Annotated in this window: 52 protein-coding genes (2 of these 52 only partly in view); 28 read left to right on the top strand and 24 right to left on the bottom strand. The window is 63.5% G+C overall.

The features are described from left to right. The 7 genes from ACGYLQ_RS09485 to ACGYLQ_RS09455 form a co-directional block, all read left to right on the top strand. On the top strand, positions 1-1,191 hold the 3' portion of the coding sequence (locus tag ACGYLQ_RS09485; protein WP_394442461.1) for an ABC transporter substrate-binding protein. The gene continues 327 nt to the left of window position 1, outside the view; only the last 1,191 of its 1,518 coding nucleotides appear in the window; the start codon falls outside the window, past its left edge; the stop codon is at positions 1,189-1,191. A 114-nt stretch (positions 1,192-1,305) separates the two neighbouring features. Then, complete coding sequence (locus tag ACGYLQ_RS09480) at positions 1,306-2,223, top strand: ABC transporter permease (protein ID WP_136720362.1); 918 nt, start codon at positions 1,306-1,308, stop codon at positions 2,221-2,223. A gap of 1 nt (position 2,224) precedes the next feature. Beyond that, positions 2,225-3,127: an ABC transporter permease gene (locus tag ACGYLQ_RS09475; protein WP_271690227.1), complete on the top strand. Its 903-nt coding sequence runs from the start codon at positions 2,225-2,227 to the stop codon at positions 3,125-3,127. Positions 3,128-3,130: 3 nt separating this feature from the next. Beyond that, positions 3,131-4,129: an ABC transporter ATP-binding protein gene (locus ACGYLQ_RS09470; RefSeq protein ID WP_067268446.1), complete on the top strand. Its 999-nt coding sequence runs from the start codon at positions 3,131-3,133 to the stop codon at positions 4,127-4,129. Beyond that, positions 4,126-5,121 (top strand): ABC transporter ATP-binding protein, encoded by a 996-nt coding sequence (locus tag ACGYLQ_RS09465; protein ID WP_394442458.1) that lies wholly within the window; start codon positions 4,126-4,128, stop codon positions 5,119-5,121. Before ACGYLQ_RS09470 ends, ACGYLQ_RS09465 begins: the two co-directional genes overlap by 4 nt. Before the next feature lie 4 nt (positions 5,122-5,125). Further along, positions 5,126-6,715, top strand: coding sequence for a gamma-glutamyltransferase (locus ACGYLQ_RS09460; protein ID WP_394442455.1), 1,590 nt, complete (start codon positions 5,126-5,128; stop codon positions 6,713-6,715). After that, entirely contained in the window at positions 6,712-8,106 is a 1,395-nt protein-coding gene (locus ACGYLQ_RS09455; protein ID WP_394442453.1) for a M20 family metallopeptidase, read from the top strand. The genes ACGYLQ_RS09460 and ACGYLQ_RS09455 overlap by 4 nt, the downstream gene beginning before the upstream one ends. Before the next feature lie 32 nt (positions 8,107-8,138). Here ACGYLQ_RS09455 and ACGYLQ_RS09450 read toward each other — a convergent pair whose 3' ends face one another. The 9 genes from ACGYLQ_RS09450 to glpD form a co-directional block, all read right to left on the bottom strand. Further along, a complete protein-coding gene (locus ACGYLQ_RS09450) occupies positions 8,139-9,266 on the bottom strand; it encodes an iron-containing alcohol dehydrogenase (protein WP_394442572.1) in 1,128 nt (375 codons plus the stop codon). 8 nt (positions 9,267-9,274) lie between these two features. Then, the gene (gene glpK / locus ACGYLQ_RS09445) at positions 9,275-10,771 is read right to left on the bottom strand and encodes a glycerol kinase GlpK (protein ID WP_394442450.1); all 1,497 of its coding nucleotides are present in this window, start codon (positions 10,769-10,771) and stop codon (positions 9,275-9,277) included. Positions 10,772-10,848: 77 nt separating this feature from the next. Next, the gene (locus ACGYLQ_RS09440) at positions 10,849-12,546 is read right to left on the bottom strand and encodes an extracellular solute-binding protein (protein ID WP_394442569.1); all 1,698 of its coding nucleotides are present in this window, start codon (positions 12,544-12,546) and stop codon (positions 10,849-10,851) included. Between the two features lie 85 nt (positions 12,547-12,631). Continuing rightward, positions 12,632-12,904: a DUF2160 domain-containing protein gene (locus ACGYLQ_RS09435; RefSeq protein WP_394442447.1), complete on the bottom strand. Its 273-nt coding sequence runs from the start codon at positions 12,902-12,904 to the stop codon at positions 12,632-12,634. Between the two features lie 15 nt (positions 12,905-12,919). Further along, positions 12,920-13,807: a carbohydrate ABC transporter permease gene (locus tag ACGYLQ_RS09430; protein ID WP_067268458.1), complete on the bottom strand. Its 888-nt coding sequence runs from the start codon at positions 13,805-13,807 to the stop codon at positions 12,920-12,922. Next, positions 13,807-14,679 carry a carbohydrate ABC transporter permease gene (locus tag ACGYLQ_RS09425; protein ID WP_067268460.1) on the bottom strand — a complete coding sequence of 291 codons (873 nt, stop codon included), beginning with the start codon at positions 14,677-14,679 and terminating at the stop codon, positions 13,807-13,809. Before ACGYLQ_RS09425 ends, ACGYLQ_RS09430 begins: the two co-directional genes overlap by 1 nt. Next, positions 14,676-15,761: an ABC transporter ATP-binding protein gene (locus ACGYLQ_RS09420; RefSeq protein WP_394442444.1), complete on the bottom strand. Its 1,086-nt coding sequence runs from the start codon at positions 15,759-15,761 to the stop codon at positions 14,676-14,678. Before ACGYLQ_RS09420 ends, ACGYLQ_RS09425 begins: the two co-directional genes overlap by 4 nt. Beyond that, the gene (locus tag ACGYLQ_RS09415; RefSeq protein WP_394442441.1) at positions 15,761-16,846 is read right to left on the bottom strand and encodes an ABC transporter ATP-binding protein; all 1,086 of its coding nucleotides are present in this window, start codon (positions 16,844-16,846) and stop codon (positions 15,761-15,763) included. Before ACGYLQ_RS09415 ends, ACGYLQ_RS09420 begins: the two co-directional genes overlap by 1 nt. Before the next feature lie 13 nt (positions 16,847-16,859). Next, complete coding sequence (gene glpD / locus ACGYLQ_RS09410) at positions 16,860-18,449, bottom strand: glycerol-3-phosphate dehydrogenase (protein ID WP_394442566.1); 1,590 nt, start codon at positions 18,447-18,449, stop codon at positions 16,860-16,862. A gap of 220 nt (positions 18,450-18,669) precedes the next feature. Between glpD and ACGYLQ_RS09405 the strand changes: the two genes are divergently transcribed. Continuing rightward, on the top strand, positions 18,670-19,437 hold the full coding sequence (locus ACGYLQ_RS09405) for a DeoR/GlpR family DNA-binding transcription regulator (protein ID WP_067268490.1): 768 nt from the start codon (positions 18,670-18,672) through the stop codon (positions 19,435-19,437). 9 nt (positions 19,438-19,446) lie between these two features. Here ACGYLQ_RS09405 and ACGYLQ_RS09400 read toward each other — a convergent pair whose 3' ends face one another. The 3 genes from ACGYLQ_RS09400 to ACGYLQ_RS09390 form a co-directional block, all read right to left on the bottom strand. Further along, a complete protein-coding gene (locus ACGYLQ_RS09400; RefSeq protein WP_394442439.1) occupies positions 19,447-20,850 on the bottom strand; it encodes a trehalose-6-phosphate synthase in 1,404 nt (467 codons plus the stop codon). A 163-nt stretch (positions 20,851-21,013) separates the two neighbouring features. Continuing rightward, positions 21,014-21,610, bottom strand: coding sequence for an exopolysaccharide biosynthesis protein (locus ACGYLQ_RS09395; protein WP_067268470.1), 597 nt, complete (start codon positions 21,608-21,610; stop codon positions 21,014-21,016). Positions 21,611-21,703: 93 nt separating this feature from the next. Further along, entirely contained in the window at positions 21,704-22,678 is a 975-nt protein-coding gene (locus tag ACGYLQ_RS09390) for a DNA topoisomerase IB (RefSeq protein WP_394442436.1), read from the bottom strand. A gap of 198 nt (positions 22,679-22,876) precedes the next feature. On the opposite strand from ACGYLQ_RS09390, the gene otsB reads away from it, so the two are divergent. Then, entirely contained in the window at positions 22,877-23,626 is a 750-nt protein-coding gene (otsB, locus tag ACGYLQ_RS09385) for a trehalose-phosphatase (RefSeq protein WP_394442433.1), read from the top strand. Positions 23,627-23,671: 45 nt separating this feature from the next. Then, positions 23,672-25,447: a glycoside hydrolase family 15 protein gene (locus tag ACGYLQ_RS09380; protein WP_394442430.1), complete on the top strand. Its 1,776-nt coding sequence runs from the start codon at positions 23,672-23,674 to the stop codon at positions 25,445-25,447. On the opposite strand, the gene ACGYLQ_RS09375 is transcribed toward ACGYLQ_RS09380, so the two are convergent. The 7 genes from ACGYLQ_RS09375 to ACGYLQ_RS09345 all read right to left on the bottom strand — a co-directional run bounded on the left by ACGYLQ_RS09375 (position 25,444) and on the right by ACGYLQ_RS09345 (position 33,109). Then, a complete protein-coding gene (locus ACGYLQ_RS09375; RefSeq protein ID WP_394442427.1) occupies positions 25,444-26,046 on the bottom strand; it encodes a LysE family translocator in 603 nt (200 codons plus the stop codon). The two genes, ACGYLQ_RS09380 and ACGYLQ_RS09375, sit on opposite strands and share 4 nt — an antisense overlap. Positions 26,047-26,169: 123 nt before the next feature. Beyond that, a complete protein-coding gene (locus tag ACGYLQ_RS09370) occupies positions 26,170-27,711 on the bottom strand; it encodes an indolepyruvate oxidoreductase subunit beta family protein (RefSeq protein WP_394442424.1) in 1,542 nt (513 codons plus the stop codon). Beyond that, positions 27,708-29,858, bottom strand: a complete 2,151-nt coding sequence (locus tag ACGYLQ_RS09365; protein WP_394442421.1) for a thiamine pyrophosphate-dependent enzyme — start codon at positions 29,856-29,858, stop codon at positions 27,708-27,710. Before ACGYLQ_RS09365 ends, ACGYLQ_RS09370 begins: the two co-directional genes overlap by 4 nt. Positions 29,859-29,867: 9 nt before the next feature. Next, positions 29,868-30,347: a MarR family winged helix-turn-helix transcriptional regulator gene (locus ACGYLQ_RS09360; RefSeq protein ID WP_394442418.1), complete on the bottom strand. Its 480-nt coding sequence runs from the start codon at positions 30,345-30,347 to the stop codon at positions 29,868-29,870. A gap of 3 nt (positions 30,348-30,350) precedes the next feature. Then, positions 30,351-31,142 (bottom strand): cyclase family protein, encoded by a 792-nt coding sequence (locus ACGYLQ_RS09355; RefSeq protein ID WP_394442415.1) that lies wholly within the window; start codon positions 31,140-31,142, stop codon positions 30,351-30,353. Between the two features lie 174 nt (positions 31,143-31,316). After that, positions 31,317-32,279, bottom strand: coding sequence for a dihydrodipicolinate synthase family protein (locus ACGYLQ_RS09350; RefSeq protein WP_394442412.1), 963 nt, complete (start codon positions 32,277-32,279; stop codon positions 31,317-31,319). A gap of 131 nt (positions 32,280-32,410) precedes the next feature. Beyond that, positions 32,411-33,109 (bottom strand): GntR family transcriptional regulator, encoded by a 699-nt coding sequence (locus tag ACGYLQ_RS09345; RefSeq protein WP_271690248.1) that lies wholly within the window; start codon positions 33,107-33,109, stop codon positions 32,411-32,413. Positions 33,110-33,454: 345 nt separating this feature from the next. Here ACGYLQ_RS09345 and ACGYLQ_RS09340 point away from each other — a divergent pair, with 345 nt between their 5' ends. The 17 genes from ACGYLQ_RS09340 (at position 33,455) to ACGYLQ_RS09260 (ending at position 50,618) form a co-directional block, all read left to right on the top strand. After that, entirely contained in the window at positions 33,455-34,462 is a 1,008-nt protein-coding gene (locus tag ACGYLQ_RS09340; RefSeq protein WP_394442409.1) for an ABC transporter ATP-binding protein, read from the top strand. Then, positions 34,459-35,568 (top strand): ABC transporter ATP-binding protein, encoded by a 1,110-nt coding sequence (locus ACGYLQ_RS09335; protein WP_394442406.1) that lies wholly within the window; start codon positions 34,459-34,461, stop codon positions 35,566-35,568. The genes ACGYLQ_RS09340 and ACGYLQ_RS09335 overlap by 4 nt, the downstream gene beginning before the upstream one ends. A 41-nt stretch (positions 35,569-35,609) precedes the next feature. Next, complete coding sequence (locus tag ACGYLQ_RS09330; RefSeq protein WP_394442403.1) at positions 35,610-37,124, top strand: ABC transporter substrate-binding protein; 1,515 nt, start codon at positions 35,610-35,612, stop codon at positions 37,122-37,124. A gap of 66 nt (positions 37,125-37,190) precedes the next feature. After that, on the top strand, positions 37,191-38,135 hold the full coding sequence (locus ACGYLQ_RS09325; protein WP_067264018.1) for an ABC transporter permease: 945 nt from the start codon (positions 37,191-37,193) through the stop codon (positions 38,133-38,135). Further along, a complete protein-coding gene (locus tag ACGYLQ_RS09320) occupies positions 38,135-39,034 on the top strand; it encodes an ABC transporter permease (RefSeq protein ID WP_209219184.1) in 900 nt (299 codons plus the stop codon). The genes ACGYLQ_RS09325 and ACGYLQ_RS09320 overlap by 1 nt, the downstream gene beginning before the upstream one ends. Before the next feature lie 11 nt (positions 39,035-39,045). Further along, positions 39,046-40,839 carry a gamma-glutamyltransferase family protein gene (locus ACGYLQ_RS09315; protein ID WP_394442400.1) on the top strand — a complete coding sequence of 598 codons (1,794 nt, stop codon included), beginning with the start codon at positions 39,046-39,048 and terminating at the stop codon, positions 40,837-40,839. Between the two features lie 3 nt (positions 40,840-40,842). Then, complete coding sequence (locus ACGYLQ_RS09310; protein WP_394442397.1) at positions 40,843-41,604, top strand: DUF1028 domain-containing protein; 762 nt, start codon at positions 40,843-40,845, stop codon at positions 41,602-41,604. Between the two features lie 4 nt (positions 41,605-41,608). Continuing rightward, positions 41,609-42,451, top strand: a complete 843-nt coding sequence (locus ACGYLQ_RS09305; protein WP_394411668.1) for a sulfite exporter TauE/SafE family protein — start codon at positions 41,609-41,611, stop codon at positions 42,449-42,451. After that, positions 42,448-43,161, top strand: coding sequence for a FadR/GntR family transcriptional regulator (locus ACGYLQ_RS09300; protein WP_394442394.1), 714 nt, complete (start codon positions 42,448-42,450; stop codon positions 43,159-43,161). Before ACGYLQ_RS09305 ends, ACGYLQ_RS09300 begins: the two co-directional genes overlap by 4 nt. Positions 43,162-43,349: 188 nt before the next feature. After that, positions 43,350-44,330, top strand: coding sequence for a phosphate/phosphite/phosphonate ABC transporter substrate-binding protein (phnD, locus tag ACGYLQ_RS09295; RefSeq protein ID WP_394442391.1), 981 nt, complete (start codon positions 43,350-43,352; stop codon positions 44,328-44,330). A gap of 55 nt (positions 44,331-44,385) precedes the next feature. Beyond that, entirely contained in the window at positions 44,386-45,159 is a 774-nt protein-coding gene (phnC, locus tag ACGYLQ_RS09290; protein WP_394442389.1) for a phosphonate ABC transporter ATP-binding protein, read from the top strand. Next, positions 45,156-45,950, top strand: coding sequence for a phosphonate ABC transporter, permease protein PhnE (gene phnE / locus ACGYLQ_RS09285; protein WP_322329752.1), 795 nt, complete (start codon positions 45,156-45,158; stop codon positions 45,948-45,950). Before phnC ends, phnE (ACGYLQ_RS09285) begins: the two co-directional genes overlap by 4 nt. After that, the gene (phnE, locus tag ACGYLQ_RS09280; RefSeq protein WP_394442386.1) at positions 45,947-46,756 is read left to right on the top strand and encodes a phosphonate ABC transporter, permease protein PhnE; all 810 of its coding nucleotides are present in this window, start codon (positions 45,947-45,949) and stop codon (positions 46,754-46,756) included. Before phnE (ACGYLQ_RS09285) ends, phnE (ACGYLQ_RS09280) begins: the two co-directional genes overlap by 4 nt. Further along, the gene (locus tag ACGYLQ_RS09275) at positions 46,753-47,658 is read left to right on the top strand and encodes an HAD-IIA family hydrolase (protein ID WP_394442383.1); all 906 of its coding nucleotides are present in this window, start codon (positions 46,753-46,755) and stop codon (positions 47,656-47,658) included. Before phnE (ACGYLQ_RS09280) ends, ACGYLQ_RS09275 begins: the two co-directional genes overlap by 4 nt. 115 nt (positions 47,659-47,773) lie before the next feature. Then, positions 47,774-48,757, top strand: coding sequence for a TRAP transporter substrate-binding protein (locus ACGYLQ_RS09270; protein ID WP_394442380.1), 984 nt, complete (start codon positions 47,774-47,776; stop codon positions 48,755-48,757). Positions 48,758-48,823: 66 nt separating this feature from the next. After that, the gene (locus tag ACGYLQ_RS09265) at positions 48,824-49,342 is read left to right on the top strand and encodes a TRAP transporter small permease (protein ID WP_394442377.1); all 519 of its coding nucleotides are present in this window, start codon (positions 48,824-48,826) and stop codon (positions 49,340-49,342) included. Continuing rightward, positions 49,335-50,618 (top strand): TRAP transporter large permease, encoded by a 1,284-nt coding sequence (locus ACGYLQ_RS09260; protein WP_394442374.1) that lies wholly within the window; start codon positions 49,335-49,337, stop codon positions 50,616-50,618. The genes ACGYLQ_RS09265 and ACGYLQ_RS09260 overlap by 8 nt, the downstream gene beginning before the upstream one ends. 49 nt (positions 50,619-50,667) lie before the next feature. Here ACGYLQ_RS09260 and ACGYLQ_RS09255 read toward each other — a convergent pair whose 3' ends face one another. Continuing rightward, complete coding sequence (locus ACGYLQ_RS09255) at positions 50,668-52,164, bottom strand: aldehyde dehydrogenase family protein (protein ID WP_394442372.1); 1,497 nt, start codon at positions 52,162-52,164, stop codon at positions 50,668-50,670. 18 nt (positions 52,165-52,182) lie between these two features. On the opposite strand from ACGYLQ_RS09255, the gene ACGYLQ_RS09250 reads away from it, so the two are divergent. Next, positions 52,183-53,217 carry an NAD(P)-dependent oxidoreductase gene (locus ACGYLQ_RS09250; RefSeq protein ID WP_394442369.1) on the top strand — a complete coding sequence of 345 codons (1,035 nt, stop codon included), beginning with the start codon at positions 52,183-52,185 and terminating at the stop codon, positions 53,215-53,217. A gap of 10 nt (positions 53,218-53,227) precedes the next feature. Here ACGYLQ_RS09250 and ACGYLQ_RS09245 read toward each other — a convergent pair whose 3' ends face one another. The 4 genes in view from ACGYLQ_RS09245 to ACGYLQ_RS09230 are tightly spaced (each overlapping or abutting the next) and all read right to left on the bottom strand, a layout consistent with a single transcriptional unit that may run on beyond the window. Next, positions 53,228-53,953, bottom strand: a complete 726-nt coding sequence (locus tag ACGYLQ_RS09245; protein WP_394442366.1) for an SDR family NAD(P)-dependent oxidoreductase — start codon at positions 53,951-53,953, stop codon at positions 53,228-53,230. Continuing rightward, entirely contained in the window at positions 53,950-54,732 is a 783-nt protein-coding gene (locus ACGYLQ_RS09240) for a cyclase family protein (RefSeq protein WP_394442363.1), read from the bottom strand. The genes ACGYLQ_RS09245 and ACGYLQ_RS09240 overlap by 4 nt, the downstream gene beginning before the upstream one ends. Continuing rightward, a complete protein-coding gene (locus ACGYLQ_RS09235) occupies positions 54,729-55,976 on the bottom strand; it encodes an SDR family NAD(P)-dependent oxidoreductase (protein WP_394442360.1) in 1,248 nt (415 codons plus the stop codon). The genes ACGYLQ_RS09240 and ACGYLQ_RS09235 overlap by 4 nt, the downstream gene beginning before the upstream one ends. Next, positions 55,973-56,492 carry the 3' end of a thiolase family protein gene (locus ACGYLQ_RS09230; RefSeq protein ID WP_394442357.1) on the bottom strand. The gene runs 650 nt beyond the window's last position, so 520 of the gene's 1,170 nt are visible here — the last part of the coding sequence; its start codon lies off the right edge, out of view — the gene reads right to left on this strand; the stop codon is at positions 55,973-55,975. Before ACGYLQ_RS09230 ends, ACGYLQ_RS09235 begins: the two co-directional genes overlap by 4 nt.

Here is a 56,492-nt window from a genome sequence, read left to right as displayed (position 1 = left end):
GTGGTCTTTACCGTGAACTACGTCGCCGATGAGGCCAATGGCGTGAAAACGCAGCGCAACGTGAACTGGATGAAATCGGCTGAGAAGGTCGACGATTACACCGTGCGCATCATGTTGAAAGAGAAGTTCCCGGCGGCGATTGAATTCCTCTCTGGCCCCGTTTCGATGTATCCCAGCGACTACTACGAAGAAGCCGGCCCCGAAGGCATGGGCCTGAAACCCGTCGGCACCGGCCCTTACAAGGTGACCGAAGTCGTCCCCGGCCAGCACTTCAAACTGGAAGCCTATGAGGGCTACCACGACAGCCCCAAGGGCACGCCCAGCATCAAGAACATCGACATCCGCACCATCCCCGATGTGAACACGCAGATGGCCGAATTGTTCAGCGGCTCGCTTGATCTGATCTGGCAGGTGCCGTCGGACCAAGCCGAGAAACTGGCCGAGCGGGATGAGTTCCAAGTCTCCAACGAATCCACCATGCGTGTGGGCTATCTGACGCTCGATGCGGCAGGCCGCTCCGAGGACAGCCCCTTCACCGACGTGCGCGTGCGCAAGGCCGTGAACTATGCGATCAACCGTCAGGAACTGGTCGACGCGCTGCTTAAAGGCAAATCCAAAGTCGTCTACACCCCTTGCTTCCCCAGCCAGTTCGGCTGCGACGAAGACGCGGCGGTGAAGTATGAATACAACCCCGAGAAGGCCAAGGAATTGCTGGCCGAAGCTGGCTACGAAGACGGTCTGACCATCGACTTCTACGCCTACCGCGACCGTGAATATGCCGAGGCGATCACGAGCTATCTGAACGCTGTGGGAATCGATACCAACTTCAAGATGTTGCAGTATTCCGCCCTGCGCGAGCAGAACATGAAGGGCGAAACCGCCGTGTCGTTCCAGACATGGGGCAGCTATTCGATCAACGACGCCTCCGCCATGGTCAGCCAGTTCTTCAAACATGGCTCGCTCGACTACGCGATGGACGACGAGACGCTGGAATACCTCAACATCGCCGACAGCTCGACCGACCCCGAGGTCCGCAAAGAGAACTACTCCAAGGCGATCGAACGCATCACCGAGGAAGCCTATTGGGCGCCGATGTTCTCCTACAACACCAACTACGTGACCACCAATGAGGTGGAATACACACCCACAGCCGACGAAGTCCTGCGCTTCACCACGGCCAGCTGGAAGTAAACCAATCGGCGGGGGCGCCGTGACCGTTGCCCCTGCCCTTCTCCCCTTCCGCACCCAACCCAGACCCACGCGGCAGGCCCTCGCCTGCGGCGCAGCCTCAAGGTAGTTGCACCCGTGCTTCAATTCATTCTCAAACGATTGGGACTGGCCCTTCTCGTGGCCTTCACCGTGTCGTTTATCAGCTTTAGCCTGCTGTTCCTGTCGGGCGACCCCGCCGCCGCGCTGGCCGGTGAAACCGCCAGTGGCGAAGATATCGAGGCCCTGCGCCGTCTCTATGGTTTTGACCGGCCCATGCTGGTGCAATATGGCGAATGGTTGTTCTCGGCCCTTCAGGGCGATTTCGGCGAGAGCTACTATTTCCGCCTGCCCGTCGCCTCGCTCATCGCCGACCGGTTGAGCGTGACCATGACGCTCGGCGTCTGCGGGATCACCTTCGCGTTGCTGACCGCGGTGCCCTTGGGCGTGGTCGCCGCGATCCGCCCCAATTCGATCATCGATCGTGTGGCGCTTTTCATCTCCGTTGCCGGTCAGGCGATGCCGAGCTTCTGGTTCGGCCTCATCCTGATCGTGGTCTTTGCCATCCAACTGGGCTGGCTGCCACCTTCGGGCACCGACACATGGCGGCATTTCATCTTGCCGACCGTGGTGCTGGGCTATTATGCCATGCCCGCGATCATGCGCCTGACGCGCGCGGGCATGCTGGACGTGCTGAACTCCGACTACATCCGCACCGCGCGGGCCAAGGGCGCGAACGAGCGCCGGGTGCTGTTCCGCCATGCGCTGCGCAACGCGATCATCCCGGTGGTCAGCCTCGCCGCCGTGCAGATGGGCTTCATGCTGGGCGGCTCCATCGTGGTCGAGTCGATCTTCGCGCTACATGGCGCGGGCTATCTGGCCTGGGAGAGCATCGCGCGCAACGACCTGCCCACCGTGCAGGCGCTGATCCTGATCTTCTCGATGTTCTACATTGTTTTCACCTTCCTCGCAGACGTGCTGAACGCATGGCTCGACCCCCGCATGAGGAGCAGCTGACATGGCCACGGCAAGCACACATGACAGCCTTTTGGACGAAATCACCGGCCCGACCCCCGGCCAGATGCTGCGCAAGCGCATCTTCGGGCACCAAGGTCTGCTGATCGGGGCGGTCGTTCTGATCATCCTCACGATTATCGCGATCCTCGCGCCCTGGATCGCCCCGCATGATCCCTATGCCCAAAGTCTGATGACCCGGATGGAGCCCCCCGTGTTCATGGGCGGCACATGGGAGCATCCCTTGGGCACCGACCATCTGGGCCGCGATTACCTGTCGCGCCTCATCTATGGTGCGCGGATCTCGCTGCTGATCGGGGCCGTGGCGGCACTGATCTCGGGCCTGATCGGCACCGCCATGGGCGTGGCTGCGGGCTATTTCGGCGGCAAGGTCGATGCGGTCGTCACCTTCCTCATCAACGTGCGTCTCGCGATGCCGGTGGTTCTGGTGGCGCTCGCTGTGGTGGCGATCCTTGGCGGATCGCTGCAAGTGGTGATCATGGTGCTGGGCCTGCTCTTGTGGGACCGCTTCGCCGTGGTCATGCGCGCCTCCACGATGCAGGTGCGGCGGCGCGAATACGTGGCCGCGGCACAGGTCATCGGCGCCTCCACCCCGCGCATCCTCTTGTCCGAGATCATGCCCAACATCGCCAACAACCTGATCGTCGTCGTCACGCTGGAGATGGCCCATGCGATCCTTCTGGAAGCCGCACTCTCGTTCCTCGGCCTTGGGGTGCAACCGCCGACGCCGAGCTGGGGGCTGATGGTCTCCGAAGGTAAGAACATGATGCTGTTCGAGCCGTGGCTCGTGCTGATCCCGGGCGCCGTGCTTTTCGTGCTGGTGCTGGCGATCAACCTGATGGGTGACGGTCTACGCGACGTCACCGCCCCCGAAAACCGGAGCTGACCCATGACAGAACCACTTCTGAGCGTCCGCAACCTGCGGCTCGATATTCCCACGGGCGGCGGCACCCTGCATGCGGTGCGCGGGATCGACTTCGACCTCAACCGTGGCGAGACCCTGTGCATCGTCGGCGAAAGCGGCTCGGGCAAATCGCTCACCTCGCTGGCGCTGATGGGGCTCTTGGGCAAATCCATCAAACGCCGCGCGGATCGGATGACCTTTGACGGGACCGAGTTGACCACCGCGAGCCAAGGCCAGATGCGCAAGCTGCGCGGGGCGCGGATGTCGATGATCTTCCAAGAGCCGATGACCTCGCTCAACCCGGCCTATACCATTGGAGACCAATTGGCCGAGGCGCTGCTCTTGCACCGCAAGGTCAGCCGCCAGCAGGCGCGGGACCGGGCGATTGAACTCTTGGAAAAAGTCGGCATCACCGCCGCCGAGAGCCGTTTGTCGCAGTATCCGCACCAGCTCTCGGGCGGGTTGCGCCAGCGCGTGATGATCGCCATGGCGCTGATGTGCGAGCCGGAACTGATCATCGCGGATGAGCCGACGACCGCGCTCGACGTGACCATTCAGGCGCAGATCCTGCGGCTGCTCCACGATCTGGGGCGCGAGATGAACATGGCCGTGATCCTGATCACCCATGACCTCGGCGTTGTGGCGCGGGTGGCCGACAAGGTCGCGGTGATGTATGCGGGCGAATTGGTCGAGACCGGCCCGGTCGGAGACATCTTTAACGCGCCCTCGCATCCCTACACCCGTGGGCTTCTGCGCTGCATCCCGCTCCCGGGCAAGACCGACCGCGGCGCGAAACTGGGCACGATCCCGGGCATCGTGCCTTCGCTCGTGGGCGAGGTTGAGGGCTGCGTCTTCCGTACCCGCTGCCCGCATGCCGTCGCCGAATGCCGTGGCGACATCCCCAAGCGCGAGGACGGCAACCACGCCTTCCGCTGCATTTTCCCCGATGGCAAACGCCAGTCCGAGAAGGAGCTGACCGTATGAAGGACAGCGTGAACACACCCCCGGTGCTGGAGCTTTCCGGCGTCAGCAAGACCTACCGGGTGAAACAGGGCATGTTCGGCAAGGTCAAACCGCTCACGGCGGTGAATGACGTGTCGCTGCAATTGGGCAAGGGCGAGGTGCTGGGCCTCGTCGGTGAATCCGGTTGCGGCAAATCCACCCTTGCCAAGATCCTCTTGGGGCTTGAGCAGCCGACCGCCGGTCACGTCAAGATCGACGGCGAAGAGATCACCGAACAGGGCCGTCTGGCGCTGGCACGGCGGATCCAGCCGATCTTTCAAGACCCCTATTCCTCGCTCAACCCCCGCAAGAGCATCTATGACGTGATCTCTCTGCCGCTGCGGGTGCACAACATCGGTGACGAGGAGAGCCGCAAGAAAAAGGTCAAAGAGATCCTCGACGTTGTCGGCCTGCCGCAGCGGGTGATCAACACCTACCCCAGCCAGATGTCGGGCGGCCAGCGCCAGCGTGTGGCCATCGCCCGTGCACTCATCATGAAGCCCGAGGTGGTGATCTGCGACGAGCCGACCTCGGCGCTGGATGTGTCGGTGCAGAGCCAGATCCTCAACCTGCTGGGCGAGCTGCGCGAAGAGTTCGGCCTTACCTATCTCTTCATCAGCCATGATTTGGCGGTGGTCGAACACCTCGCCACCCGCGTGGCGGTGATGTATCTGGGCGAGATCGTCGAGCAGAACTCGGTCGCCGGGCTCTTTGACGCGCCGCGTCACCCTTACACCAAGGCGCTGTTGAAATCCGTGTTGACGCCCGAGCCCGGTTTGGGTGTGCCCGACACGCAGCTTGGCATGGCCTACCCGAACCCGATCGCGCCGCCGCCCGGTTGCCATTTTCACCCGCGCTGCCCGCGCGCCACGGATCTGTGCAAGCAAAAGGCACCGCGTCACACCCCGATCCCGCAGGGGCATGCCGCCTGCCATCTGCACGATCCGGAAACCCCCATGTACGAACAAGAGTAATCCCATGTCATCGAACCTGTCGCACAGCAGTCAAACCCGCAAAACCGTCATCGAAACCGAACATGGCGTCGTCGCCGCCCAGCATCGGTTGGCAGCAATCGCGGGGGCCGAGGTGCTTGCGGCAGGGGGCGATGCGGTGGATGCGGCTGTGGCCACCTCCTTCGTCATCGGCGTGTTGGAACCTTGGATGAGCGGCCCTGCGGGCGGCGGGGCGATGATGCTCTGGCGCGCCGAAGAAGGCCAAGCCCATGCGCTCAACCACGGCATGCGCAGCCCCGGCGCGCTCGACCCGGCGAATTATCCGCTTAGCGGGCGGGGCAAGGCGGGTGATCTCTTCCCCTGGGAGCATGTGGAGGGGGACCGCAACGTTCAAGGTGCCACTGCCATCGCCGTGCCCGGCGTGGTCGACGGGCTGGGCCAAGCCCATGAACGGTTCGGCAAGATGCCTTGGGCCGAGCTGCTTGCCCCGGCGGTTGAACATGCCCGCAAGGGTTTGTTGGTGGATTGGTATGCCGCGCTGGTCATCGCCTCTTGCACACGCGCCCTCGCGCAGGATGTGGATGCGGCGGACCTCTTTCTCGAAGACGGGCAGTGGCCGACGATCAGCGGCTGGACCGCGCTGGCCGAGAAACGGCTGGACCAGTCGCGCATGGCCGACAGCCTTGACCAGATCGCGCGGCACGGGGCGCGCGCGCTCTATGATGGAGACCTTGGGGCCGCGATGGCGCGGGATGTGCAGGACAAGGGCGGCAGCCTCAGCCATGACGACCTGCAAGCCTACCGCGCCGAGTTCAGCGCGCCGCTAGACTTTGCCTACCGCGATGCGCGCTTCCACGTGGTGCCGGGGCTGACCGCCGGGCCGACCTTCCGCGATACTTTTGCCTCTCTCGCGACCGAAGACCTCGGGAACGCCCCCGGCCCCGACAGCTATGCCGCCATGGCCGAGGCACTCAAAGGCGCCTATGCCCGCCGTCTGGGCTCCATGGGCGATACCGGCGAAAGCCCCGAAGCCCCGGGCTGCACCACGCATTTCTCGGTCGTCGACCGTCACGGGAATATGGTGGCGCAGACGCAGACGCTCTTGTCGATCTTCGGCTCGCGCGTCGTCTCGCCCTCCACCGGCTTTTTGATGAACAACGGCATCATGTGGTTCGACCCGGTTCAGGGCCGCCCGAACTCGCTCGGCCCGAACAAGCGCTGCCTGATGAACGTCTGCCCGGTGATCGGCGAACAGGGCGACAAACGCTTCGCCTTCGGCGCCTCCGGCGGGCGCAAGATTTTGGGCGCGGTGGCGCAACTGTCCTCTTTCGTCACCGATTTCGACATGTCGCTCGAAGACAGTTTCCACGCGCCGCGCATTGACGCCTCGGACGCCAACCAGCTCATCGCCGATGAAAGCCTGCCGCGCGATGTGCTCGACCGTCTGCGCGAGAACAATGAGGTCGCCGAGACCAAACGCACGATCTTTCCCTACGCTTTCGCCTGTCCCGCAGGCGTGATGCGCGCGGGCGGGCAGAATTCCGGCTGCACCGAGATCATGTCGCCTTGGGGCGACGCCATTTCCGAAGATATGACAAAGGACATTGAAGCATGACCCGCGATCAAGCGATCGAAGCGATCTCGACCTATTTCGATGAGGGGACGTTCCAAGCCGAACTGGCCAACCTCGTCTCGTACGAGACCGAGAGCCAGAACCCTGACCAAGCCCCCGAACTCAAACGCTATCTAGTCGAGACGATGGAGCCGCGGCTGACGGCGATGGGCTTTGCCTGCAGCTTTCACGACAATCCCGACCCGCGCGGCGGCCCCTTTCTAGTGGGCGAGCGCCGTGAGGGGGACGACCTGCCGACCGTGCTGACCTATGGCCACGGCGACGTGATCCGCGCCCAGACCGACCAGTGGCGGGAGGGGCTGCATCCTTTCAAACTGGTCGAAGAGGGCGATAAGCTTTATGGCCGCGGCACTGCCGACAACAAGGGCCAGCACCTGATCAACATCGCCGCCATCGAAGCGGTGCTGAAAACCCGCGGCAAGCTGGGTTTCAACTGCCGCATCGTGATCGAGATGAGCGAAGAGACCGGCAGCGCGGGTCTGCCCGAGTTCTTTGCCGAACACCGCGAGGAACTGACCGCCGACGTGCTCATCGCCTCGGACGGGCCGCGGCTGCAACCCGAAGTGCCGACCATGTTCATGGGCTCGCGCGGGGGCGTGTCGTTTGATCTGATCGTCGACAAACGCGAAGGCGCGCATCACTCGGGCAACTGGGGCGGCTTGCTGGCCGATCCTGCGATGATCTTGGCGCAGGCCCTGTCGACCGTCACCGACAAGCGCGGGCAAATCCAGATCCCCGAGTGGCGGCCCGACAGCCTGACCCCCTCGGTCCGCGCCGCGTTGAAAGATCTGCCGATCGAAAGCGATGATGGCCCCGCCATCGACAGCGATTGGGGCGAAGAAGACCTGACCCCGGTCGAGCGCGCCTACGGCTGGAACAGCTTTGCCATCCTCGCGATGAAAAGCGGCGTGCCAGAAGCGCCGGTCAACGCGATCTCGGCCCATGCGACGGCCACCTGCCAATTGCGCTATGTCGTCGGCACCGATCCCGAAGACATCCTGCCCGCCCTGCGCCGGCACCTTGATAAACAGGGGTTCGAGGATGTCCGGATCGAACCGCATGACCGCGGCTTCTTCCGCCCGACGCGGCTGGATGCGGATCACCCTTGGGTCAAATTCGTAGCCGACTCTCTGACGAAAAGCGCCGGGAAAGCGCCGCATATCCTACCCAACCTCGCAGGCTCGCTGCCCAATGACAGTTTCAGCGATATCTTGGGTCTGCCCACCGTCTGGGTGCCGCATTCCTACCGCAGCTGTTCGCAGCACGCGCCGGACGAACATGTGCTGAAACCCGTATGCCGCGATGCGCTGCGGGTGATGGCGGGCGTGTTCTGGGACTTGGGCGAAGGCAATACGCCGCCGCGCGCCGCCTAAAACTGCCGGGCGGGGGCCGTGGCCCCTGCCCGCTACATTGCCGCGCGGATGCAGGCTTCGAGGGTTTCCGCCTCAAGCACGCAAGGGTTGGCGCGCATGGAGGAAGAGGCCGCCGCCTCGCGGGCCGTCTCGCCCAGATCCGCATCTTCGGGGATCCATTGGTTCAACCGCTCCAGCCCCCAATCATCCAGCATGGCGGTCAGCGCGTCGAACGTGCCTTCCTCAGGCAGGTCGAACCCGTCGGAGAGCCACATCTGCACCTCCGTGAAGCGGGCCGAGACCCCGAGCGCATCCGCGTTCGCGGCCAGAACCGGCCCCAACAGCCGCCCGCAGATCAGCCCATGCGGCGCAGCGAAACGCCCGCCGATCACACCCGCTAGCCCATGCACGGCCCCGAGGCCCGCATTGGCCAGTGCCAAACCGCCCGAGAGGCTGACATAGGCCAGCGCATCCCGCGCGTCCTGGTCCTCTCCCGCAGCCAGACGTTTAAGCGCAGCGATGCCCTGTGGGATCGCGGCACGGCATAGCGCATCGGTCAGCGGGTTGGCCTTGCTGGACAGATAGGGCTCGATCACCTGCACCAACGCGTCAAGGCCGGAGCCCAAAGTCACCCCGCGCGGCGCGCCGTCGGTGAGCGCCGGGTCGACCAAGGCCAGACGCGGCAGCATGCGGTCGTCACGCAGGCTGACTTTTCGCGCGGCCTCCGGCACGGCGATGACGGCGTTTTTGGTCACCTCGGCCCCCGTGCCTGCGGTGGTGGGGATCGCAATCATCGGCAGGGGATCAGCCTGCAAGGGCTTGCCTGCGCCCACGACTTCAAGATGCTCCATCACGTCGCATTCCGACGGGATCAGCGCCGCTGCCGCCTTGGCAAGGTCGATCACCGCGCCACCGCCCACGCCCAGCACCACATCCGCGCCGCGTCCCGCCGCCACGGCGGCGCGCACGTCGTCGACCGATGGCTCGCCGCTGCCGTGCAACTGGGTCACCTCGCAGCCCGCCGCCGCCAAATCGCGCGCCAGTTCATCGACCCAAGCGACCGAACCGCCGCGCAGCAAAAGCACCTGCCGCCCATAACCCCGCGCGGCTGAGGCCGCTTCACCCGCCACACCGCGGCCAAAGCGGATGCGTCCGGCGGTGGCGAAACCGAAAGGGGAAATCGTCTGCATCAGAACTGCAACGTCGCCTGAACAGCCCGCTGCCACGCGCCGTATTTTTCTTCGCGCGCGGCCTCGCCCATCTGGGTTTCAAACCGCCGGTCGAGCGCCCATTCTCGCGCGAAACCCTCCATATCGGGGTAGATACCCGCCCGCTGCCCGGCGAGCCACGCAGCGCCAAGTGCTGTGGTTTCCAGCACATCGGGGCGGTCCACCGAGGCGCCGATCACGTCCGAGAGGAACTGCATCGCCCAGTCACTGGCGCTCATCCCGCCGTCGACGCGCAGGGTCGCAATCTCGCCCGGCTGGCCTTGGGCGGCCCAATCGGCCTGCATCGCTTCCAAAAGGTCGCGGGTCTGGTAGCCCACGCTTTCCAGCGCCGCCCGCGCGAGTTCCGCGGGGCCGGAGTTGCGCGTGAGCCCGTAGATCGCGCCGCGGCATTCGGCGTTCCAATAGGGCGCGCCGAGGCCCACGAAAGCAGGCACCAGCACCACGTTCTGATGCGGATCGGCCTGCTCGGCCAGAGCCTGCGTCTCGCCCGCCTCGCGGATCATTTTCAGCCCGTCGCGCAGCCATTGCACCACGGCCCCGGCGACGAAGATCGAGCCTTCGAGCGCATAGGTCGGCTTACCGTCGAGTTGGTAGGCGATGGTGGTGAGCAACCGGTTGGTCGAGGTCACCGCCGTCTCGCCCGTGTTCAGAAGCGCGAAACAGCCGGTGCCATAGGTCGATTTCATCATGCCGGGCTGGAAACAGGCCTGCCCGATGGTCGCCGCCTGCTGGTCGCCCGCGACACCGAGGATCGGGATCTCGCGCCCAAAGAGGTCGGGCCGCGTGGTGCCGAAATCGGCGGCGCAGTCCTGCACCTCGGGCAGCATTTCGAGCGGCACGTCGAACATCTTGCAGATCGTCGTGCTCCAGCGGCCCTTGTGGATGTCATAGAGCATGGTCCGTGCGGCGTTGGTCGCATCGGTCACATGGCGCGCGCCGCCGGTGAGCTTCCAGATCAGATAGCTGTCGACTGTGCCGAAAAGCAGCTCGCCCGCCCGCGCCCGTTCGCGCGCGCCTTCGACATTGTCGAGGATCCATTTCAGCTTGGTGCCCGAGAAATAGGGATCGGCCAACAGGCCGGTGCGTTCGGTGATGATCTTGTCGTCGCCGCTTTCGCGCAGCGCGCGGCAGAAATCAGCGGTGCGGCGGTCTTGCCAGACGATGGCGTTATGGACGGGTTTGCCGGTTTTCGCGTCCCAGACCAGCGTCGTCTCGCGTTGGTTGGTGATGCCGATGGCCGTGATGTCGTCGGGGCGCAGACCGGCCTTTTCGATCACCGCGCGGCAGGTGCCAGCGGTCGTCGACCACAGGTCGCCCGGATCATGTTCGACCCAGCCGGAGCGGGGGAAATGCTGCGGGAATTCTTCTTGGGCCGTGGCCGTCACCGACATGTTGCCGTCAAAGATGATCGCCCGCGAGGAGGTGGTTCCCTGATCAATGGCGAGGATATGGGTCATGGCGCGGCCCCCGGATGTTGGATGAAACAAAAAAAGGGGCCGGAACGCTGCTGCGTCCCGGCCCCCGAAAGTTTGGCTTACTGCCAGGACTTGATCAACTCTTCGTAGCTGATGGTCTCGGGCTCGGGGTCTTCGTTGTCGAGCTTGGCAACGGGCGAACCTTCCTGCTCAAGCCAGTAGGAGGCTTCACGCTCCTCGTTCATTTTCGGACCCAGATCACCTTGGACGCCTGCACGCTCAAGACGTTCCATGACCTTTTCCTGCTCGGCGCAGAGGCTGTCGAGCGCTTCCTGAGGTGTTTTCGCACCGGACATCGCGTCGCCGATGTTCTGCCACCACAGCTGCGCCAGCTTGGGGTAATCCGGCACGTTCGTCCCGGTGGGCGACCATGCGGTGCGCGCGGGCGAACGGTAGAATTCCACCAGACCGCCGAGCTTCGGCGCACGTTCGGTGAAGCTGTCGTGCTGGATGGTCGACTCGCGGATGAAGGTCAGACCGGCATGGGCCTTTTCCACGTCCACGGTCTTCGAGGTCACGAACTGCGCATAGAGCCATGCGGCCTTGGCACGGTCGACGGGCGTGCTTTCCATCAGCGTCCAGCTGCCCACGTCCTGATAGCCAACCTTCTGGCCTTCTTTCCAGTAGGCGCCATGCGGGCTGGGGGCCATGCGCCACTTGGGCGTGCCATCTTCGTTCAGCACGGCCTTGGCGCTGTCGTTCACCATGTCGGCGGTGAAGGCGGTGTACCAGAACATCTGCTGTGCGATGGCACCCTGCGCAGGCACCGGACCGGCTTCGCCGAAGGTCATGCCAGCGGCTGCGGGGGGCGTGTACTTCTCAAGCCATTCGATGGATTTGGAGATCGCATAGACCGCCGCCGCATCGTTGGTGGCACCACCACGGGTCACACAGGAACCGACGGGCTGCGAGTTTTCGTTGACACGAATGCCCCATTCGTCGACCGGCAGGCCGTTGGGCTCACCCACGTCGCCGCCGCCCGCCATGGAGAGCCACGCATCGGTGTAGCGCCAGCCAAGGCTCGGGTCTTTCTTGCCGTAGTCCATGTTGCCATAGACTTCGACGCCGTCGATGGTGCGGCCGGTGAAGAATTCGGCGATGTCTTCGTAAGCGGACCAGTTGACCGGCACGCCCAGTTCATAGCCGTATTTCTCTTTGAACTCGGCCATCAACTCAGGATCGGTGAACCAGTCCTGGCGGAACCAGTAAAGGTTCGCGAACTGCTGGTCGGGCAGCTGATACAGCTCGCCATCGGGCGAGGTGGTGAAGTCGAGGCCGATGTAGTCATCGAGATCGAGACCGGGGTTGGTCACGTCTTTGCCTTCGTTCGCCATCCAGTCGGTCAGGCTGCGCGCCTGCTTGTAGCGCCAGTGGGTGCCGATCAGGTCAGAGTCGTTGATATAGGCGTCGTAGATGTTCTCGCCCGACTGCATCTGGGTTTGCAGCTTTTCAACCACGTCCCCCTCGCCGATCAGGTCGTGGGTGATGTTGATGCCGGTGATCGCGCTGAAGGCCGGGGCCAGCACATTGGCTTCATATTCGTGGGTGGTGATGGTCTCGGACACGACTTTGATGTCCATGCCTTTGAACGGCTCGGCAGCGTCGATGAAGAATTGCATCTCCGCTTCCTGCTCTTCGCGGCTCAGCGCGGAGCGTTCGATTTCCTCGTCGAGGAACTTCTTCGCGGCTTCCATATCCGCGAATGCTGGCCCGGCGAGCAGACCGAGCGTGACCGCCAAAGCGGTACTCGATTTCATGACAGATCGTTTCATTATGTCCTCCCTAGACATTTGGTCGTGTCGTATGGCGGCCCCGGTTGCCCGGGGTCCGCCGTGATAGCGCCTAGACCCAGCGAAATACAGCTGCGGCATAGGCAAGGCAGACCAGCAGCGCATAGGGCTGCGGACCCGCCTCGAAACCCAGCCAGATCAAATTGATAAAGGCCGAGCCGAGAAGCGTGATGAACAGACGGTCACCACGGGTTGTCTCAAGCCTGAGGATGCCCACACGGGGCGTCTCAGGGAATTTGATCGCGAGGATCGTGAAGGTCACGAGTAACAGCGCGATGACACCGAAGAAGATCGCGGTGGGCATGGTCCAAGCCATCCAAGACATGGGCGGTCTCCTCTCTTATACCCGCCCGAGGGCAAAGCCCTTGGCGATGTAGTTGCGGACGAAATAGATCACCAGCGCACCCGGCACGATGGTCAGCACACCCGCCGCGGCCAAGACGCCCCAGTCGAGGCCGGAAGCGGAGACGGTGCGGGTCATGGTAGCGGCGATGGGTTTGGCATCGACCGAGGTCAGCGTGCGCGACAGCAGCAGTTCCACCCATGAGAACATGAAGCAGAAGAAGGCCGCGACCCCGATGCCGCTGGCGATCAGCGGGGTGAAGATGCGGATAAAGAAACGCGGGAAGGAATAGCCGTCGAGGTAGGCCGTCTCGTCGATCTCTTTCGGCACGCCGCGCATGAAACCTTCGAGGATCCAAACCGCGAGCGGCACGTTGAACAGGCAGTGTGCCAGCGCCACGGCGATATGCGTGTCAAAGAGGTTGACCGAAGAATAGAGCTGAAAGAACGGCAGCGCGAAAACGGCGGGCGGCGACATGCGGTTCGTCAGCAGCCAGAAGAACAGGTGTTTGTCGCCCAGAAACGTGTAGCGCGAGAAGGCATAGGCCGCTGGCAGCGCCACGGCGAGCGAGATCACCGTGTTCATCACCACATAGATCAGACTGTTCACATAGCCCATGTACCAGCTCGGATCGGTGAGGATCTTGGCATAGTTCGCCAGCGTCAGGTCCCGCGGATAGAGCGAGAAGGACCCGAGGATTTCGGCGTTGGTCTTGAGGCTCATATTGATGAGCCAATAGATCGGCAGCATCAGGAACAACAGGTAGAGCGTCATCACCACCACCGAGCCTTTAGGCCGGAAGCGGCTGCGCCGGGTGCGTTTGGCAGCGGTCACGTCACCCGGAATGGGCGCGGCGCCGGGGGCTTGCACGGTTGTGTCGGTCATCACACACCATCCCTTTTGTCGAGGTTGACCATCACGGTGTAGAACACCCATGAAATCAACAGGATAACGAGGAAATACATCAGGCTGAACGCCGCTGCAGGGCCAAGGTCAAACTGGCCGATGGCCATTTTCACCAAGTCGATCGACAGGAAGGTCGTGGCATTGCCCGGCCCGCCGCCGGTCACGACGAACGGCTCTGTATAGATCATGAAGCTGTCCATGAAGCGCAGCAGAATGGCGATCATCAGCACGCCCGCCATCTTGGGCAGTTCGATGTAGCGGAACACGGCCCAACGGCTGGCTTGGTCGATCTTGGCCGCCTGATAGTAAGCGTCCGGAATGGATTGCAGACCGGCATAGGCCAAGAGCGCCACCAGAGAGGTCCAGTGCCAGACATCCATCACCACAACCGTGATCCATGCCGAGGTGATGTCTTGGGTGTAGTTATAGGTGATGCCCAGCTTGTCGAGCGTATAGCCCAAAAGACCAATGTCGACCCGACCAAAAATTTGCCAGATGGTGCCGACCACGTTCCACGGGATCAGCAGCGGCAGCGACATGAGCACCAGACAAAAGCTGGCCCAGAACCCGTTTTTCGGCATGTTGAGCGCGACGAAGATGCCGAGCGGGATCTCGATCGCCAGAATGACGCCCGAGAAGATCAACTGACGGCCAAGCGCGTCCCACATCCGGTCGCTGTCGAGCATGTCAGAGAACCACTCGAGCCCGGCCCAGAAGAACTCGTTGCGCCCGAAGGTGTCCTGTACCGAGTAGTTCACCACGGTCATCAGCGGGATCACGGCCGAGAAGGCCACGAGGATCAGCACCGGCAGGACAAGGAACCATGCCTTTTGGTTGACGGTCTTGTTCATGCGGCCTCTCCCTCTGCGCTGATGCGCCAATCGTCGTCATAGACGTTGATGCCCGCCGGATCGAAACTGATCGCGGTGTTTTCGCTCGGCACTGTCGCGCCCTCCTCGGCGATGGCGCTGACCTGCTGGCCTGCCACGTCGAGACGGATGATCTTGTGACGGCCCACATCCTCGACACGGGTCACCTTGGCCGGAAGGCCCAGACCTTCGCCATTGATCCGAACGAATTCGGGCCGGACGCCCAGTTGCGTTTTCTGGCCCTTGGGGGCGTAGGTCTTGTTCAAATTAACACTCGTGCCCGCAACCTGCGCCGCATTTCCCGCGATATGCGCGTCAAAGAGGTTCATCCCCGGCGAGCCAATGAAATAGCCCACGAAAGTATGGGCAGGCCGCTCGAAAAGCTCTTGCGGTGTGCCGATCTGCACCACGCGGCCATCATACATGACCACCACCTTGTCGGCGAAGGTCAGCGCCTCGGTCTGGTCGTGGGTCACGTAAATCATCGTGTGACCGAACTCGTGGTGCAGCGATTTGAGCTGCGTGCGCAGTTCCCACTTCATATGGGGGTCGATCACCGTGAGCGGCTCGTCGAACAAGAGCGCGTTCACGTCCTCGCGCACCATGCCGCGGCCCAGTGAAATCTTCTGTTTGGCATCCGCCGTAAGACCCCGCGCCTTGCGGTTCAGCTCATCCTCCATGCCGATCATCTTGGCGATCTGCTGGACCCGGGACGCGACATAGGAGGCATCCGCCCCGCGGTTGCGCAGCGGGAAGGCCAGATTGTCATGCACAGTCATCGTGTCGTAAACGACCGGGAACTGGAAGACCTGCGCGATGTTGCGCTCGGCTGTCGGCGCATGGGTAACGTCCACATCGTTAAACAGGATGCGCCCCTGCGAAGGCTGCAAAAGCCCCGAAATGATGTTGAGCAGAGTGGATTTGCCACAGCCCGAGGCGCCCAGAAGCGCATAGGCTTCGCCGTCGATCCAGTCGTGGTTCAATTCCTTGAGGGCGAAATCATCCTCACCGCTGGGATTGGGCAGATAGGAATGGGCGAGGTTATCAAGCGTGATCTTGGCCATTATGCCGCCTCCGCATAGGGCGCGGCCGAGACGAGCGCCCCGTTCGCGTCAAACAGGTAGATATGCGCCGGGTCCAGATAGACCGGCAGCGGCTGGCCGGGCTGCAAATGCTGGATGCCATGCACCAGACCGACCCATTTCGCACCGTGGTAATCGAGGTGGATAAAGGTCTCCGACCCCGTGATCTCAGTCACGTTCAGCACGGCGTCAAAGCCGATGGCCTCCGGCGCCTGCGCGCTCAGCGTGAGGTGGTTGGGGCGGAAACCGGCGGTATATTCGCCGTCGCGCAAGCTGGCCATCGTGGCGGGTGCCGCCATCCCACCGCCGTCGAAACGCAGCGTGTCGCCCGATTTGGTCATGCTGAGGAAGTTCATCGGCGGGTCAGAGAACACCCGCGCCGTGGTCGCATTCTCGGGCCGGCGGTAGACGCTCGGCGTCGGGCCGAATTGCGTAACGCGGCCTTCCCAGAGCGTCGCGGTATTGCCACCCAGAAGCAGCGCCTCTTCCGGCTCGGTCGTGGCATAGACAAAGATCGACCCGGCCCGTTCAAAGATACGCGGGATTTCGGCGCGAAGTTCTTCGCGCAGCTTGTAGTCGAGGTTGGCCAGCGGCTCATCCAAGAGCACCAGCCCGGCATTCTTGACCAGCGCCCGCGCCAAGGCGCAACGCTGCTGCTGGCCGCCCGAAAGCTCCAGCGGTTTGCGGTCGAGCATCGGGGTGAGCTGCATCAGCTCGGCGGTTTCGCGCACGGCGCGATCAATCTCATCCTTCGACTTGCCCACCAGCTTCATCGGAGAGGCGATGTTGTCGTAAACCGTCATCGAGGGGTAGTTGATGAACTGCTGATAGACCATTGCGACCTTGCGGTCCTGCACCCGCATGCCGGTCACGTCTTCGCCGTTCCAGATCACCTGCCCCGTGCCCGGCACATCGAGCCCCGCCATCAGCCGCATCAGGGACGTCTTGCCCGAGGATGTAGGCCCCAAAAGCACGTTCATCGTGCCTTTTTCCAAGGTCAGGTCGGTCGGGTAGATATGCGTTTGGCCGCCTACCGTCTTCGACACGTTCTTCAGGATCAAACTCACGTTCGACCTCCCCTCATTCCGCCGCAGAGGCGGCTTGTTTCGCCGCGCGCATCTGCATCCATTCATCAAGACGCGCGATCTGCGCCTCGTCCATTCGCAGGCCCAGCTTGCTGCGGCGCCAGACGACGTCCTCTGCGCTGAGGGCATATTCCTTGTTCATCAGCCAAGCGACCTCGCGCGCGGTGAGGGTGGCCCCGAAATGCTCGCCCATATCCGCCAGCGTCTTGGCCTCGCCCGCCATGGCCCGTGCATCCGTACCATAGGCGCGGATCAGCCGGGCTGCCCAGCTTTCATCCAGAAAGTCATAATCCGCTTTCAGCCGCGCGATCAACTGCGCCACGCCGTCCACCGGGAAATCACCGCCGGGCAGGGCGACGCCTGCGGTCCAATGGCCCGACAGCCCGTCGAAATGCGGCGCGATCAGCTCCAGCGCGTCTTCGGCCAGCTTGCGGTAGGTTGTGATCTTGCCGCCAAAGACATTGAGGATCGGCGCGCCGCCGGTCTTGTCGACCTTGAGCGTATAGTCCCGCGTCGCCGCCGTGGCGCTGCTCGCCCCGTCGTCATAAAGCGGACGCACCCCGGAATAGGTCCAGACGATGTCATTGCGGGTGATGTCCTGCTTGAGATAGCCGTTCACGAAGTCGATCAGGTAGTCCTGCTCTTCGGGCGTGCATTCCGGGGTGACGGATGGATCAGGATGATCGGCGTCGGTGGTGCCGATCAGGGTGAAGTCCTGTTCATAGGGGATCGTGAAGATGATCCGCCCATCGGTGCCTTGGAAGAAATAGCATTTGTCGTGATCGTAGAGCCGCTTGGTCACGATATGGCTGCCGCGCACCAGCCGCACCCCTTCGGAGGAGTTCAGCCGCGCGGTGTTGTGGATGATGTCGCCGACCCACGGACCACCCGCGTTGACCAGCATCTTGGCGTGGATCACCTCGCGCTGGCCATCCGCGCCATGCTCCACGGTGACCGCCCAGCCATCGGCGCTGCGGTCGGCAGAGACGACCTTGGTCCGGGTCATGATACGCGCGCCGCGCAGTTCGGCGTCGCGGGCGTTCAGCACCACAAGGCGGGAGTCTTCGATCCAGCAGTCGGAATACTCGAAAGCCTTCTCGAACCGATCCTCCAGCGGCGCCCCTTCGGGCGTGCCGCGCAAGGAAAGGCTGCGTGTGGCGGGCAGGATTTTACGCCCGCCGAGGTTGTCATAGAGGAACAGGCCCAGACGGATCAGCCATGCCGGGCGGCGGCCCCGCATCCACGGCATGAACAACCGCAGCAGCTTGGAAGTCGGCGTGTCGCCCTCGAACCGCATGTCGCGGTGATAGGGCAGCACGAAACGCATCGGCCAAGAGATATGCGGCATCGCCTTTAGCAGCACCTCGCGCTCGGTCAACGCATGGCGCACGAGGCCGATCTCGAAATACTCAAGGTAACGCAGCCCGCCGTGAAAAAGCTTGGTCGAGGCCGAAGATGTCGCCGAGGCCAGATCGTTCATCTCGGCCAAGGTCACGCTCAGACCCCGGCCTGCCGCGTCGCGCGCGATCCCGGCCCCGTTAATGCCACCACCGATGACGAATAAATCGACCGGGGCAGCGGCCATATGGCTATCGGGCTGTTGGTTCACGATCCGGCCCTCCCCCAGCTCAGACTGTCCAATTTGGGGCAGTGTTACGAAACGACTCTCATCTGCACAAGAATTATTTTCGGTTATGTTCGTTTCGCCAGCATAGCGAACATGTTAAACGTGTCTTGCTGCGCGATTGCTTGCGTTAGCCAAAACACTGGAGATAATGCGCCAACAGCAGGCAGGAGCGACGCCCATTTCACAGACATTCCGCCATCCCGACATCCTTGAAATCGCCCGGCGCGAAGGCAAAGTCACCGTCGATGGGCTGGCCGAACATTTCGGCGTGACCCATCAGACCATCCGCCGTGACCTTACGGAACTGGCCGACAGCGGTAAGCTTGAGCGGGTCCATGGCGGCGCGGTGCTGCCCTCGGGGGCCAGCAACATCGGCTATGCCGAGCGGCGCAATCTGCATGAAGAGGCCAAGAATCGCATCGCCCGCGCCTGCGCCGAACATATCCCCGACGGCTGTTCGGTCTTTCTAAATATCGGTACCAGTACCGAGGCGGTGGCCCGCGCCCTGCTTCACCACCGGGATTTGATGGTGGTAACGAACAACATGAACGTGGCGAATATTCTGGTCGATAACCCCGAATGCCGCATCGTGCTGACCGGCGGCGCACTGCGCCGGATGGACGGCGGTCTGGTCGGCAATCTAACGATCGAGACGATCCGCCAGTTCAAATTCGACATCGCAGTGATCGGCTGTTCGGCCATGGATGCGGATGGTGATCTGCTCGACTTCGACATCGAGGAAGTGGGCGTCAGCCAATGTATCATCGCGCAGTCGCGGAAGACTTTTTTGGTGACCGATCATTCCAAATTCAAACGCTCTGCCCCCGCGCGGATCGCCTCAGCGCGGGAGGTGGATATGTTCTTTACCGATCTGGCGCTGCCTGCGGGCCTTGCCGAAAAATGCAGCGGTTGGGAGACCGCAGTGGTCTATGCGCCGGAAGAGTGACCCCCGCCGCTAGGCGTCTGTCCATTCCCGCGCGCGGGGCTTGACCACGAGCGTCGGCTTGCAGGCTTTCAAAGCGTGGACGAAATGCTGGCTCCAGAGGTTCACGTCCGTGGCCCGCACCTGCGCCATGCAGCTTGCATGGCGGCGCTTGCGCTCTTCCAGCGGCAGGGCGAGCGCGGTCTTGAGCGCTTCGCTCATGTCTTCGATATCATAGGGGTTGACCTGAATCGCATCCGCGAGGTCTTCGGCGGCGCCGGCCATATGCGACAGGATCAGCACGCCGGGGTCTTCGGGGTCTTGCGCGGCGACATATTCTTTGGCCACAAGGTTCATCCCATCGGCGAAGGGCGTCACGATCCCGACCCGCGCCCGGCGATAGAGGCGGGCCAAAAGGTTGCGATCAAGGTTGCGATGAATATAGCGCAGCGGGGTCCAGTCGATCTCTCCATGCTCCCCGTTCACGCGGCCGACAAGCTCTTCCAGCTCGTAGCGCAACTCGCGATAGGCGGCGACTTCCTCTCGGCTGGGCGGGGCGATTTGGACCATGCTTACCCGCCGTTCGCGCTCATCCCGGGTTTCAAGATAGCGGCCAAAGGCGCGGAAGCGGTTGGGCAGACCTTTGGAGTAATCCAGCCGGTCGACGCCGATCACGATGTCACCCGCCATATCGTCGGCCAGACGGTCCTGCGCGCTGCCGCCCTGCGCGGCCTTCACAAAGGTCTCCACGTCGATGCCGATGGGGAAAGACCGCAGCGCCACCGCGCGGGAGCCGCATTTGATCGTGCCATCCATCAGGAATTCGGAATCGGTTTCGGCCCGGAACATCTCAAGACAGCGGGCCACATCGGCGCGGGTTTGCAGGCCTACGAGGTCATAATCCGCCAGCCAATGCGCCAGATTGGCCTCCCGCGGGAGGGCGCCCATATCGCCCAAGGCGGGGAAGGGAATATGCAGGAAAAACCCGATCTTGCCGGTAAAGCCCAGCTTGCGCAGCTCTGTGGCGAGGGGGAAGAAATGATAGTCGTGCACCCAGATCATATCGTCTGGCTCGGCCACCTCCATCACCTGCCGGGCGAGGCGCGCGTTGACGGCGCAATAGCCCCGCTCGAACCCGCGGTCGAGCTTGACCAGATCGCCGCGGCGGTGACAGACAGGCCAAAGCACGGAGTTCGAGAAGCCGAGGTAGAAATTCTTGTAGTCTTCGGGGGTTAGGCTAAAGCTCAGCCGGGTGTAATTGCCCTGATCGCCATATTCGCTGAGACTGTTGGCGGGGGTTTCCGTGGTTTCGGGGTGCGACCCGATCCAAATGCCGCCGATCTTGCGCAGGGTTTCATGCAGCGCATAGACCAGCCCACCGGAAGGGGCGGCCTCCGATGGAATGCGATTTGAGATTACAATTAATCTGCCAGCCATTTTATGCCTCGGGAACAATCATTTTCGGTCGCCGAGCCTGATTAGGCGGAACGCCGAGCACCACTAACGGTTTAATGGTTTAGGTCGGTAAAGGTTCCCAGCTTGAGCGCCTTTGGTCAAATCTTTTGCAGGTGCAGCATGGCCTAGAGCCGGAATTAATTTCTCAGCGCCCAAGAAAGAACCACGCGACCCCCACAGGCAGCAGCGACATGAGGATCATCGACAGAATGACCACCCGCCCGTCGCGCATCAGATAGCCCGCCGCGAAGATGGCGATCATCGCCGACGCGATGGAGCCGGAAGTGGGTACGACTTCCATGAAGGGCATGAACATCGATAGGGCCATCACCATGAACAGGGGCAGGTAAATCCACGGTCGGTGCAGGATGAAGGTCGAGCGCTCATGCAGATAGCGGTCCACGAAATCCACCGGACGGCGCAGCCATCGCACCCCCTCGCGGAGTTTCTTCGCGGCGATGTCACGGCGCATGACGAAACCGGGCAGCCAAAGGCTGTCGCGGCCAAAGATCATCTGCACCACCAGAAACAGCACCACCAAACCGATGAAAGCCGTGATCCCCGGAATGCCGCTGGCGGGTGAGGTTGAGATCAGGCTGAAGGCAAGGATGGTTGAGGCAAAAGAATGTTTGCCCAGACAATCAATGATCTCTTCCACGGTGATTTGCCGATCCGCGCCGCCGGAAAGATGCTCCATCTCATCTAGGACGCCGCTGAGGGTTGGCCGACCTGTATCGCTCATGAAATTCTGGTCCTTCTAACGTCCGGCGATAGCGCTATTCATTTTAACAATGCGTGAGCGCCGTGAAAGTTCGCCCGAATGGTCGATTCAAGTTCACGTCTTCGCGCGCAGAAAGGCCAACAGCCCCCGTTCGGCTTGGGTCATATCGTCGATATCGGGCGGGTCCGGCAAGTCTTGCGGGGTCTGGCAAAGTTCGATCACCTGCGGATGGATATAGCTGTTGCGCGCGATGCTGGGCGTATTGTGCAACCGTTCGGCGGCGGCTTCGGCCATGGCTTTGATGCTGGGCTTGTCCTCTTTCAGCGCCACGTCGAAGGCGGCGACGGACCCGGCCCAAGTGCGAAAGGTCTTGGCCGAGAAGCCTTCGGTGCCAGCGGCCTCGGCAATGTAGTCGTTCAGCGCGGTTGAGGTCAGACTGCGCGGCTGCCCCTCTTCGTCGAGCCATGTCAGCAGGTCCGCGCCGGGCAGATCGCGAATTTTCTCAAGCGCGCGCATTAGGGTGCGGTTGGCGATCTGGCGGCGAACCCGTTTGCCGCCCTTCGCCATGAAAGACGCCTGCAACTTCCCGTCGCGCAGGACCAGATGCCGCCGTTTCAGGGTCAGCGTGCCATAGGTCCGGTTGGTTTCGGCATAGACCTGATTGCCGACGCGCAGCGACAGCCGGTCGATCATCGCCACGGCGGCGGCCAGAGCGAAATCACGTTCGCCCAACTCCTCCTTAAGATCACGGCGCACGCGGCGGCGGATGCGCGGCAGGGTTTCGGCAAACTCGGGCAGGCTTGCGTATTTCTCCTGCGCCTGCGCCTCGGACCAGAGCGGATGGTAACGGTATTGCTTGCGGCCTCGCGCATCGAAGCCGGTCGCCTGAAGGTGACCGTTGTCATAGGGGCTGATCCAGACCCGCTCATAGGCCGGGGGCACCGCCAGTTTCACCAGCCGCGCCCGCTCGGCCTTGTCCTTGATGCAACGGCCATCGGGCGCGTGATAGGAAAACCCCCGCCCGCAGCGCCGCCGAGCGATGCCGGGTTTGCTGTCGGGGTAGTACCTGAGCGTCGACGGTGCGGTCATCTGGGCTTCCGATTGCGATAGGCGGGGTGGCGTCTGGGGCCTGCCCCCGTTTTGATCAACGCGGGCGCATCGGCTGGGTTCCCGCGGCGCACATCGCGCATCTCTGCGCAGTTGCAGCATAAATCCGTTGATTTCGCTGCGCTGGCGCATAGGTTTCTGGGGGAACGCCCGTGCAACGAAACGGATAGACCGGACCCTATGGATAGCACCACCCTGTCGCCCCGCAACCTGCCGCCCGTGATCCCGGTCGAGCGCCATGCGTTCTTCCTTGATCTCGACGGCACGCTCGCCCCCATTGTCGACAACCCCGAAGACGCCTGTCTGCCGGAGGCGACGCGCCATCTGCTGACCCGTCTCGTCGCAAAGACCGATGGGGCGGTGGCGGTGATCTCTGGCCGGGCCATGGCGGATGTGGACCGTATCTTGGGCGCGCTGCGCCTGCCGCTCTCGGGATCGCATGGGTTGGAGCTGCGGCTTAGCACCGCTGAAGATCACGCGCCGGAGCAGAGCGCGGGAATCCCCACCCCGGTCATCGACCGGGTCGAGGAATTCGCCGTGCTGCATGGGGTGACGTCCGAGCGCAAGCCGGGCGCGATCGCGCTGCATTACCGCAAGGCCCCGGATCAAGAAGACGCCTGTCGCGGCTTCGTCGATACGCTGGTCGGCGAAGACTCCAGCCTGCGCGGTTTGCATGGCAAGATGGTTAGCGAGGTCGCCTTGAAAGGTGTCGACAAGGGCGGCGCGGTGGCGCGGTTCATGGCCTCCCCCGCCTTTACAGACCGCCTGCCCGTGATGGTCGGCGATGACGTGACGGATGAAGACGGCTTTCGCGCGGCGCAGGCCATGGGTGGCTTTGGCATCAAGATTGGCCAAGGGCCGACCGAAGCCCAACATCGCATCGAAGACGTGGCCGGTTTTGCCGATTGGCTGGAAGAGATTTTGCGCTGATCCGGCCCGCCCGGCAGACGCAATAGGAATAGAAAAGAGGGACTTATGGATCTGGGTGTCATCGGGAATTGCGCGGTTGCGGCGCTGGTCAGCCGCGAAGGGGCGATCAACTGGTTCTGCCTGCCGCGTTTCGACGGCGATCCGGTCTTTCACAGCCTGATGGGCCATGGCGCGGGCGAAGAGGGCGACGGGGAATTTGCCGTCGAACTCGAAGATATGACCGAGAGCGAGCAGAGCTATCTGCCCAATACCGCGATCCTGCGCACCGTGTTGCGCAGCCCCAAAGGCGCGGTCGAGATTGTCGACTTCTGCCCCCGTTTCACCGCCTATGGCCGCAGCTTTCGCCCGCAGATGCTGGTGCGGCAGGTGCGGCGTATCGAAGGTTCCCCCCGTGTGCGGATGCGGCTGAAGCCGCGCTTTCAATGGGGGGAAGTGGCCCCAACCCTCACCCGTGGCTCCAATCATGTGCGCTTCGTCGGGCCAGAGCAGAACATGCGCCTGACCACCGACGCGCCGATTGATCATGTGCTCGACGGGCGGATGATCAACCTCGAAGGTGAGATGACCTTTATCCTCGGCCCCGATGAGACCCTGTCGGACAGCCCTGAGCAGATCGGCACCACCTTCCGCACCAAGACGACCTGCTATTGGCAGCGCTGGACCCAGCGTTTGGCGATCCCTTTCGAGTGGCAGGAGGCCGTCATCCGCGCCGCGATCACGTTGAAACTGTGTAGCTACGAGGCCACGGGCGGGGTGATCGCCGCGATCACCACCTCCCTGCCTGAGGCGCCGGATTCGGGGCGCAACTGGGATTACCGCTATTGCTGGGTGCGCGATGCGTTTTTCACCGTGCGCGCCCTCAACAGCCTCGCCGCGACCCGCACGTTGGAGCATTATTTCCAATGGCTGATGAATGCCGTGGCCGATGCCGAGGGCGGGCATATCCAGCCGGTGCTGGGGCTGGGGCTTGAGACGGCGCTGACCGAACGTATCTCACCCAGCCTACAGGGGTTCCGTGGGATGGGGCCGGTGCGGATCGGCAATCAGGCGCATGAGCATTTCCAGCATGACACCTATGGCAACATCATCCTCGGCGCGGCCCCGGCGTTTTTCGATCACCGGCTGCCGATGAACACCGGGCGCACCGCCTATGAGCAGTTGGAGCCGCTCGGCGAACAGGCGTGGGAGCTGCACGACCAGCCCGATGCGGGCATTTGGGAATTGCGCAGCCGCGCGCGGATTCACACCTCCTCGTCGCTGATGTGCTGGGCCGCCTGCGACCGTCTGGCCAAGATCGCGCGGCATCTGGAATTGGACGACCGCGCCACCCTCTGGGCGGAGCGGGCCGAGGTGATCCGCGACAAGATCCTCGACAACGCATGGTCCGAGGAACGCGGCGCCTTTGTCGAAAGCTTTGGCGGCAGCACCCTCGACGCAAGCGTTTTGCTGATGGGCGAGGTCGGCTTTCTGCCGCCGAAAGACCCGCGATTCATCGCCACGGTCGAACGTCTTTCCGAAGTGCTGGGCCGCGGCCCCTTCATGCTGCGTTACGAAGAAGCCGACGATTTCGGCGTGCCGGAGGTGGGCTTCAACGTCTGCGCCTTCTGGCGCATCGACGCGCTGGCACGGATTGGCCGCGAAGAGGAAGCGCGCAAACTGTTCGAAGAGTTGCTGGAGGCCCGCAACCACCTTGGTCTGATGTCCGAAGATACTGCCTTTGCCACTGGTGAGGGCTGGGGCAACTTCCCCCAGACCTACTCAATGGTCGGCATCATCAACGGTGCCATGCGCCTGTCGCGCCGGTGGGAGGCCGAGCTTTAACGCGCAAGCAACAGCCGCAGCCCCAAAAGCCCCAGCACAGCCGAGGCGGTGCGGTCGAAATAGACCTTCGCGCGCAGGTAACCTTGACTGACGGCAGGGCGGCTCATGCCGAAGGCCAATGCGGTGTAGAAGGCCAGTTCGATGATCAGGTGATTGGCGACGATCAAGAGGTTCTCGCTCAGCCGCATCCCCTCGGGGAAGATGACGACCAGCACCGCGGCGGCGAAAAGCACCGATTTGGGGTTCAGGATGTTGATCATCAGCCCCTGCCGGAACGCATGGCGGGCGGGTGTCACCGTGCTGGTCACCGGTGCCCGCGCCCCGCGCCACATGCCGTAAGCCACATAGAGCAGGTAGGCTGCGCCCACGGTTTTCACGATGGCATAGGCCCATGGGAAGGCGAGGAAGACGGCCTCCAACCCCAAGAGCGCGGCGAGTGTCCAGAACGACGCCACGAGGCCGAGACCAGCCCCCACCGCAACGCCCGCCTGCCGTCCCGAACTCAGCGCCGTTTTCAACGCGATCAGAAAGGCCGGGCCGGGGCTGAGGATCGACGCGATGAGCGCGATGTTGAAGGCGATGAGATGCGAAAGTTCCATGGCAGCGGTCCCCTGTGACTGCGTCCAGCTAGGCGCGGTGCTGACCTTTGGTCAACTGCGATGCGGGTGCCGGGGGCCGCTCTGTGCGTGATCCGCCCCGCGCCCGCTCAGAAAACGGGCACCTCAGACGAAGGACCGCACCGTGGCGATGGCCCCGTCGAGCGCCTTGCCTTCCGCATCCTGCAACGCCGCCTCGCGCAGCCGCGCGATCCAGTCCGCCGCGTCGTCACGCCCGCGGAGCAGGTCGGCGGCATCCATCACGCGGTCGAACTTGCCCAGACCCCGCGCATGGGTGTCGGAGTAGCCCTTGATCAGGCGGCGGCATTTCACCAGTTCCACGGCAAGCGCGTAGTCACTCTCCACCTCCGCAAGGCAGCGGCGCAGCCAGTCCTCCAGATGCGCGACCTCCAGCGCATGGCGATGGGTGCGCAGCCGGTAGCCCTTCAGGCCGCCGAGGAAATGCAGCATCAGGAAGGCAGGCAGCCGGTCGGTGCGCAGACGGCGGCCCTTGTCGAACCAGCGGTTCAGCCGGACCATCCACGTCTCGCTCGCCTCCACCTTGGCGCCGAGCCGCGCGGGCATGAGCCCGGCGATCTCTTCGGCGCGGGGGTGGAAATACTCGGTCAGCTGCAGCAGGTTCTCGTCACCCGCACGCATCTCTTGGCGGATGTGCGACAGACGCGGGGCGCGGGTCTTGAGGTCCGCCACGCGGATGATGTCGTCATAGGCCATGGCATTGGCGATGTATTTCGCCGCCGCCGCCGAAAGCGCCCAGTCGTGTGCGGCATCATCGCGGGCCAAAACGGTATCGAGCCGGTCGAGATAGAGCGCGCCATAGGCGCAGTCCTGAAAGTTCACTACCTTGGCGAGCCCGGCAAGCGCGAGGTCCCGCACCGGCTCGGGCAGGCGGTCGGCCCGGTCCACCAGCGCGGCCCATTCGGCCTGCAACTTCTCCGGCCCGACAAGGCTGAACGGTTTGATCTCTTCTTCGGGCGCCTGCGGGGTCTCGGGCAATTTGCCCTGTGCCGCGTCAAAGCCCGCGGCGAAGGCGCGCAGCGAGGGTTCGACCCCCTTGCCGCCGGCACGGATCGCGTTCTCGTAGGCCTCACGCGGGAACGGCAGCGCGCCTGAGCCTGCAAGCGCGCCAAAGAGCGAGGCCGAGATGACCGAACCCGCGCCGACGGCCAGCCCTTCCATATCTTCGAGCACCAGTTTCTGCGCCGCGATCTCTGCCGCCGCGCGGACCTCATCGGCGTCGGCGATGCCGTCGCCCGGCGCCATCTTCTCGCTCACCGCCAGCGCGCGGTGGGTCGAGCCGATCAGCGTCGTCCGGTCCGGCGTCACGAAGCCGCGCATCACGGCGCGGCCCACCTCCATCATCTCGGCGGCGATCAGCACGTCCACGTCGCCCGCCGCCGGGGCCAGCGCGAAGACAGGGTCGAGCGCGCCCTTGGGGGCCATTTCGACGTAGTAGATCGTGGCCCCCGTGCGCTGCGCCACGCCGGCGACCGAGGTCGCCTGACAGACATAGCCCTCGGCCCGGGCCATCGCCTCGATCCAGCCGGTGAGCACGCCACCGCCCTGCCCGCCCACGGCCATGACGGCAAGCTTGATGATCTTCTCGACCCGCGCGTCGGGGGTTTTTTGCGGCAGCACCATGTTCATGTCGCCACTCCTTCGTTGCGCAGCCGTTTCGCGTCGCGTCGGTCTTGCAACCAGCGAATGATTTGGCCGGTCTTCTCGGCCCGCCAACGCTCGAACTTCGTCGGGTTGTGCACCACGTCGGCCTGATAGAAGGACGGGCAGAGCACGGCGGTATCCGCCACTTCGCCGCAGTTGCCGCAGCCGACGCAGGTCTGGTCGATATGCGCCACCGGGTCGTCGCGCAGCGGATCGTCGAGCCGTTTCAGCGACAGCGACGGGCAGCCCGAGAGGCGGATGCAGGCGTGATCGCCAGTGCAGACATCCGCATCGACGCCAAAGCGCGGCACCTCCATGCGGCGGCCGTCCTTGATCGCCTGATTGCGCTTCGGCTTCTCGCGGCGCTGCTTGTTGAGCATGCATTCCGACGACGCCACGATCACCTTCGGCCCCTTGTAATCGGTGGTCAGCGCCTCGCGCAGCACCTCGCGCAGCTTGCCCACGTCATAGGTCCGGTCGATCTGGCGCACCCATTCCACGCCGACGCCCTTGAGCGCCTTGGAAATCGGGTTGTTCGTGCTTTTCGTGTCGTTATGCGCGCGCGACGACATCACGTCCTGCCCGCCGGTGGCGGCGGAATAGTAGTTGTCGACAATCACCGCGACGCTGTCTGACTTGTTGAACACCATGTTGCCGATCGAGGTCGACAAACCATTGTGCCAGAAGCCCCCGTCGCCCAAGATCGAGATCACCCGCTTGTCGCCCCCGCCATCAAAGGCCGCGTTGGAGGCGGGGCCAAGGCCATAGCCCATGGTCGAGCCGCCGATCTCGAAGGGCGGCAGGCAGCCGAAGAGGTGGCAGCCGATGTCGCCGGTGATCTGGTGTTTACCCAACTCCTGCTCAGCCAGTTTCATCGCGGCGAAGATCGGGCGTTCCGGGCAGCCGGTGCAAAAGCCCGGCGGGCGGATCGGCACGGTCTGCGTGAGATCCGGGATCGCGGGCGCCTCGGCGTTAGGCGCGCGCACCGCACCGGGCAGCATCTCCGGCCCGGCGATCTTGAGGAAGGCCGTCAGACCATCCAGCAGCACCTGCCCGGTGTATTCCCCGGCCATCGGCAGCACGTCCTTGCCGTGCAGCTTCACCCGGCGGTCGAGCTTGTAGAGGTAGGAGCCGAGTTGTTGCTCGATGTGGTCGGGCTGGCCTTCCTCGACCACCAGCACATGCTCCTTGCCAGCGCAGAAGTCGTCGAATTCGTCGCGCAAGAGCGGATAGGTGACGTTGAGCACGTAGAGCGGCACCTCGGTCTGGCCGTGGATGTCCGCCAGTCCCAGCCGCTGCAATGCCCGGATGACGGAATTATACATGCCGCCCTGCACCACGATGCCCAGAGGCGCCTTCTCGGGGCCGAAGAATTCGTTGAGCTTGTTGTCGCGGATGAATTTCTCAGCCGCGGGCCAGCGGTTCTCGATCTTGTCCTTCTCATGCAGGTAGGACATCGGCGGCAGCACCACGCGGTTCAAATCCGACTGCGGGTTCGCCGCCGCCTCGGCCACGGTGAGCGGGGGGCGCTGGTTGTCGCGGGTCTCGAAACTGCCCGTGACGTGGCAGGACCGGATGCGCACCATCAGCATGACCGGCGTGTTGCTGGCCTCGGACAGCTCGAACCCATCCTTCACCGCCTTGGTGATCGACGGCAGGTTCGGGCGCGGGTCGAGCATCCAGAACTGCGATTTCATGGCAAAGCCGTGGCTGCGCTCCTGCATGATCGAGGAGCCTTCGCCGTAGTCCTCCCCCACGATCACCAGCGCGCCGCCGGTCACGCCCGAGGAGCTGAGGTTGGCCAATGCGTCCGAGGCCACGTTCACCCCCACCGGCCCCTTGAAGGTCACCGCCCCCCGGATCGGGTAGTGAACGGACGCGGCCAGCATCGCCGCAGCCGCGGCCTCGGAGGCGTTGGCCTCAAAGCGCACGCCCAGCTCGCCCATCAGCTCCTCGGCGTCGGCCAGCACGTCCATCAGGTGGCTGATCGGCGCGCCTTGGTAGCCGCCGACGTAGCCCACGCCGTTCTCCAAGAGCGCCTTGGTGATCGCAAGGATGCCCTCGCCGGTGAAGACGTCGCCGTCTCCCTTGCGCAGATGTTCCACCTCTGCCTTGAACGAACGTTCGGCCATCGGACCCTCTCAGAAATCGTGTTTTCGGATGTTGCGCAGCATGGTCTGCAAGGTGGCCACGAAGGCCGCCTTCTCCTCGGGGCCGATGCCCTTGAACATCGCCTCATAAGCCTGCGCCATATGCGGCCAGAGCCGCGAATAGGCCTCGCGCCCCTGATCGGTAAGGTAGACCCGCGTGGCGCGGCTGTCGTTGGCGTCGGTCTCGCGCCGGACCAGCCCGTCGCGCACCAGCGCGTCGAGCGCGCGGCTCAGCGTGGATTGCTGCACCACCGCGTAAACCGCCAACTCGCGGATCAGGATGCCGTCGGTCACCGACAGCACCGCGAGCGAGCGCATCTGTGGCGTGGTCAGGCCGAGTGCCGCCATTTCTGCTGACAGGGCGGCGTTGTACCGCCCCATGATCCGGTTCATCAGATAGGGCGCGAAATTATCGAGCCCCATCCGATCCAGCGGCGCGTTCTCGGCCTTGGAAGGTGGTGTATCTGTCACCGATCAGCCCTTCGGCACCAGTGCCAGCGCCCGAATGGGGCTGCCGGTGCCGTTCTTGATCTTCAACGGCGCGGCGATCAGGATCGCCCCCTTCGGCGGCAGTTTGTCGAGGTTGGCCAGTGACGCCAGACCAAAACAGTTGTTCTTATGCAGCAGGTTATGCGCCGGATAGGGCGGCTCCATCCCGCCCGCTTGCCCCGCATCGGTGCCGATGCACTGCGTACCCCAGCCGACGATCTTCTTCTCCATCAGGTACTGAATCGCATCCGGGGTCGGCCCGGGGCTGTGCGGCCCGGTCTCATCGGCGTTAAGAAACCGCGCCTCGTCATCGACGCGCGCGTCCCAATCAGTGCGCATGACGACCCATTCGCCTTCGCCGATCTCGCCATACTCGGCTTCCCATTCCTTGATGCCCTTGGCATCGAGCAGGAAATCCGGGTCTTCCTGCGCCTGCTGCGAACAATCGATCACATTGACCGGGGCGACCAGACGCTGCACGTCGAGCGTATCGGTGAAGCCGTCGTCGTAATCCTTGCCGGTGATCCAATGATGCGGCGCGTCGAAATGCGTGCCCGAATGCTCGCCCAGCACCATCCAGTTCCAGGCAAAGAAGGGGCCGTCTTCGTCATATTCGCTAATCTTGTGAATCTCGACCTTCGGCGTCGGCTTGGCGAAATCGGCAGGCAGTTGCAGGATCGGCGTATCCGGCCCCAAAACGCCCGAGCAATCGACGACCTCGACCCCGCCCGAAGCCAGCATCACGCCGAAATCACGCATTAAATCCGTAGCACTCATTTCAATTAATCTCCCTCAAATGGCGCACCCACTCCCGATGCGTTGTCCCTGCAAAGATGCTAGTCACATTTATATGCGTTTGCAATTATCTTCTTCGAAAGGCTTGCCACGAACGCAAAAGGCCCGCCGCAAATGCGACGGGCCTGCCCAGCCGGGGAGTGGTGGCTGAGGAAATTAGGCGGCGTATTTGGCGACCGCCCCGCCCTGCTGGCTCCAATCGGCATACCATGTGCGGAAAAGCTTATACTGCGCCTCGGCATAGCCGCGCTGGCTGTCGGTCAGCGCGTCGGTCTCATTAAAATGCAAGGCATATTCCGCATGGCCTTCGAGCACCATCAGATGCTTATAATAAAGCACGAGGTCCGGCCCCTCATCGAAGGAGGACAAAACACCAAGGGCTGCATCAAGCTCCTGCGCGCGCTGACGCGCTTCGGCATCGCCCGCTGCCGCAGCTTGGCTGAGGGCAACCAGATGCAACACTTCGCGCGGCAGCACATTGCCGATCCCGGTGATCGCACCGGTGGCGCCGCAATTGACGAAACCGTGGAAGACGGTGGTATCCACACCGATCATCAGCGTGACCTCATCATCCCGGCTGGTGATATTCTCCGCCGCATAGCGCAGATCATCCGCGCCGCCGAACTCCTTGAAACCAACAAGGTTGGAATGTTCGGCCCGCAGCGCAAAGAACAGATCGGCCCGGGTGGCAAAACCGTAATAGGGGCTGTTGTAGATCACGGCAGGAAGCTCAGGCGCCGCCGAGAGAACCTTTTTGAAGTGATCCTTCTGCGCGGCGACCGATGTGCCGCGCGACAGGATGCGGGGGATCAACATCAGCCCCTTGGCGCCGACCTTTTGCGCATGCGCCGCATGTTCGGCGGCCAGCTTCGTATTCACGGCCCCCGTGCCCACAACCACCGGCACGCCCGCCTCAACCAGGCGTCCGACGCCGTCCATCCGCTCTGCATCGGTCAACAGCGGCCAATCGCCCATGGACCCGCAGTAAACCACCGCGCTCATCCCATCGGCGATGAGCTTTTTGCCCATACGCACCAAAGCGTCGAAGTCAGGTTTCCGGTCTTCGGTGCAGGGGGTCATCAGGGCCGGGATGCAGCCGGAAAAAATCGAAGGGGTCATATATCTCTCCATCATAGAAACCGGCCGCGATACCGCCGGGCTTGGCTGCATCTTAGCTATTGTATTTTATTTGTCGACATAAAATCTGCACAGCTCCTATGACCGGCCGATAAAGGTGCATCTACCTATAGTTAAAGGTCGATATGCTGCCGCCGGTCTCGTGAAATCAGCGCCTGAATCTGCCGCACGATCTGATCCGCATGGGTCGCGGCCAGGGAATCCGCCAAGGCAATGTCGCGCGCCTCGATGGCCGCAATCAGATCCTCATGCTCTTGCACATACTCACTGGGAAGCTGATCATCGAAGGACTGGTAATACATCCGCAGCAACCGGCGCCCCTCATCCAACAGCCGCAGGCAAAGCGATTCGTAATAAGGGTTGCGCCCCGCCCGGGCGATCTCGGCATGGAACTCCCGGTTCGTGGCGATCATCGACAGCGCGTCCTGCGCCGACACGGCCTTGGCGAACTCCACCTGCCGCGCGCGAATATTGGCCATATCCGCCGGCGTATGAAACTGCGCCGCAAGACGCGTGGTGACACGGTACATCAGTGTCATCGCGTCAAAGAAGGTGTGCAGGTTCATGAAATCGATATTCGACACCACGGTCGACCGGTTGGGCAACGTGGTCACCAACCCCTCGCTCGCCAACCGCACCAAAGCCTCGCGGATCGGCGTACGCGACATCGACAGCCGCTCGGAAAGTCGAATCTCGTCAATCGGACTACCCGGCAAGAGGGTCAGATCGAGTATCTCATCGCGCAGGATGGAATAGACAAATTGCGCCCCGGACCCGCGCTTGCGTTCCGCCGTTTTAGGTTTGCTGGTCATGCGGGGATGCCGCCCTTTCGATGTTCATGGCTCCCCCTCGATAAAGCAACAAATCCCCCGCCCTACAATAGCGCTATCACCCCCAAAGCGCGCCACCCCCCTCATTTCATCCTTTCTCAAATACCTTCCGCACTCTCCCCAAGCGCCACCCCGCGCCAACCGCCCACCCAACCGCCGCAACAAATCGCCCAAAAATCAGGCATCGCCGCCGATATATCAGGCACTATTCCCGCCAGAATACTGACCCAAAAAGGCTTTTCCAAAAACCGCAATCCCCGGATTGACAGCGCGAAAGTTGCAACCGCATACTCGACCAATCTGATATTGGTTCAAGAAAGCGGTCCATTGCCCAGCCCCGACACCGGTCCCGACAAGGTTTTGCTCGAAGTGCGCGACTTCAGCCTGCGCTTTCGCGGCGCGCCGAGCGACCAGATCAACCATGTGAATTTTACGGTCCACCCGGGCAAGACGCTTTGCGTTGTCGGGGAAAGCGGTTGCGGGAAAAGCGTGACCTCGCTGGCGATGATGGGGCTGCTGCCAGCCGGTGCGGCGACGATCCGTTCGGGCGAGATGGTTTTCGAAGGCCAGAAGCTCGACCTTGCCGACCACACCGCCATGCGCAAGCTGCGCGGCAGTCGGATGACGATGATTTTCCAAGAGCCGATGACCTCGCTCAACCCCGCCTTCCGCATTGGCGACCAGATCACCGAAGCCGTGCTCGCCCATAGTGACGCCAGCAAGTCCGAGGCCGAGGACAAAGCGCTGGCGATCCTCAAGCGGGTCGGCATTCCGGCGGCGGAAAAGCGGATGCGCGACTACCCGCATCAACTCTCCGGCGGCATGCGCCAGCGGGTGATGATCGCCATGGCCTTGGTCAACGACCCCGCGCTCTTGATCGCGGATGAGCCGACGACCGCCCTCGACGTGACCATTCAGGCGCAGATCCTCGAATTGATCCGCGACCTTCAGGCCGAGACCGAAATGGGCACGATCATGATCACCCATGACCTTGGCGTGGTGGCCGAAATCGCGGATACCGTGGCCGTCATGTACGCGGGCACGATCGTCGAAACCGGCCCTGCGGAACGCATCTTTAACGACCCACAGCATCCCTACACGATCGGCCTCATGTCCTCGATCCCGCAGCTCAGCGGTCCGCGCGGACGCTTGGCGACCGTGCCGGGAATGGTGCCGACCACGCAGAACATGCCCGAAGGTTGCCGTTTTGCCACCCGCTGCCCCTTCGCCCAGCCCATCTGCGCACAGGAGCCGCCGCTTTCGCCGCTGGAGGGGGGCCATGCCGTGGCCTGTCATTTCGCCCCGCTGGAGACACATCTGGAGCAGAGCGCATGAGTGACACGATCCTGACAGCGCGCGGGCTGAAGAAACATTTCAAAACCTCAGGCGGCGGATTGGCCAAAGGGGCTACGGTCAAGGCGGTCGATGACGTTTCCTTTGACGTGCGCCGGGGCGAGACCTTTGCCATCGTCGGCGAATCCGGTTGCGGCAAATCGACCCTTGCGCGGCTGCTGATGCGCTTGCTGACGCCGACCGAGGGCGATGTGCAGTTCGACGGCGCGGATGTGCGCAGCCTTTCGGGGCGCGATCTGACCGCCCTGCGCCGGGACATGCAGTTCATCTTTCAAGACCCCTTTTCATCGCTCAACCCGCGTATGAGCGTCGGCAAGCTGGTCGGTGAGCCGCTTGAGACCCATTTCCCCAAGATGTCAGCGACCGAGCGGCGCGGCAAAGTGGCCGAACTGCTGGCCAAGGTCGGGCTGCGCCCCGAACATGCCGAACGCTACCCGCATGAATTCTCAGGCGGTCAACGTCAGCGGATCGGGATCGCGCGGGCGCTGGCCTCGGCCCCGAAACTGGTGATCGGGGATGAGCCGGTCTCGGCCCTCGACGTTTCGGTGCAGGCGCAGGTGATCAACCTGCTTGGCGATCTGCGCGATGAATTGGGGCTCACATTGGTCATTATCGCCCACGACCTCGCCGTGATCCGCCATATGAGCGACCGCGTGGCGGTGATGTATCTGGGGCAAATCGTCGAACAGGGCGATGTCGACACGGTCTATAACCATCCGCGCCACCCCTATACCCGCGCGCTCTTGTCGGCCATTCCGGTGGCCGCCCATGGCGCGCGCACGCCGCAGACCGCACTTGAGGGCGAGATGCCCAGCCCGGCAAACCCGCCCGCAGGCTGCCGCTTCCACACCCGCTGCCCCTTCGCCAAAGAACGCTGCGCGAGCGAGCCGCCCTCATTGCGCGAGACCCGCGCGGGCGAAGGCCATGTCGCCGCCTGCCATTACTTCGAAGAGATCGCCGCCGCCACGCCGGACCTCGGCCTTGCCGATGCGCCCGAGCGCGCCCCCGGGGCCGCCGCGCGCTTTGCGCTCTACCAAGACGCCATGCGGGACCGGACCACGCTCCGCCCCCGCCAAAACCAAGAATAACAGGCTGAACCAGACTCATTGAAACGACAGGAGAATTCGACATGACACTGACCAAAATGACACTTGCCGCTGCATTGCTGGGGGCCACGACCCTCGGCGCGCAGGCGGCTGACCTGCGCATCGCGCTGCAATCCGATGCCGATGTGCTGGACCCCGACCAGTCGCGCACCTTCGTGGGCCGCATCGTCTATGCCTCGCTCTGCGACAAGCTGGTGGACATCACGCCGGACCTCGAAATCATCCCGCAGCTGGCGACCGAATGGTCCTTTTCCGAAGATGGCAAACAGCTGACCATGAAACTGCGCGACGATGCGGTCTTCCATGACGGCACGCCCTTTGATGCCGAGGCCGTGGCCGCCAACATCGACCGCAGCCAGAACATGGAAACTTCGCGCCGCAAGTCCGAACTTTCCTCCATCACCGGCGTCGAAGTGCTGGGCAGCCATGAGATCCGCTTTGACCTGGCCGATGCCGATGCCACGCTGATGGCGCAATTCGCCGACCGCGCAGGCATGATGGTCTCCTCCACCGCTGCTGAGGCCGCGGGCGATGAATTTGGCCTGAACCCGGTCTGCTCCGGCCCCTACCAGTTCAAAGAGCGTGTGGCCCAAGACCGCATCGTGCTTGAGAAATTTGCCGACTATTACGACGCTGAGGAATACCACTTCGACACCGTCACCTATCTGCCGATCCCCGACACCACCGTGCGTCTGGCGAACCTGCAATCGGGTGACATCGACATGCTGGAGCGTCTGGCCGCGACCGACCTCGCGCAGGCCGAAGGTGACGACAGCATCAATGTCGAAAGCGCCGTGTCGCTCGGCTATCAGGGCATCACGATCAACGTGGCCAATGGCGAAAAGGGTGACAACCCTTGGGGCAACGACAAACGTCTGCGTCAGGCGCTGAGCTATGCGATCGACCGCGAAGCGATCAATCAGGTCGTCTTTAACGGCGCCTTCGCCGCGGGCAACCAGCCCTTCCCGCCAAACTCGCCTTGGTACAGCACCGACTATCCCGTGCCTGAGCGTGATGTGGAAAAGGCCAAGGAACTGCTGGCCGAAGCGGGCTTTGCCGATGGCATCGACCTTGAGGTGCAGGTGCCCAACACCACGATCCCGCTGCAACTGATGCAGGTCGTGCAGTCCATGGCAGCCGAGGCGGGGATCAACATCTCGATCACCTCCAAGGAATTCGCAACGCTGCTGGCCGACCAGTCGGCGGGCGACTATCAGGCGAGCCAGATCGGCTGGTCGGGCCGTGTGGACCCCGATGGCAACATCCACCAGTTCATGACCACCGAAGGCGGGATCAACGATTCCAAATACTCCAACCCCGAAGTGGATGAGCTGCTCGACAAGGCGCGCAAGTCCAACGACCAAGACCTGCGCCGCGAGAGCTATACCGCAGCCCGCGCCATCCTGAACGAAGAGATGCCGATCGTGTACCTCTACCACCAGACATGGATCTGGGCGCTGGATTCCGACATCACCGGTTTCACCCCCTATCCTGACGGCATGATCCGCCTTGCGGGCATGAAAAAAGAAGAAGGCTAACCCTTCTGCATCCGCACCGCCGGGCCGGTCCCGGCGGTGCCCCTCCCCTGAGCGAGACGTTTCAAAATGCTGTCCTTCATCCTGCGCCGTCTGGTGATCGCGATCCCGACGATCATCCTGATCTCGGTCTTTGTCTTCACCTTGCAAAAGCTGCTGCCGGGCGACCCGGTGCTGGCCATGGCCGGCGAAGAACGCGACCCGCAGGTGCTGGAGTTCCTGCGCGAGAAATACCGCCTGAACGATCCTATTCCGGTGCAATATTTCACTTGGATCGGCAACGCGCTGACCGGTGACTTGGGCATTTCGCTGCGCACCAACCAGCCGGTGCTGGAACTCATCGGAGAGAAACTGCCCGTGACCATCCAACTGGCCACGATGGCAATGATTTTTGCCCTGTTGATCGGCGTGCCTGCGGGCATCTTCTCTGCCGTCAAGAAGGGCACCGTGACCGACTATGTGGCAAATGTGGTGGCGCTTTCGGGCCTGTCGATCCCGAACTTCTGGCTGGGCATCATGCTGATCCTGCTGGTCTCGGTGAAATGGAAACTGCTGCCCGCCTCGGGCTATGTGCCGCTGAGCGAAGACCCCATCCGCTCCATCACCGTGATGATCATGCCCGCCTTCGTGCTGGGCACGGCGCTGGCCGCGACGCTGATGCGCCACACCCGGTCGGCCATGCTGAGCGTGCTGAGCAGTGACTACGTCCGCACCGCCCGCGCCAAGGGTCTGGTCGAGCGGCGGGTGATCCTGAAACACGCCTTCCGCAACGCGCTGACGCCGATCGTCACCCTGACCGCCCTGCTCTTTGGTGAGCTGATCGCGGGCGCGGTGCTGACCGAACAGATTTTCACCATCCCCGGCTTTGGCAAGCTGGTGGTCGATGCCGTGTTCAACCGCGATTACGCCGTGGTCCAAGGCATCGTCCTCGTCACCGCCGTCGGCTTCATCTTCATGAACCTGCTCGCCGATGTCGCCTATGTGCTGCTGAACCCCCGCCTGAGGAAGCAATAATGGCTCAACCTGCCACACCCATCACCATCGACGCCGAAAGCGCCGCCGATCCGGTCCTCTCCGCCCGCCCGGAAAACCGGGTTTGGAAGAAGTTCCGCACCCATCGCAGCGCCATGCTGGGCGGCGTGCTCGTGGTCTTCTTCTGCGCCATCGCGCTTTTGGCCCCATTGCTGCCGATCCCTGACCCCGCCGCCACCGATTGGGGCGCAGTGCGCAAGGGGCCTTCGGCAGCCCATTGGATGGGCACCGATGAGTTGGGCCGCGATGTGCTGAGCCGTTTGGTCTGGGGCGCGCAGGCCTCCCTGCTGGCCGGGGTCGTCTCGGTCGCCATCGCGCTTGGGCTTGGCGTGCCTTTGGGCATCGTTGCAGGGTACTTCGGAGGTTGGACCGATGCGGTGATCTCGCGTTGCACCGAGGCGCTTCTGGCCGCGCCCTTCCTGATCCTCGCCATCGCGCTTGCGGCCTTCCTCGGGCCGAGCCTGACCAACGCGATGATCGCCATCGGCATCTCGGCCACGCCGATCTTTATCCGCCTCACCCGTGGTCAGGTGCTGAGCGTCGCCGCCGAGGATTACGTCGAAAGCGCCCGCGCCATTGGTCTGAGCACGCCGCGCATCCTGCGCCGCTATATCTTCCCCAACGTGCTGCCGCCCGTGTTGGTACAGGCCACGCTGACCGTTGCCACTGCCATCATCGCCGAGGCGTCGCTCTCCTTCCTTGGCCTTGGCCAGCAGCCGCCCGCGCCCTCTTGGGGGTCAATGCTGAACACGGCGAAGAACTTCCTCAATCAGGCGCCTTGGATGGCGCTCTGGCCCGGCATCGCGATCTTCATGGTCGTGCTTGGCTTCAACCTTCTGGGCGACGGGCTGCGCGACGCGCTCGACCCACGCGAACACTGACCGGAGACGACATGACCCCCTTCACCACCCGCCCCGAGATCCGCGGCTCCTTTGGTGTCACCACTTCGACCCATTGGATCGCCTCGACCGTGGGGTTCGGCATCCTTGAAAAAGGCGGCAACGCCTTTGACGCCGCTGTCGCCGCGGGCTTTGTCCTGCAAGTGGTCGAGCCGCATTTGAACGGCCCGGCGGGCGACCTGCCGATCATCTTTCACGACGCGGCAAAACAGGCGACCAAGGTTGTCTGCGCTCAAGGGGTCAGCCCCGCCGCCGCCAAGCTGGAGCATTTCGAGGCTCTGGGTCTCAAGCTGATCCCCGGTTCGGGTCTTCTCTCCACCGTGGTGCCCGGTGCCTTTGACGGCTGGATGCTGATGCTGCGGGACCATGGCACGATGGGTCTGCGCGAGGTGATGCAACCGGCGATCGACTATGCCCGCGACGGGCATCCGGTGCTGCCGCGCGTTTCGAACACCATCAAGGGGCTGGCCGAATATTTCGCCGCCGAATGGCCCAGCTCCGCCGCCGTCTGGACGCCCGGCGGCGCGGCGCCTGAGCCGAACGCCAACTTCAAGAACCCCGATCTGGCTGCGACCTATGAGCGCTTGGTCAGCGAGGCCGAAGCCACAGGCGATGACCGCAGCGCGCAGATCGAAGCGGCGCGCAAAATCTGGTCTGAAGGTTTCGTGGCCGATGCGATTTTCGACTACCTCGAAGACGCCTGCGTGCATGACGTGTCCGAGCAAAAGAACAGCGCCCTTCTGGCGCGCGAGGACATGGCCAAATGGCAGGCCAGCTATGAAGACACGCTGACCTACGAATACCACGGCTGGACGGTGCATAAGACGCACGCATGGTCGCAAGGGCCGGTGTTCTTGCAGACCCTCGCGATCCTCAAACATTTCGATCTTGCCGCGATGGACCCGATGGGCGCCTCCTTTACCCATACGGTGATTGAGGCGATAAAACTCGCCTATGCCGACCGCGAGGCCTATTACGGCGACCCCGAGCAGAGCATCATCCCGATGGAAGAGCTGCTTTCCGACGCCTATAACGCGGAACGCGCGAAGCTGGTGAATGGCAAGGCATCGCTTGAACAGCGCCCCGGCGTGATCGCGGGGCTGGAGCATCTGGCCGAGCGCTATATCGAACGCGCGGCCCGTGATTTCGGCGTTCAGAACGCCGCCCCTCAAGAGCCGACGATGGCGCATCTGACCGAGAAACGCGGCGATACCGTGCATCTCGACGTGATCGACCGCTGGGGCAATATGGTCTCGGGCACGCCCTCGGGCGGATGGTTGCAGAGCAATCCGGTCGTGCCGGGCTTGGGCTTTCCGCTGAACTCGCGCGCGCAGATGTTCTGGCTTGAGCGGGGCCTGCCCACCTCCCTCGCCCCCGGACGGCGTCCGCGCACCACGCTGACCCCCTCTTTCGCCGAACATGCCGATGGGCGGCAGTTGGTTTTTGGCACGCCGGGCGGCGACCAGCAGGACCAATGGCAGCTGATCTGGTTCCTGCGTTTCGTGCACCACGGCCTCGACCTGCAAGAGGGGATGGACGCGCCGCTGTTCCACACGCTGCACTTCCAAAGCAGTTTCTTCCCCCGCCAAGCCCTGCCCGGCGAGATGATGATCGAACCCAATGTCGGCCCCGCGGTGATCGACGCGCTGCGCGCCCGGGGGCATATCGTTACCGTGGCCGAGCCGTGGTCGGTGGGCCGAATGACCGCCGCGCTGCGCAACCCCGATGGCAGCCTTCACGCCGCCGCGACCCCCCGCCTGATGCAGGCCTATGCCGTAGGACGCTGACCCATGACCTATTCCATCATCGCCCGTGCCCCCGACAGCCAAGAGATTGGCATCGCCGTGGCCAGCCGCTTTTTCGCCTGCGGTGCCGCCGTGCCCTACATCGGGCGGCGCGTCGCCGTGGCCACGCAGGCTTTCGTCAACCCGCTCTGGGGGACCGAAGGCCGGCGCATGTTGGAAAGCGGCGACCCCGCCGAAGCACTGCTGAAGGAATTCGCCGCCCGCGATGCGGGGCGCGACATCCGCCAGTGCCACATGCTCGATGCCCAAGGGAACTTCGCCGCACATACCGGTGCGAGCTGTGTCGATTGGGCCGGGCACCGTGTGGGGACCATTCATTCCGTCGCGGGCAATATGCTGACCGGGCCGGAGGTGGTGGAGGCCACGTTCGAGACCTACGCCGCGCGCCATGATCTGCCGATGGCCGAACGTCTGCTCGCCGCCATGCGCGCGGGCGAAGAGGCGGGCGGCGACATGCGCGGGCGGCAAGCCGCGGGGTTGGTGATCCACCGCGGGCAGAACCATGCCTATCTCGACCTGCGCGTCGATGACCACGGCGACCCGCTGAGCGAGCTTGACCGGCTGCTCGACGTCGCCGGAGAGCGCTATCTCCATGTGGCCGAAGCGATGCCGAGCCTCGACAATTTCTCGGGCACCTCGGACCGCGCGCCGATTGATGCGGCGATCACCCGCGCCGAAGAGGCCCGCAAGGCGGCGGGCAAGCCCAGCCGGTCGCTGGCGAAAGATTTAGAGACAAAGAAAGATTAACCATATGAACGCGCTCGATTTCAGCCAGCTTCTGCCCCTTCTCGCCATTGCGGTTTCCGCCGGGGTCTTTGGCGGCATCCTTGCGGGGCTGCTTGGTGTGGGCGGCGGCATCGTCATCGTGCCCGCGCTTTATCTTGCGCTGTCGACGGCGGGGATGGACCCGGCGATCACCATGCAGGTGGCGGTGGGCACCTCGCTTGCGACAATCGTCTTTACCTCGCTGTCCTCGGGCTATGGTCACTTCAAACGCGGCGCGATTGATATGGACCTTTTGAAACTCTGGGCGCCGTCACTGCTGATCGGCGTCGTAATCGGCGCGCTTCTGGGGGGCTATGTCTCGGGGCTGATCCTTGTGGGCGTCTTTGCCACCGTGGCCGCACTCGTCGCGCTCGACATGATCTTTCGCAAAACCAAGGACGACCCCACGCCGCGCGGCTTTGCCAAGCCGATCTGGGCGATCTTGGGAGTCGTCACCGGCGGGCTGTCGGCGATGATGGGCATCGGGGGCGGCACCATCGGCGTGCCGTTGTTGAACTTTCTGGGCTATGACATCCGCCGCGCGGTGGGCACCTCTGCCGCGATTGGTTTCATCATCGGGCTGCCGGGTGCGGTGGTCTATGCGCTCACCGGCCTCGGGGCCGAGGGGCTGCCGCCCTTCTCGCTCGGCTATGTGAACCTTGCGGCGGCGGCCATCATCATTCCGCTCACTTCCAGCTTTGCCCATGTGGGTGTGAAACTGGCCCATAGCATCCCGCGCCGGGCGCTTCGGTTTGCCTTTGGAATTTTCCTGATGGTAACCTCTCTGCGTATGTTCATTGATTTATTTGAAGCGTTTTCCATCTCATGACACAGCCCCCACAGTCCGCCCCAAGTGAAGATGAATTGGCCGAGCGGCTGCGCGGAGCGATCCGCCAAGGGGACATCCTGAACGACGGGCGGATGCCGCCCGAACGGGCGCTGGCCGAGCATTTCGGCGTGAGCCGGGCGCGGCTGCGGCTGGCGCTTGGCCTGTTGCAAGAGGACGGCACGATTTACCGCCGCCACGGCCAAGGCACGTTCGCCACGCCGCCGCCCGCGACCAATGCCGACAGCCTGCGCCACCTTGCACGACAGGTCACGCCAAGCGACGTCATGGAAGTGCGGCTAGAGGTCGAGCCTGCCCTTGCCGCCCTCGCCGCCGACCGCGCACGCCCGCAAGAGATCGAGCGGTTGAATCAGTTGATGCGCGCCACGCTCAACCTCAGCGACCCGGACGCCTATGAGGCGGCGGATGACATGTTCCACTACAAGATTGCTGAGATGGCGCGGAATCCGTTGTTCCTTACGGTCTATGAATCCATCCGCGCGGTGCGCCGCGAAGTGGGATGGACTTCACGCCGCCGGACCTATCACGCCCCCGAAACGCTACAGGTTCTGGGCGAGCAGCACATGACCCTGAACGACGCCGTCGCCCGGCGCGATACGCTCGGCGCTGCCGCCGCGATGGAGCAGCATTTGCTGACCGTTTCCAAAACCCTGCTGCGCGACCGGGTGCGCAAGATCGAACTCGATCTCTGAAGCCCCCGTTTCGATAGGTTAAATGACGTTTGGACATCCCGCTCCTTCTTGCGGGGCGTGTTACAGCTTTGTGACAAAATTGTCTGCCGACGCACCGGAACAGCTTGCAAACGAAACTGTTCGATGTTCGTATCTGCGCATTATTGTATTTCGCGCCAGATGCGCGGATTCCCAGGGAGGAGAACGCAATGTCTCATAAATACCTATTCGCCGCAGGTCTCACCGCGGCCTTCACACTGACGGGCAGCCTTGCCTTCGCACAAGAAGACTGCGAGCGCGGCGCGTTGGACAAGATGTTCTGCGACGCCGATGGCGATCTGGTCGCCGATGCGCCGACCGATCCCGATATGCTGAAAGACCCGTCGACGCTGGTTTTCGCCTACACCCCCGTCGAAGACCCGGCGATCTACGAGGACATCTGGACCCCCTTCATTGACCATCTCGAAGAGGTAACCGGCAAGGATGTGCAGTTCTTCGCTGTGCAGTCGAACTCCGCCGAGGTTGAGGCGATGCGCTCGGGCCGTCTGCACATTGCGGGCTTTTCCACCGGGCCCACCCCTTTCGCGGTGAACCTCGCAGGCGTCGAGCCCTTCGCCATCATGGGCGCCGAGGACGGCCAGTTCGGCTACAAGCTGCAGGTCTACACACAGGCCGACAGCGACATCAAAGAGATGAAGGATCTGGCCGGCAAGCGCATCGCGCATACCTCGCCGACCTCCAACTCCGGCAACCAAGCGCCGCGCGCGCTCTTCCCCGATCTGGGCGTCGTGCCGGATCAGGATTACGAAGTGACCTATTCGGGCAGCCACGACCAATCCATGCTGGGCGTCGTCGCGGGCGACTATGACGCGGCCCCGGTGGCCTCCGAAGTGGTCGACCGCATGGCCGAGCGCGGTCTCTATGACCCCGAGGACGTACGCATCGTCTGGGAAAGCGATCCCTTCCCGACAACCTCCTACGGTGTCGCGCATGACCTCGCGCCTGAGCTGAAGGAAAAGATCAAGGAAGCCTTCTTCTCCTTCGACTTCGAGGGCACCGCACTGGGTGAGGAATTCGCTGGCGTGAGCAAGTTCGTCCCGATCACCTACAAGGACCAGTGGGCGGTGATCCGTCAGATCCAGAAGGCGAACGGCGTCGAGTACACGCCGCAGGGCCTCGCGGCTGAATAATCGTTCAACACCGGGGGCCGACCAAGCGGTCGGCCCCACGTTTAAGGTACATTAAATGCTGAAAATCTCCGACCTCGTGAAACGCTATGGCAGCGGTGATCCGGTGCTGAAGAACCTCGACCTGACGATCGAGGGCGAAAGCGTCGTTTCGATCATCGGTTCCTCCGGCGCGGGCAAATCGACGCTGCTGCGCTGCATCAACCGACTGGTGGAGCCGACCTCGGGGTCGATCATGCTCAACGGCACCGAACTGACCAACCTGCGCGGGCGCAACCTGCGCGCCGCGCGGCGCAAGATCGGCATGGTGTTTCAGGGCTTTAACCTCGTCGACCGCCTCACGGTGATGGAGAACGTCCAGTCCGGTCGCTTGGGCTACATCTCGACATGGTCCGCCGTGACCCGCCGCTATGCCAAGGCCGACATCCGCCGCGCCTATGAGCTGATGGAGCGTGTCGGCATCGCGCAATATGCCAACACCCGCGCTGATCAACTTTCGGGCGGTGAACGCCAGCGCGTCGGTGTGGTCCGCGCGCTGATGCAAGACCCAGACATCCTGCTGGCGGACGAGCCGACCGCCTCGCTCGACCCCAAAACGTCAGAGCAGATCATGGGCCTGCTGCGCGACCTCGCCGGTGAGCTGAAACTGCCGGTGCTGATCAACATTCACAACGTGACCGAGGCCAAGGAATACACCGACCGCATCGTCGGCATGCGCTATGGCCGGATCATCTTCGATGACGAGCCCGCCAAGCTCGACCAAGCCGCGATGGACCAGATCTACGCCGGCAGCCCCCATGCCGACCGCGCCAAAGATGGGGCCGCGGCATGAGCGCGCCACGGGACAGTTGGAAAAAACCACCCTTCATCGCCAACCCGGTGCTGCGGTGGGCGGTGATCTTGGGCGCGGTGGCCTATTTCGGTTGGGTCGGTCTGACGATGCCGATTGACTGGAACCGCGTCGCCGAAGGGCTGGGCCGTGCCGGGCGCATTTTTGGCGGGGCTTTTCCGCCCAGTTTCGAACGCTCGGGCCTGTTGATCGACGGCTTTCTTGAGAGCCTCAAGATCGCCATCCTCGCCACCGCGGGCGGCGTGCTTTTGTCGATCCCCATCGCCTTTATGTCCGCGCGCAACGTGGCGCCCAAGCCGATCTTCTACCTTGGCCGCGCCATCATCATCGTGGCACGCAGTTTTCACCCGGTGATCGTGGCGATCCTCTTCGTCAAGGCCGTGGGCTTCGGCCCCTTCGCGGGCGTGCTGACACTGATCGTCTATTCCATCGGCTTCGTCGCCAAGATGCTGGCGGAACGGATCGAGGAGATCGACTTCGGTCAGGTCGAAGCCATGCGCGCCGCCGGTGCGCCCTATTTCTCGACCCTGATCTACGCGATCTTTCCCCAGATCATGCCGCGCCAGATCGGCCTCACGATCTACCAGCTCGACAGCAACCTGCGCGCCTCAGCGGTGGTCGGCATCGTCGGCGCGGGCGGCATCGGGGCGACGCTCGCCAATGCCTTTGGCCGCTATGACTATGACTTCGCGCTGGCGATCACCATGGTCATCGTCGGTGTCATCCTTGTCTCCGAAGCCGTCAGCGGCGTGATCAGAAAGCGCATCCAATGACGACGATTGCAGAGAAATTCGGCAGCGACGACTGGACCCGTTTCACCCTGCGCCAGCGGCTCACGCGCTACGGCGTGCTTCTGGGCTGCGCCCTCGCCATCGCTTGGGCCCTGACTTCGATCGAAGTCATCTGGGCCTGGGTCTGGGGTGCGCCCGAGCAGATCGGCGACCTTTTCGGCCGCATGTATCCGCCCGACCCCAGCAACCTCGACACGATCCTCAAGGTGCTGTGGGACACGGTGAACATCGCCACTTTCGCCACCACCTTCGCGGTGCTGCTGTCGCTGCCGGTGGCCTATATCGCGGCGCAGAACACCACGCCCAACCGGGCCACGCTCTGGCTCGGGAGGCTGATCCTCGTGACCTCTCGGTCGGTGAACACGATCATCTGGGCGCTTCTCTTCGTGGCAATCTTCGGCCCCGGCGTGGTGGCAGGGATCCTGGCGATCATGTTCCGCTCCATCGGCTTTATCGGCAAGCTTCTGGGCGAAGCGATTGAGGAGATCGACAAAAGCCCTGTCGAGGCATTGGAGGCCACCGGTGCATCACGCTTCAAGGTCATCGCCTATGCCATCGTGCCGCAGGTCATGCCGACCTTCTGGGCCGTGTCGATCCTGCGGTGGGACATCAACCTGCGTGAATCCACCGTTCTGGGCCTCGTTGGCGCGGGCGGCATCGGGATCATCCTGCAAGGTGCCATCGACACCTTCAACTGGCCCGAGGTCGCCACGATCCTCATCGCGATCATCGTGTTGGTGATCATCGGTGAGGTGATCTCGGCCTTCCTGCGCCGTCGCATCCTGTGAGTCTCGCCATAGACCCCGCGCAGGCGCTGGCCGAATACCAGCGCCTGCGCCCCCGCCTGCCCGCTTGCGACAAGCTCGGCCATGGGGCGGAAGCCGCCCGTTTCCTCGATATCGTCGCGCCCTATGAGTTGATCCTGTTCGACGCCTACGGCGTGCTGAACGTCGGCGAAACCGCGATCAAAGGGGCCGCGCGGACCATCGCCGCCCTGCGCGAGATGCGCAAATCGGTCATGGTCGTCAGCAACTCCGCCGCCTATCCCAAGGCGCATATGATGGACCGCTATGCGCGGCTTGGCTTTGATTTCGCAGACGACGAGGTGGTCACCAGCCGCGAGGCACTGCTGCACCGCGTCGCGGCAGAACCTGCGCGCCGCTGGGGCGTGATGCTGAACCCCGATAAGGACATGGGAGAGATCGCCGATCTCGGCGCGACCGTTCTGGCGGATGATCCGGCAGTCTATGACGGGGCCGAAGGTTTCCTCCTCGTCGGGGCGGATGGGTGGACAGAAGCGCGGCAGGCCCTGTTGGAAGCCAGTCTGCAACGCCAGCCCCGGCCCGTGTTCGTCGGCAACCCCGATCTCGTCGCCCCGCGTGAGGATGGCCTCTCGCTCGAACCCGGCTGGTTCGCGCATCGTCTGATCGACGCGACCGGCGTGGCGGTGCATTTCTGCGGTAAGCCCTTCCCCGATATCTTCGATCTGGCCCTCGCCCGGGCAAAGCCCGTCGATCCGGCGCGCGTGCTGATGGTCGGCGACACGCTGCACACCGACATCCTCGGCGGCGCGCAGGCGGGTTTCGCCACTGCGCTGGTCACCGGCCACGGCTCCCTCTTGGGGTTAGAGGTTGCTGCGGCGATCCAAGGCTCGGGCATCGCGCCCGATCATATCGTCACGGAAATTTAACGGCGCTTTGCTGTGGATTCATTGTCCACAAAGCGCCCCTCCCCCATTGCCATTCTGAACATCCGCCGCTAGCAGTTTTCGTGACCTTGTTAATAAGATCGCTGGAGGATACAAAATGTTCAAAATCACCAAACCCACGGCAATTTTCGCCACTTTGGCCGCGCTCACCGGAGGAGCCCTGAGCGCTGAGACCGAAGTCAAGATCGGCTACGCCCTCGCCCCCGACAGCCACTACGGCGTCGCGGCGCAGAAGTGGCAAGAGGTCGTCGAGGCCGAGACTGACGGCAAGTTCAGCTTCCGCCATTTCCCCTCCTCCGGTCTGGGCGGTGAGCGCGAGGTCGTCGAAGGCCTGCAACTGGGCACCGTCGAGGCGACCATCGTCTCCACCGGCACGCTGAGCAACTTCGTCCCCGCCACCGGCGTGACCGACATCCCCTTCCTGTTCCGCAGCCTCGACCACGCGCGCCGCGTGCTTGACGGGCCGATCGGTCAGGACATCTTGGCCGAGTTCGACGGCGCGGGCATGGTGGCCTTGGCCTGGGGCGAACAGGGCTTCCGCCACATCACCAACAACCGCAACGCCATTGAGACACCCGAAGACATCGCGGGCATGAAGCTGCGCACCATGGAAAACCCGGTGCACCTCGAAGCCTTCAACGCCGCTGGTGCCGCCCCCACCCCGATGGCCTGGCCCGAAGTGATCAGCTCGCTCCAGCAGGGCACCATCGACGGGCAGGAAAACCCGCTGTCGGTGATCGTCTCCGTGAAGCTCGACGAGGTGCAGAAGTACCTGACGCTCTCGGGTCACGTCTATTCGCCCGCCATGCTGCTGGTCTCCAAACCATTCTGGGAAGGTCTGTCGGATGAAGACAAAGCCGCCTTCGAGAAAGGCGCGACCGAGGCCGTCTCCGCCATGCGCGCCTTCGTCGACGACGTAGAGCAAAGCGGCGTCGAGACGCTGAAAGAGCGCGGCATGGAAGTGAACGAACTGAGCGAAGACCAGAAGGCTGCCTTCCGCGCCTCCATCGAGAGCGCCTATGAAGGGTACTACGAGACCTACGGCAAAGATCTGATCGACCAGATCGCCGCGACCGAGTAAGCGCCGCGACGGAAAGACGGACGGCCGGGAGCAGTGCTTCCGGCCGTTTTGCACGGGAGGGAAACCATGCGCAGATTGGAACAGCTATTCGTCAAGGTGAACGCCGCCGTGGTGATCGTCTGTTTGACGGGGATGGTCTTGGTCGTGGGGGCCAATGTCGCCCTGCGGTTCAGCACCAACCATTCGCTGTCGTGGTCCGATGAATCCGCCCGTTACCTGATGATTTGGATGGCCTTTCTAGGGGCTGGCTTTGCCCTGCGGCAGGGCGGCCATGTGGCCATCACCAATCTGCATGATGTGATGAACACCCGGATGCAGCGCATCCTGCGCGGGCTCATCGTTTTGATTTTGCTGTTCTTCTTTGCCTTCATGGTCAAAGTCGGCTGGGACTATATGCAGCGCGCGCAGTATCAGATGACCCCGGCGATGCGCCTGTCGTTCCGCTATGTCTATGCCGCCATGCCGGTCGGCTTCACGCTGCTGATCGTACATCTGTTGCTGATCGCGCGGCCCTTCATCATGGCGGGCCGTTATCACCAGCCCGAAGGTCAGACCGAAAACATGCCGGGAGCCGCCAATGGCTGAGATCCTCTTCATCTCGCTTTTCGTGCTTATGGTGCTGGGGCTGCCCGTTGCCTTTGCCATGGCCATTTCCGTCTTTGCCGCCATCGGTCTGGGCAGTTCCTACCCGCAGATCGTGGTGGTGAAAGAGATGTTCTCGGGCCTCGACAGTTTCCCGCTGCTGGCCGTGCCCTTCTTCATCCTCGCCGCCGAGATCATGACCGGCGGGGCGATTACCCACACGCTTTTGCGTTTCGCGGCGCAATTCGTGGGCCATCTGCGCGGGGGGCTGGGCTATGCCAATGTGATCTCTTCGACCATGTTCGCAGGCATCTCAGGCTCGGCGCTGGCCGATGCGGCGGGCCCCGGCGCGATGATGATCCGCATGATGGAGAAGGGCGGCTATGACCGCTCCTACGCCGGGGCGCTGACGATCTCTTCCGCCGTGGTGGGGCCGATCATCCCGCCCTCGATCGTGATGATTATCTATGCCTTGCAGGATCAGGAAGTCTCGGTCGGGTCGCTGTTCATGGCGGGTGTCATTCCGGGGCTGCTGCTCGCCGGAGGGAGCCTTGCGGCCAACGGTTGGGTCAGTTGGAAACGCGATTACCGCAGTGATGAGGCCCGGCCCGAGCGTGCGCAGATGTGGCGCAACAGCCTGATGGCGCTGCCCGCGCTTGGGCTGATTGTGTTGATCGTCGGCGGCATCCGGGGTGGCATTTTCACCCCGACCGAAGCGTCGGTCATCGCCGTGTTCTATGCGCTGTTTTGCGGGTTCTTCGTTTACCGCGCCCTGCGTCTGCGCGATCTGCCGGGGCTGATCCTACGCGCGGCGCTGATCTCATCCGCGGTGCTGCTGATCCTTGGGGCCGCGCGGGCTTTCGCATGGGTCTTGGTGATCGAAGGCGTGCCCCAGTTTCTGGCCGAGACGATCATCGCGTGGGAGCTTTCGCCGATCCTGTTCCTCTTGGCAGTCAATGTGCTGTTGCTGCTCTTTGGTCTGTTCATGGATCCGCTGCCGGGGGTGATGATCCTCGTCCCGATCCTGGCACCCATCAGCCACGCGCTCGGCATCGCGCCGGATCATTTCGCCATCGTGGTGATCGTGAATCTGACGCTGGGACTGACGACGCCGCCGGTGGGGAGCCTGATCTTCGTGGTCTCCTCGGCGGTGAACCTGAAGCCCGCCGCGCTGATCCGCGAGATGCCGCCGTTCTTTTTGGCGAATTTTGGGGTGTTGATGTTGCTGACGTTTGTGCCAGCAATTTCGACATGGCTGCCAAAGGTCAGCGGTTTTTAGCAATTTACCGCCCGGCATCAGACCGGGCGGCGCCGCGCTGAGCTTGTCCTTACTCGGTCTGAATCCAAACCGCCTTGGTATCCAGATACGCCTGCAGGTGCTCCACGCCACCCTCCTTGCCGTAGCCCGACATCTTGAGCCCGCCGAACGGCACCGCCGGGTCGATTGCGTGGTACATGTTCACCCAGACCGACCCGGCCTTCAGTTTCTTCACAGTCCGATGCGCCACCCCGAGATCGCGGGTGAAGATCCCCGCCGCCAGCCCGTAGGGCGTGGCATTAGCGCGGGTCACGACCTCCTCCATCGTGTCGAAGGGCAGGACCGAGATCACGGGGCCGAAGATCTCCTCCCGTGCGATGGTCATCTCGTCTTTCACATCGGCAAAGATCACCGGCTCGAGGAAGTTGCCGCCCGCGTAGCCTTCCCCCTCGGGCCGACCGCCCCCCGTGACCAGCCGCGCGCCCTCGGCCTTGCCCTTAGCGATATAGCCCTCGACCTTCTCGGTCTGCACGGCATTGATCAGCGGGCCCAGATCGGTGCCTTCGTCCAAGCCATGCCCGATCCTCAGCCCGCGCGCGAAGGCCGCCAGTTTCTCGATAAACTCATCCTGAATCTCCCGCGCCACGAAAAGCCGCGAGCCGGCGATGCAAATCTGCCCCGAATGCGCATAGACCGCCATCGCCGCCACCGGCACGGCCTTGTCGAGGTCGGCATCCTTGCAGATGATCAGCGGAGATTTCCCGCCCAACTCCAACGTGATCCGCTTGAGGTTCTCCACCCCGGCCCGCGCGATGGTCTTGCCGGTGGCGGTGGAGCCGGTGAAAACCACTTTGTTCACGTCCGGATGTTCGGCCAACCGCGCGCCAGCCTCACGGCCCGTGCCGGTGACCACGTTGACCACGCCATCGGGCACGCCCGCCTCCTGCATCAGCCGCGCGATCATCAGGGGCGTCAGCGGCGCATCTTCGGAGGGTTTCAGCACCACGGTGCAGCCGGTGGCCAGGGCCGGGGCGATCTTCCAGATCGAGGCGGCGGTCGGGGCGTTCCAAGGGATGATCGCGCCCACCACGCCGACCGGCTCGCGGGTGGTGAAAGACAGCATCGACTGCGAGATCGAATTCTCTATCACGTCACCATGCAGCGCCACCGCTTGGCCGGCGTAGAAGCGCAGCATCCCGATCACCCGCCGCTTGTTCCCGAGCGTCCGCGCCAGCGGCAGCCCCATGTCGGCGGTGTCGGAGATGCAGAGCTTCTCCCAATCCCGCTCCATCACATCGGCGATGCGCAACAGCACCTCCTGCCGGTCGTAGGGCGTGAAGGTGGACCAGACGCCTTCGAAGGCGCGGCGTGCGGCATCCACGGCCTGATCGACATCCCGCGCCCCGCCGCGTGGCACTTCCGCCAGCTTTCGGCCAGAGGCGGGATCTTTCACCTCGATCACCGCGCCGGAGTTGGCGGGCACGTCCTGACCGTCGATGAACATCGGGCAGAACTGCCCGTGGTAAAGCGTTTCGGCAATCTGGTGGGGGTCGCGGGTCAAAGTCATTTCAGCCTCATTCCATTAATGCGCCATTCCTATCAATCGAATTGTCGGTTTCAAATATACAAAGCCCTGTTTGGGCAAGAAAATCCCGGCCTGTCGCGTTGCACCGTGCCGGGCGGATCGCTAGAATTTTCCCCAAGGGAACCGCACGCAAGGGTGGCGGTGGCAAGCGAAGGAAAATCCATGAAAATCGGTATGATCGGTGTCGGCCTGATGGGGCACGGAATTGCCCGCAACGTGATGCGGCGCGGGGGTTTTGCGCTTGGCTATTTCGACCACCCCGGCAACCAGCCGACCGATGAGTTGGACGGGTTGGGGGCCACGGCCTTCGACAGTCTGAGCGATCTGGCCGCCGCATCCGATGTGATCATCCTCTGCGTCACCGGCTCACCGCAGGTCGAAGGGATCCTGACCGGAGAGGGCGGCGTCATCGCGGGGCTGAAGCCGGGTGCTGTGGTCGTCGATTGCTCAACCTCCCTGCCCGCGTCGACGCTGAAGATGGCCGAGGCGGTCAAGGCGGCGGGGGGCGATTTCGTCGATGCGCCGATGACCCGCACGGCGCAGTTTGCCCATGAGGGGAAGTTGAACCTGCTCGTCGGTGGTGACGCGGACACGGTCGAAAAGGTCTCTCCGGTGCTCGCTGCCTTCACCGAGGAGGTCAAACATGTGGGCGCGGTCAGCGCGGGCCATCGGCTGAAGCTGCTGCACAACTATGTCTCGGTCGGCTTCATGTCGCTGCTGGCCGAGGCTGCGGCGCAATCGGCAGATGCGGGGATCGATCCGCAGAGTTTCGTGGATGTCTTGGCGGGCGGCGGCGGTGCCAGTGTCGCGCTTGATCGGCTGTCGCCCTTCATCACCAGCGGCAACCGTGAGGCGCTGCCCTTCGCGATCAGCAATGCGCTGAAGGACTTCGACTATTACCGCCAGATGTCCGCCCAAGCGGGCGCGCAGGTCGAGATTGCCGATGGGGTCTATCGCGCCCTTTCCCAAGTCGTCGAAAAGGGCGCGGGCGATGCCTATGTCCCTGAATTGGTGCAGCATTTCCGCAAGGGATAATCCCGAGGGGTCAGAGCGTCAGCGTCCCGATACTCGACCCGCCGCAGACGAAAAGCGTCTGGCCGGTGACGAAACTGCTGGCCGGATCGCAGAAGAAGAGGAAGGCGTTGGTCACGTCCTCCACCTGCCCCAACCGCCCCACGGGGATGCGTTTGGCCAGCGCCGCTTCGCGTTCGCTTTCTTTCGGGATGATGCCCCAAAAGTTATCCGTCTGCACCGGGCCGGGGGCCACGACATTGACGGTGATGCCATGCGGCGCAAGCTCAAGCGCCCAAGTGCGCGCCATGCCGATCATCCCCGCTTTCGAGGCTGAATAGGCCGTGCGCGTCGGCGCGCCCAAGGCGGCGCGAGAGGCGTTGAACATCACCCGGCCAAAGCCGCGTTCCTTCATGGCGGGCAGGAAGGCTTGCAGCAGCGTCAGGGCCGAGCCGAGGTGCAGTTGCGCAAGGCCGGTGATGTCTTCGGGCTTGGCCTCTTCAACCAGATTGGGCCAGATCAGCCCCGCGTTATGCACCAGATGGGTCACCTCATGGCGCGCGGCGATGTCAGCGGCAACGGCGGCGACGGAGGCGGGGTCGAGCAGGTCGGCCTCGATATGCTCGCAGCCTTCCGCCTCCCATTCCGGCTTGCCTCGGGCGATCGAGATCACGCGATAGCCGCATTCCAGCAACCGCTGCGCCAGATCGGCGCCGATGCCCTTGCTGCCCCCGGTGATGACGGCGGTGTATTCGCTCATTGTCTCTCTCCCGGTATCAGCGCCAGCACCCGCAGTGGACTGCCGGTGCCGCCTTTGATCTTGAGCGGCGGTGCGATCAGCATGGCCCCCGTGGGCGGCAGTTGGTCGAGGTTGCACAGGCATTGCAGCCCATATTTCCCCGCCCCATGCAGCAGGTAATGCGCCGGGAAGGGCGGGTCGTAATGCATCCCCTGCCCCGCGTCGGTGCCGACCGTTTCCGTGCCAAAGCCGCGAATGCCACGCTCTAGCAGCAGTTCGATAGCGGCGGGGGTGGGGCCGGGCGAATGAGCGCCATCCTCGCGCATGTTGAGGTAATCCGCGCCGCTGCGTTTCGACCAATCGGTGCGCATCAGCACCCAAGCATTGGCGGGGATCGGCCCGTGCTGGGCCTCCCAATCGCGGATGATCTCGGGGGTCAGCTCAAAGTCGTCGTTCTGCGCTGCCCCCGCCGAGCAGTCGATCACCACGACCGGGCCGATGAAGGCTTCGGGCGGGATTTCATCCACCGCGCCATGGGCCACGTCCTTGCCCGAGACCCAGTGAATGGGCGCGTCGAAATGGGTGCCGGTGTGTTCGTTCAGCGTGAGGTTATGCCACTTCCACGCCGGGCCACGGTGATCATAGGCCGAGACCTCCTCCATCCGGAACCGCGCGCATTGGCCGAACTCTGGCGGCAGGACGATGACCGGGAAGTCCGGGTCGAGCCTATGGGTCAGATCGACAACCTTTGCCGCACCGCTTGCCAGTGCTTCGGCCAGTGTCGTGATTGCATCGCTCATGCGCCGCCCCCCCGCGTTTCGCGTTCCATCAAGGCCGGATCGTCCAGCCAGCGGGCCAGCGCGTCCTTGGCCACGTCACCGCAGGCGACCTCTTCCAACCCGTCGACCAGCCCGCGCACCACCGTCCGCGCCAGCGCGCGGGGGGCGACTTTGGGCGGCGGCAGAGGTTGGTGCCATTCGTCATCAACCGGGCCGGTGTAGACATTCATCACCCGCAGCCCCGATCCGGCAAACTCCGCCCGCATCGTCTGGCTGAGCGACCGCGCCGCCGCTTGCGAGGCATCGAAGCCACCGAACCCCGCCTCGGGCGCCAAGGCCCCGACCGAGAGGAGATTGACCCAAGCCACCGCCGAGTTCACCCCATCCGCCGTGCGCGCGGCCATCGCGGGGCCAAAGCCCTGCGCCAAGCGCATCAGGCCCAGCACATTGGTCTCCATCCCCTCGCGGGCAAAGACCGTGTCATTGCCCAGCACCCCGCCGGGGCGGATGATTTGGGCGGTGTTGATCAGGATGTCGACCTTGCCACCGATCTCAGCCGCGAGGCGCGAGACGGAGGCCCCATCGGTGACATCAAGCGGCATGAGGCTGACGCTCTCCATCCCCTCGAAGGCCGCGCGGCCTTCCCACCGGCGCCAATGTTCCGGCTCCCCCAGGAATATCTCCGCCGCACCTGCGCTCAGGAGCGCTTGGGCCAGCGGCAGGGCCAAGGGGGAGCGGGCATCGGTGATCAACACCCGCCGATGTTTCGGATCGCTCGACATTTCGCGCAGCATTGGATCGTCTTGCATCAATTCGCTTCCCTCTCGCGGCAGGGCCACCATGACCCCCTGCCCGGCCCGGTCCAGTTTCAACGCCAGCCGCACCGCATCACCGCGCCCGACTTCGCCGTGCAGATGGCACACCGCCACCGGCCCCGCGGCCAGCTGCACCGTGCCGATGCGCCAAGGCAGCCGCTCGCGAAAGTACGGGTCGGGCGAGACGCGGATCGTGGTTTCGGCCAGCACCTCGCCCGCGCGGTCCGTCTCGCGCCAATCCAGCGCGACGGAGAGGCATTTGCAGCAGGCATCGCGCGGGGGGTATTGCACCGCCCCGCAATCGGCGCAGTGTTGCAAGGCGAAGGTGCCGCGCCCCGCGGCGATGGCAAGGCCGAGGGCCGCGCGCGACCGCTGCGCGGGCGGCAGCGTCGGCACCCTGCTGCGCTTTTGCGGGTTCTTCTTTCGAGGCGGCGTCAGTGGGTCGGTCATGGCGCGCCCCCTTCGATGATCGCCGCGGCAGAGCAGACGCCCCGGTCATAGTTGATCATGCCAAAGCCCGAGACCAAGGCCCGCCGGGCGTTGGTCACCTGTGTGCCCTCGGCCTGCCCGGTCACCTGTCGGATCGCCTCGACCAGCCCCAGATAGCCGCCCGCGGCCCCGGCTTGGCCGACCGACAACTGCCCGCCCGAGGTGTTGTGGGGGAAATCGCCGTGGATCGTCAGATCCCGCCGCCGGGTAAAGGCGGCCCCCTCCCCCTTGGCGCAGAACCCGAGGTCTTCGAACTGCATCATCGAGATCACCGGGTAGTCGTCATAGGTTTGCAGCAGATCGACCCCCTCAGGCCCATGGCCTGCCATCTCGTAGAGCTCAGCGATATCCACGCCCCAGCCGCCACGCAGTTGCATTGAGTCTTCGGGATAAGCGTTGTGCCTCTCGATGGTGCCGCTGATCCGCGCGAAGGGCAGGTCGCGGCGCAGGGCCTCATCCTCGCGCATGACCAAAAAC

The sequence above is a fragment of the Sulfitobacter sp. 1A12779 genome, from assembly GCF_043557315.1.
GTDB classification, from domain to species: domain Bacteria; phylum Pseudomonadota; class Alphaproteobacteria; order Rhodobacterales; family Rhodobacteraceae; genus Sulfitobacter; species Sulfitobacter faviae.
Note: the sequence above shows the minus strand (reverse complement) of the source record. Positions and strands in the feature narration are given on the sequence as shown.

What these genes read in the sequence shown, in the direction of transcription:
- ACGYLQ_RS09420 (WP_394442444.1), bottom strand. Translation starts at nt 15,761, where the DNA reads ATGGCCAAGATCACGCTTGATAACCTCGCCCATTCCTATCTGCCCAAT.
- phnE (WP_322329752.1), top strand. Translation starts at nt 45,156, where the DNA reads ATGAGCGCGCCACGGGACAGTTGGAAAAAACCACCCTTCATCGCCAAC.
- ACGYLQ_RS09475 (WP_271690227.1), top strand. Translation starts at nt 2,225, where the DNA reads ATGGCCACGGCAAGCACACATGACAGCCTTTTGGACGAAATCACCGGC.
- ACGYLQ_RS09235 (WP_394442360.1), bottom strand. Translation starts at nt 55,976, where the DNA reads ATGACCGACCCACTGACGCCGCCTCGAAAGAAGAACCCGCAAAAGCGC.
- ACGYLQ_RS09260 (WP_394442374.1), top strand. Translation starts at nt 49,335, where the DNA reads ATGGCTGAGATCCTCTTCATCTCGCTTTTCGTGCTTATGGTGCTGGGG.
- ACGYLQ_RS09350 (WP_394442412.1), bottom strand. Translation starts at nt 32,279, where the DNA reads ATGACCCCTTCGATTTTTTCCGGCTGCATCCCGGCCCTGATGACCCCC.
- ACGYLQ_RS09380 (WP_394442430.1), top strand. Translation starts at nt 23,672, where the DNA reads ATGGATCTGGGTGTCATCGGGAATTGCGCGGTTGCGGCGCTGGTCAGC.
- otsB (WP_394442433.1), top strand. Translation starts at nt 22,877, where the DNA reads ATGGATAGCACCACCCTGTCGCCCCGCAACCTGCCGCCCGTGATCCCG.
- ACGYLQ_RS09265 (WP_394442377.1), top strand. Translation starts at nt 48,824, where the DNA reads ATGCGCAGATTGGAACAGCTATTCGTCAAGGTGAACGCCGCCGTGGTG.
- ACGYLQ_RS09395 (WP_067268470.1), bottom strand. Translation starts at nt 21,610, where the DNA reads ATGAGCGATACAGGTCGGCCAACCCTCAGCGGCGTCCTAGATGAGATG.
- ACGYLQ_RS09305 (WP_394411668.1), top strand. Translation starts at nt 41,609, where the DNA reads ATGAACGCGCTCGATTTCAGCCAGCTTCTGCCCCTTCTCGCCATTGCG.
- ACGYLQ_RS09455 (WP_394442453.1), top strand. Translation starts at nt 6,712, where the DNA reads ATGACCCGCGATCAAGCGATCGAAGCGATCTCGACCTATTTCGATGAG.
- ACGYLQ_RS09435 (WP_394442447.1), bottom strand. Translation starts at nt 12,904, where the DNA reads ATGTCTTGGATGGCTTGGACCATGCCCACCGCGATCTTCTTCGGTGTC.
- ACGYLQ_RS09310 (WP_394442397.1), top strand. Translation starts at nt 40,843, where the DNA reads ATGACCTATTCCATCATCGCCCGTGCCCCCGACAGCCAAGAGATTGGC.
- phnD (WP_394442391.1), top strand. Translation starts at nt 43,350, where the DNA reads ATGTCTCATAAATACCTATTCGCCGCAGGTCTCACCGCGGCCTTCACA.
- ACGYLQ_RS09370 (WP_394442424.1), bottom strand. Translation starts at nt 27,711, where the DNA reads ATGAACATGGTGCTGCCGCAAAAAACCCCCGACGCGCGGGTCGAGAAG.
- phnE (WP_394442386.1), top strand. Translation starts at nt 45,947, where the DNA reads ATGACGACGATTGCAGAGAAATTCGGCAGCGACGACTGGACCCGTTTC.
- ACGYLQ_RS09425 (WP_067268460.1), bottom strand. Translation starts at nt 14,679, where the DNA reads ATGAACAAGACCGTCAACCAAAAGGCATGGTTCCTTGTCCTGCCGGTG.
- ACGYLQ_RS09245 (WP_394442366.1), bottom strand. Translation starts at nt 53,953, where the DNA reads ATGAGCGAATACACCGCCGTCATCACCGGGGGCAGCAAGGGCATCGGC.
- ACGYLQ_RS09330 (WP_394442403.1), top strand. Translation starts at nt 35,610, where the DNA reads ATGACACTGACCAAAATGACACTTGCCGCTGCATTGCTGGGGGCCACG.
- ACGYLQ_RS09355 (WP_394442415.1), bottom strand. Translation starts at nt 31,142, where the DNA reads ATGAGTGCTACGGATTTAATGCGTGATTTCGGCGTGATGCTGGCTTCG.
- phnC (WP_394442389.1), top strand. Translation starts at nt 44,386, where the DNA reads ATGCTGAAAATCTCCGACCTCGTGAAACGCTATGGCAGCGGTGATCCG.
- ACGYLQ_RS09400 (WP_394442439.1), bottom strand. Translation starts at nt 20,850, where the DNA reads ATGGCTGGCAGATTAATTGTAATCTCAAATCGCATTCCATCGGAGGCC.
- ACGYLQ_RS09250 (WP_394442369.1), top strand. Translation starts at nt 52,183, where the DNA reads ATGCGCCATTCCTATCAATCGAATTGTCGGTTTCAAATATACAAAGCC.
- ACGYLQ_RS09460 (WP_394442455.1), top strand. Translation starts at nt 5,126, where the DNA reads ATGTCATCGAACCTGTCGCACAGCAGTCAAACCCGCAAAACCGTCATC.
- ACGYLQ_RS09390 (WP_394442436.1), bottom strand. Translation starts at nt 22,678, where the DNA reads ATGACCGCACCGTCGACGCTCAGGTACTACCCCGACAGCAAACCCGGC.
- glpK (WP_394442450.1), bottom strand. Translation starts at nt 10,771, where the DNA reads ATGACCCATATCCTCGCCATTGATCAGGGAACCACCTCCTCGCGGGCG.
- ACGYLQ_RS09365 (WP_394442421.1), bottom strand. Translation starts at nt 29,858, where the DNA reads ATGGCCGAACGTTCGTTCAAGGCAGAGGTGGAACATCTGCGCAAGGGA.
- ACGYLQ_RS09315 (WP_394442400.1), top strand. Translation starts at nt 39,046, where the DNA reads ATGACCCCCTTCACCACCCGCCCCGAGATCCGCGGCTCCTTTGGTGTC.
- ACGYLQ_RS09255 (WP_394442372.1), bottom strand. Translation starts at nt 52,164, where the DNA reads ATGACTTTGACCCGCGACCCCCACCAGATTGCCGAAACGCTTTACCAC.
- ACGYLQ_RS09325 (WP_067264018.1), top strand. Translation starts at nt 37,191, where the DNA reads ATGCTGTCCTTCATCCTGCGCCGTCTGGTGATCGCGATCCCGACGATC.
- ACGYLQ_RS09440 (WP_394442569.1), bottom strand. Translation starts at nt 12,546, where the DNA reads ATGAAATCGAGTACCGCTTTGGCGGTCACGCTCGGTCTGCTCGCCGGG.
- ACGYLQ_RS09465 (WP_394442458.1), top strand. Translation starts at nt 4,126, where the DNA reads ATGAAGGACAGCGTGAACACACCCCCGGTGCTGGAGCTTTCCGGCGTC.
- ACGYLQ_RS09375 (WP_394442427.1), bottom strand. Translation starts at nt 26,046, where the DNA reads ATGGAACTTTCGCATCTCATCGCCTTCAACATCGCGCTCATCGCGTCG.
- ACGYLQ_RS09470 (WP_067268446.1), top strand. Translation starts at nt 3,131, where the DNA reads ATGACAGAACCACTTCTGAGCGTCCGCAACCTGCGGCTCGATATTCCC.
- ACGYLQ_RS09300 (WP_394442394.1), top strand. Translation starts at nt 42,448, where the DNA reads ATGACACAGCCCCCACAGTCCGCCCCAAGTGAAGATGAATTGGCCGAG.
- glpD (WP_394442566.1), bottom strand. Translation starts at nt 18,449, where the DNA reads ATGGCCGCTGCCCCGGTCGATTTATTCGTCATCGGTGGTGGCATTAAC.
- ACGYLQ_RS09345 (WP_271690248.1), bottom strand. Translation starts at nt 33,109, where the DNA reads ATGACCAGCAAACCTAAAACGGCGGAACGCAAGCGCGGGTCCGGGGCG.
- ACGYLQ_RS09320 (WP_209219184.1), top strand. Translation starts at nt 38,135, where the DNA reads ATGGCTCAACCTGCCACACCCATCACCATCGACGCCGAAAGCGCCGCC.
- ACGYLQ_RS09430 (WP_067268458.1), bottom strand. Translation starts at nt 13,807, where the DNA reads ATGACCGACACAACCGTGCAAGCCCCCGGCGCCGCGCCCATTCCGGGT.
- ACGYLQ_RS09270 (WP_394442380.1), top strand. Translation starts at nt 47,774, where the DNA reads ATGTTCAAAATCACCAAACCCACGGCAATTTTCGCCACTTTGGCCGCG.
- ACGYLQ_RS09240 (WP_394442363.1), bottom strand. Translation starts at nt 54,732, where the DNA reads ATGAGCGATGCAATCACGACACTGGCCGAAGCACTGGCAAGCGGTGCG.
- ACGYLQ_RS09335 (WP_394442406.1), top strand. Translation starts at nt 34,459, where the DNA reads ATGAGTGACACGATCCTGACAGCGCGCGGGCTGAAGAAACATTTCAAA.